A 56270-nucleotide genomic window follows, 5' to 3' on the forward strand; every position below is an offset into this window, starting at 1 on the left:
GGGTTGGCAACCATATACAGCACAATCTGGGGACCGGCTTCGATCTGCCAACAACACCTTTGCCCCAAAACCACCCATGAAACGACTCTGGCTCGTCTTTGCCCAATCCGTCACTGTACTGCTGGCTGCCTTTTTCGTGGTCGCCACACTCAAGCCACAGTGGCTGGACCGCCGGCCCAATCTGCCCACCGTGGTGCCGGTGCTGGAGTCGGCGGCGCCAACCCACTCCACCGGCAGCACCAGCGGCTTCAGCGGTGCAGCCCGTGCCGCCTCACCGGCGGTGGTGAGCATCAACACCAGCAAGGCGGCTGTGAACAACATTCACAGTGACGACCCGTGGTTCCGCTTCTTCTTTGGTGACCAACCGCAGGCTCAGCCGCAAACCGGCCTGGGGTCAGGTGTGATCGTGAGCCCGGCGGGCTACATACTCACCAACAACCACGTCATTGAAGAGGCCGATGAGATTGAGGTGATGCTGAACGATGGCCGCAAAAGCATCGCCAAGGTGATCGGCACCGACCCGGAAACCGACCTCGCCATTCTCAAAATCGAATTGACCGAACTGCCCGTGATCACGCTGGGCAACTCAGATGCCCTGTCCATCGGCGACCAGGTGCTGGCCATCGGCAACCCCTTCGGCGTGGGTCAAACCGTCACGGGGGGCATCGTCAGCGCACTGGGTCGAACCCAGCTGGGCATCAACACCTTTGAAAATTTCATCCAGACCGATGCGGCCATCAACCCTGGAAACTCGGGCGGTGCACTGGTGGACGTGAACGGCCATCTGATGGGTATCAACACCGCCATCTACTCCCGGTCGGGCGGCTCCATGGGCATTGGTTTTGCCATTCCCACGTCCACCGCGCGCAGTGTGATGGAGGCGATCGTGCGTGACGGCCAGGTAACCCGGGGCTGGATTGGCGTGGAGCCGCAAGAACTCAGCCCAGAACTGGCCGAGAGCTTTGGCATTCCTGCGGGCAGCGGCGTGATCATCACCGGCGTGTTGCAAAACGGCCCCGCGGCTCAAGCGGGCATACGCCCTGGCGATGTAATCACACGCGTCGCCGGGCGCGAAGTGGGCACAGTGGCCCAGTTGCTATCGGCTGTGGCTGCACTGCCACCCGGCACGTCGGCCGCTGTGGATGTCGTGCGGCGCGATGGCAAGACACAACTGAACGTCACACCAGCGCGTCGCAATCCGCTGCCCCGTCAAGAACAGCGTTGAGGCGCTGTTGCATCTCGGTCAGCGCGAAAGCGCATGCACTTCATCCAAGAGGGGTGCCTGGCGTGGTTCTCAAACACCGTTTGGCTTGTCGCGCTACGGGCCACCCGAGACAAAGCCCAGCACCTGTTCTGCGCCCACGCTGCTAAGACCTACTTTGCGGTGTCTTCTGCGGTCGACTCTGAAGGCGATGCCGCCTTTTTGATGAACCACTGCGAGCTAAAAATGCCCAGTTCGTACAGAAGACACATGGGAACGGCCAGCGCCAACTGCGAGATGACATCAGGCGGCGTGACAATGGCCGCAATGACAAATGCCACGACGATGAAGTAACCGCGGAAATCGCGCAGCTGCTTCACCGTGACCATGTTCATTTTCACCAGCAACACCACCACGATAGGCACCTGGAAAGCCAGGCCAAAAGCGAGGTAGAGAGACAGGATGGCTTCAACGTAAGACGCAATGTCGGGTGTGGCCGCCACGCTGTCTGGTGTGAACTGCTGGATAAAGCCAAACATCTTGTCGAGCACAAAAAACTGCACAAAGGCAATGCCCACATACGCCAGCAAACTGCCCAGCAAGATCAGCGGGATCGCAAAGCGCTTCTCGTGGCTGTACAAGCCCGGCGCCACAAAAGCCCACACCTGGTACATCCACCAAGGCAAAGACAGCAACAACGCGGCCATTGCCAGCACTTTGATGGGCACAAAAAACGGTGAAAAAACGCCCACAGCGATCAGCTTGGCGTCTGGCGGCATGTGTGCACGGATCGGCACAGCGATCAGATCAATCAACCCGCTCGGGCCCGGCCAAAACGCCAGCAGCGCCATGCAGATAGCCAGACCCACCACGCCATAGAGCAGGCGATCCCGCAGCTCCATGAGGTGCTGGACAAACGGCTGCTCGGAACCGGCGAGTTCGTCGGTGGAATCTTTGGGGTCGGACATCAGCGGGGGGCAGAAGAAGAACGGGGCCGAAAGCGCGCCACTCGGGCGGCTCCGGACTGGGTGCGGGTACGCACGCCGGTGCGTGCCTTGTACCACTGGGGCATGGCCTTTTGCTTGATGCGCCAGTTCTTTTTGGGGTGTTTGTAGCTGGGGTGCAGGTCCGAGCCGATGCTGTGGTGCGCGTCGGAACCGTAGGAAGTTGCGCCATCCAGCCCGGCGGTGGCTTCAGACCAGGATTTTTCAAAGTCGCTGGCACCGCTTTGCACCGACGACTCCACATCGCGGGCAGCGCTCTCCACCGTGTCTTTCATTTTCTTGAGCTCTTCGAGCTCCATCGAACGGCTGACCTCGGCCTTCACATCCGACACGTAACGCTGTGCTTTGCCCAGCAAGGCACCCACCGTGCGGGCCACGCGCGGCAGTTTTTCAGGGCCGATAACGATCAACGCCACCGCCCCAATGAGCGCAATCTTGGAAATGCCCAGATCAATCATGTATCAGCCATCCTGCGGGCAATGCGGAGCCTTGGTTCAAGACTCTGAACCTGGCTGGCCCATGCTCAAAAGCGCATGACCACCAGGTAGAAATCGAAGCGACGAAATCAGCTTTTTTGCTTGGCTTCGACGTCGATGGCGTTTTTATCGGTGCGGGTGTCTTGCGTCACCTGACCTGCAGGCGCCGACTCGGCGTCAGCGGCGTTTTGGCTGCCATCTTTCATGCCGTCTTTGAAGCCTTTGACCGCACCACCCAGATCAGAGCCCATGTTTTTGAGCTTTTTGGTGCCAAAGACCATGACCACGATCAAGAGCACGATCAACCAGTGCCAGATTGAAAAGGAACCCATCGTTTTCTCCAAATATAAAAGTAATGCGTTGAACGCTTCGGGTGGGATTCTAAGCCGGCACAAGAGTTCAGTACTGGCTCAGCCAAAAAACCGGACCGAGGACTCAAACGCCGTCCCAGACATTTAACCCCGCAGCCACGGGCGCGGGCCGCCCATCACATGAATGTGCAAGTGGTGCACCTCCTGCCCACCTTCGGTGCCGGTGTTGCAGACCATGCGAAAGCCTCCGTCCGGGTAGGGGTTGCAGCCCTGCTCCATGGCCAGTTTGGGCGCCAGCATCATCATGCGCCCCATCAGGCGCTCGTGCTCGGCTGTCAGATGCGCCATGGACGGAATGTGCAACTTGGGCACCATGAGAAAGTGCACCGGCGCCCAGGGGTGGATATCGTGAAAGGCAAAGATGTCTTCGTCCTCAAAGACTTTTTTGGACGGGATCTGGCCGGCGATGATTTTGCAAAAAATGCAGTGGGGATCGTGTGCGCTCATGGAAATTTCAGTCGGGCATGGCTTGGCTGGCGTTCATGCGCACCATGCCTTTGACGATGCGGTAGAGAAACCAGATGGAAATCAAGGCCCAGGCGATCATGCCGGGCAACACAAAGAGAAACCACAGCGGAATGGTGACGACGTAAAGCACACCGGCCCAGATCACGGTGCGGATGCGCCACGAAAAATGGCTGGCCTGCCAGGTGCCTTCAGCGTCGGATTTCTTCACGAGATCGATCACCAGCGCCACGATGAGCAAACCCGCACCTACCTGAGCGCCTGGCACCACCGCCGCCACCGCCACGATCAGGTGAAGGATGTAACTGACCCAACCCACGCTTTTGAGCGACTGGGCCTTTTCGCTGTCGATGGCTTTGACGTCGATGATGTCGCTCATGCATGACCCCCCGATGACAAGGATTCGGACTCGCGCGCCAGAACTTTCCTCATCGCCTTTTCTTCCAGACCGCTCAGCCCCTCGCGGCGCACCAGTTCGCTGACCACGTCAGCCGGCGTCTTGCCGTAGTGGACGAGCGCAATCATGCTGTGAAACCACAGATCGGCGATTTCATTGACAAGCTTTTGAGCATCCCCGCCATGGTCGCAGTCCTTGGCCGCCATGACGGCTTCGGTGGCCTCTTCTCCAATTTTTTTCAGGAAGGCGTCAGGACCCTTGTGGAGCAAGCGGGCCACGTAGCTTGTTTCGGGATCGCCGCCGTTGGCCGGTTTGCGGCTCTCGATCACGGCCGCCAGGCGCGCCAGGTCATCGGTGTTGGACATATCGTTATTTGTAAATGGATTCGGGGTCTTTGAGCACCGGGTCTACCGCCTGCCAGGCGCCACTTTCATAGCGCTGAAAGAAGCAGCTGTGACGTCCGGTGTGGCAGGCAATGCCAGGCTCGTGCCCCAGCTGGGTCACCTTGAGCAGGACCACATCGTTGTCGCAATCCAGACGGATGTCATGCACGGTTTGCACATGCCCGGACTCTTCGCCTTTGAACCACAGCCGGCCGCGCGATCGGCTGAAATACACAGCCCGCCCCAGCTCAGCGGTTTTTTCAAGCGCCTCGCGGTTCATCCAGGCAAACATCAGCACGTCGCCGGTCGCGGCTTCCTGCGCAATCACCGGGACCAAGCCTTGGGCGTCCCATTTCACTTCTTCAAGCCAATTCATGCCATGAATCTACCATGTGCCTCGTGCACTTAGGCTGGCGCACCCAGGTTGCGCGTACGATGGCTTTTGCATTCACCGCCCAGCACCCGCTGACGCAGCCTGCACCAGGAGGAGCCCCATGAAATTTCGTACCCTTTTTCTGATCATTTTCATCTTGCTGGTGGCCGGTTTTGTGGCGCTCAACTTTGAAGCCATCTTGACGCCGACCACCCTCAACTTTGCCGTGGCCGAGGTTCAGGCACCGCTGGGCCTGGTGCTGCTGGGCATGCTGGCGCTGGTGCTGGTGGTGTTTTTGCTGGCCTTGGTGTACTACCAGACGACGCACCTGATGGAGGTACGGCGCATCACGCGCGAAGTGGCTGAGCAGCGCACCTTGGCGGACAAAGCCGAGGCATCCCGACTCACTGAATTGCGTCAGTTTTTGCAGGCCGAGCTACAGGCCACGGCTGCCCGCGAACAGGACCTGTCTGAAAAGACGCACCAAAAGATGGACCGCTTGCAAACGGCCTTGACTGAGGTGATCGAACAGACTGGAAACGGTCTGGGTGCCAGCATTGGCGAGATGGAAGACCGCATGGAGCGGCAATTGCAGCAACGCGCAAACGGAGCGTAAAGGCGGCGGTGCCTCGCGTCACAGACGAGGCATGCCTCAACCACCCGTCTAAAGGCGCACAGGGATCCCGCGCTCGGCCATGCGCGCCTTGGCTTGGCCCACGGTGAACTCCCCGTAGTGGAAGATGCTGGCGGCCAGCACGGCGTCGGCGCCGCCCTGTTGCACGCCGTCGGCCAGATGGTCCAGGTTGCCCACGCCACCCGAGGCGATCACGGGCACGTCCACCGCATCGACCACGGCGCGGGTCAGGGCCAGATCGAAGCCGCTTTTGGTGCCATCGCGGTCCATGCTGGTCAGCAAAATTTCACCGGCACCGTGCTCGGCCATTTTTCGGGCCCAGGCCACAGCGTCGAGCCCGGTGTTTTTGCGTCCACCGTGGCTGTAAACGTCCCAGCCTTCACCGCGGGCCAGCAGGTCTTCACCCAAGCGGCGCTTGGCGTCGATGGCCACCACGATGCACTGGGCACCGTATTTGTCTGAGGCGTCGCGGATGACTTGCGGGTTAGCCAGTGCGGCGGAATTGAAGCTGGTTTTGTCGGCCCCGGCGTTGAGCAGGCGGCGCACATCGTCCACCGTGCGCACGCCGCCGCCCACGGTGAGCGGAATGAAAACCTGTGATGCCACGGCTTCGATGATGTGAAGGATCAGGTCGCGACCGTCGCTGGTGGCCGTGATGTCCAGGAAGGTCAGCTCGTCGGCGCCCTGGTCGTTGTAACGGGCCGCAATTTCGACGGGGTCGCCCGCGTCACGCAGCTCGACAAAATTGACGCCCTTGACCACACGGCCACCGGTGACGTCCAAGCAGGGAATGATGCGTTTAGCGAGCATGTTCGACGTGGGTTGGTTTTGCCGCCGGGCCGCCCCAAGGCAAAACGCGCCCCCTTGGGGGGCAGCAACCCGCGCAGCGGTGGAGCGTGGGGGCCTTGTTCATCCGTTGAGGTCGTCGGCCAGCAGTTGCGCGGCTTCGAAGTCGAGGTCACCGCTGTAGATAGAGCGACCGCAAATCACACCCTCAACACCTTCGTCTTCCACCCCACACAGGGCGCGAATATCGTCCAGGTTGGACAGGCCGCCCGAAGCGATGACCGGAATGGACAGGGCCTGTGCCAGCTTGACGGTGGCGTCGATGTTGATGCCGCTGAGCATGCCGTCGCGGCCGATGTCGGTGTAAATGATGGATTCGACGCCGTAGTCTTCGAATTTCTTCCCCAGGTCCACCACCTCGTGGCCGGTAAGCTTGCTCCAGCCGTCGGTGGCGACTTTGCCATCCTTGGCGTCCAGGCCGACAATGATGTGGCCGCCAAAGGCGGTGCAGGCGTCCTGCAAGAAACCAGGGTTTTTCACCGCGGCGGTACCGATGATGACGTAGCGCAGGCCCGCATCCAGGTAACGCTCGATGGTGTCGAGGTCTCGAATGCCGCCGCCGAGCTGCACGTCCACTTCAGAGCCGATCTCTTTCAGAATGGCACGGATGGCTTGCTCGTTTTTCGGCTTGCCAGCAAAGGCTCCGTTCAGGTCCACCAGGTGCACGCGGCGCGCGCCTTTGTCGACCCAGCTGCGCGCGATGGCCGCCGGGTCTTCGCCAAACACCGTGGATTGGTCCATGTCGCCCTGTTTGAGGCGAACGCACTGGCCGTCTTTCAGATCAATGGCAGGAATCAGCAGCATGATGGTGTCGGTATCAGTAGGGAACGAGGGAACGGGAGGACTCAGGGATTCCAGTGGAGGAAGTTGCGGTACAGCGCCAAACCCTGATCGGCGCTTTTTTCGGGATGAAACTGGGTCGCAAAAATATTGTCGCGGGCAATGGCGGCGGCAAAACGGCCGCCGTAGTCGGCCTCACCCACGCAGTGCAGCGGGTTGGCCGGCTTGGCGTAGTAGCTGTGGACAAAATAAAAGTAAGCACCATCGGCAATGCCGTCCCACAGCGGGTGGGCCGGACCGCGGCCGAGGTCGTGAAAGACCTGGTTCCAGCCCATCTGCGGCACCTTGAAGCGGCTGCCGTCGGCCTGCAGCCGGCCGGCAAGTTCAAAGCGCACCACTTCGCCCGGGATCAGCCCCAAGCCATCGGTGGGCCCCTCTTCGCTGCGGTCGAGCAGCATTTGCATGCCCACGCAGACACCAAACAACGGTTTGTTCGCAGCCGCGTGCAACACCGCTTCCAGCAAGCCCGAGGCCGCCAGTTCGCGCATGCAATCGGCCATGTGGCCCTGGCCCGGCAACACCACACGGTCGGCATCCAGCACTTCTTGCGCGTGGGACGTGACCAGTACCTCCACGTCGCTGGCCAGCGCCACATGTTGCACCGCCTGCGACACCGAGCGCAGGTTGCCACTGCCGTAGTCCACCACGGCGACTGTCTTGCGTTTCATCAGATGGACCCGCTCAGAGGGAGCCTTTTGTGGAGGGAATCACATCGCCCATGCGGGCATCGCGTTCCAGTGCCATGCGCAGGGCGCGGGCAAAGGCTTTGAACACGGTTTCGGCCTGGTGGTGGGCGTTTTCGCCGTGCAGGTTGTCAATGTGCAGCGTGACGCCAGCATGGTTGACAAAGCCCTGGAAAAATTCAAAAGCGAGCTGGGTGTCAAACCCGCCCACCATGCCGCTCTTGAATGGGACGCGCATGTGCAAACCGGGACGACCGGAAAAGTCGATCACCACGCGCGAGAGCGCTTCGTCCAGCGGCACATAGGCGTGGCCGTAGCGGCGAATGCCTTTTTTGTCACCCACGGCCTGCGCAAACGCCTGGCCGAGCGTGATGCCCACGTCTTCCACTGTGTGGTGGCCGTCGATGTGCAGGTCCCCTACGGCCTGAATGTCGAGGTCGATCAGCCCGTGGCGGGCGATCTGGTCAAGCATGTGATCAAAAAAGCCGATGCCGGTGGACAGGCTGGCGGCGCCGGTGCCGTCCAGATTGACGCGGACGCTGATTTGCGTTTCTGCGGTGTTGCGCTGAACATGCGCCACACGGTCGGCCACGGGGGTTGCGGAAAGCGTCTGGGTCATAGGGAAATTTGAAGGGCGTCGATCAACTGGGCATTCTCGTGCGGTGTTCCCACCGTCAAGCGCAAACAGTTGTGCAACAAAGGATGCATTTTAGAAACATTCTTGACCAGCACGCCGTCCGCCTTGAGTCCTTCGAAGCTGCGCCCGGCATCGGGCACCCGCACCAGCACCATGTTGGCTTCGCTCGGAAAGGGCTTCACGCCCGGGAGGCTGGTCAACGCATTCACCAGCCAGGTGCGCTGCTCGCGAATCTGACTGGCCTGTTGTGCAAACACATGGGCATGATCTAACGCGAACAACGCGCATTCGGCATTGAGCACGCTCACGTTGTAGGGAGGTCGCAGTTTGTCTACCTCTTGCACCAGCGCCTGCGGGCCCAGCATGTAGCCCAGGCGCACGCCGGCCAAGCCAAATTTGGACAAGGTGCGCATCAGCAACACATTCGCGTTGGCGGCGGGATGGGCGCGTATCTCATCGAGCCAGCTCAGACTGGAAAACGGCTGGTAGGCCTCGTCCATCACCACCAGCCCGCCAAACGTGGTGGCTTCGGCGATCAACCGGCGAATCACGGCGGCATCCCACAGGTTGGCGGTCGGGTTGTTGGGGTAGGCGATGTAGGTGATGGCAGGCTGTTGCTCGCGCAAGGCGGCCAGCATGGCGGGTTCGTCCAGCTCAAAGTCGGCGGTGAGCGGCACGCCATGGAAGGCCAGCCCCTGCAATTGCGCGCCCATGGCGTACATCACAAAGCCGGGCAGCGGCGCGAGTATGGACGCACCGGGTACGTCGCAGGCCATGGCCAGCAGAGAAATGAGCTCGTCGGAACCGTTGCCCAGCATCAGGCTGCAGCCTTCGGGCAAATCCACATAGCGGGCCAGCGCCTGCTTCAGGTCGTCAATGCGGGCGCCGGGGTAGCGGTTGATGGCCACGGCGCCCAGGCGCTGACCCAGCTCGGCTTGCAGCTCGGGCGGCAACGAAAAGGGGTTTTCCATCGCGTCGAGCTTGACCATGCCGGTCGCGTCCTGGATCGCGTAGGCGTGCATGGACTGGATGTCCCGCCGAATAAAGCGCAAGGGGTTCGGTGTGTTCATGGCGCTCATTTAGCGGCTCGCATGGGGGGGACAACGTTGAGCCGCAGTTCAGCGGCGCGGGCATGGGCCTGAAGGCCCTCGCCGTAGGCCAGTTCGGCGGCGATGGTGCCCAGGGTTTGCGCACCCTCGGCGCTCACCTCGATCAGGCTGCTGCGTTTCTGGAAGTCGTAGACGCCCAACGGCGAACTGAAGCGCGCAGTGCCGCTGGTGGGCAGCACATGGTTGGGGCCGGCGCAATAGTCGCCCAGGCTTTCACTGGTGTACGCGCCGAGGAAAATGGCCCCGGCGTGCTTCAGCAGCGGCTCCCAGCGGTGCGGCTCGGCGCTGGACACTTCCAGGTGCTCGGGCGCAATGCGGTTGCTGATGGTGCAGGCCTCCTCCATGTCGCGCGTGAGGATGAGCGCGCCGCGGTCGTTCAGGCTCTTGGCGATGATGGCCGCGCGCGGCATGGTGGGCAGCAGACGGTCAATGGCGACCTGCACCGCATCAATGTAGGCCGCATCGGGGCACAGCAAAATGCTCTGGGCCAGTTCATCGTGTTCGGCCTGGCTGAACAAATCCATCGCCACCCATTCGGCCGGCGTGCTGCCGTCGGCCAGCACCAGAATTTCGCTCGGGCCGGCGATCATGTCGATGCCCACGGTGCCGAACACGCGCTTCTTGGCACTGGCCACATAGGCATTGCCCGGGCCAGTGATCTTGTCCACCTTGGGTACCGTTTGCGTGCCATAGGCCAGCGCGGCCACGGCCTGCGCACCGCCGATGGTGAAGGCGCGCGTGACGCCGGCCACGTAGGCGGCGGCGAGCACCAGCGCGTTTTTTTCACCGCGCGGCGTGGGCACCACCATGATGATTTCGTCCACACCCGCCACATGGGCAGGAATGGCGTTCATCAGGACACTGGAAGGATAGGCAGCCTTGCCGCCCGGCACATAAATGCCCACGCGGTCCAACGGCGTGACCTTTTGGCCCAGCAGCGTGCCGTCTTCGTCGCGGTAGCTCCAACTCTCGCCACTGGCCCGCTTTTGCGCCTCGTGGTAGCTGCGCACCCGGCGTGCGGCGGATTCAAGAGCGGTGCGCTGGGCATCGGGCAGGCTGTCGAATGCCGTCTTCAGCTCGGCTTGCGTCAGCTCCAGCGCGTTCAGGTCAGGCGCATCCAGTCCGTCAAACCGGGCGGTGTATTCCAGCACCGCAGCGTCGCCGCGCTGCTTCACATCAGCCAAAATATCGGCCACCCGCTGTTCAATGGCGCTGTCGGTATCGGCCGACCAATGCAGGCGCGCGGCAAACTGCGCCTCGAAATCGGACGCACAGGTGGACAGGCGAAGCGGAGCGGCGGTAAGGGTCATGACGGAACGGCCTGGCTTTCGGTGGCTCGGGTTTCGATGGCTTGAGAAAAGGCGTTGATGATGGGCCGAATGGCCGCCTGTTTGAGCTTGAGCGCCGCCTGGTTGACCACCAGGCGCGAGCTGATGTCCATGATGTGCTCGACCTCGATCAGGTGGTTGGCCTTGAGCGTGTTGCCGGTGGACACGAGGTCAACGATGGCGTCGGCCAGGCCCGTCAGCGGAGCCAGTTCCATGCTGCCGTACAGCTTGATCAGGTCCACGTGCACACCCTTGCTGGCGAAGAATTCGCGCGCAATCGTGGTGTATTTGGTGGCGACCTTCAGGCGCGAGCCCTGGCGCACAGCACTGGCGTAATCGAAGTCAGCACGCACCGCCACACTCATGCGACAAGCAGCAATTTTCAGGTCCAGCGGCTGGTACAGGCCTTGACCACCGTGCTCGATCAGCGTGTCCTTGCCGGTCACACCGATGTCGGCCCCCCCGTATTCCACGTAGGTGGGCACATCGGTGGCGCGCACCAGCACCACGCGCACGCCCGGCTGGTTGGTCGGCAAAATCAGCTTGCGCGACTTTTCCGGGTCTTCCAGCACCTCGATACCGGCGGCAGCCAGCAGAGGCAAGGTTTCGTCAAAGATGCGACCTTTGGACAGGGCTAAGGTAATCATTTGATGCGTTCGATGTCAGCGCCAATGCCGCGCAGCTTTTCTTCCATCTGGTCGTAGCCCCGGTCCAGATGGTAAATACGGTCCACGATGGTGTCGCCTTGGGCCACAAGGCCGGCGATCACCAAGCTGGCAGAGGCGCGCAAGTCGGTCGCCATCACCGTGGCACCTGACAGTTTTTCGATGCCCTCGACCACCGCCACCTTGCCATCGGTCTGGATTTTTGCGCCCAGGCGCACCATCTCGTTGACGTGCATGAAGCGGTTTTCAAAGATCGTTTCAGTGACCTTGGCCGTGCCGTGCGAAATGCAGTTGAGCGCCATGAACTGGGCCTGCATGTCGGTCGGGAAGCCCGGGTATTCGGTGGTGCGAAAGCTCTGCGCTTTCAGGCGACCCGACGCACGCACGCGAATGAAATCACCGCCGGCATCTTTGCCGGCTTCAATTTCAGCGCCGGCTTCCAGCAGCTTGTCGATCACCGCGTCCAGATGGTCGGCACGGCCGTGGCGCAGAACCACGTCGCCGCCGGTGGCCGCCACCGCACACAAAAAGGTACCAGCTTCAATGCGGTCGGCCACCACCTGGTGGGTGCAGCCGTGCAGCCGCTCTACCCCCTGAATGTGGATGCGGCTGGTGCCGTGACCTTCAATCTTGGCGCCCATGGCGATCAGCATTTCAGCCAGATCGGCAATCTCGGGCTCCTGGGCGGCGTTTTCCAGCAAGGTCTCGCCCTCGGCCAGGGCCGCGGCCATCAGGAAGTTTTCCGTGCCGGTGACGGTGACCATGTCGGTGGCAATGCGGGCACCATGCAGGCGCTTCTTGCCTCCGAGCAGCTGAGCCACCATGTAACCTTGTTCCACCACAATTTCAGCGCCCATGGCCTGCATACCTTTGATGTGCTGGTCCACCGGACGCGAACCAATGGCGCAACCACCCGGCAGCGAGACGCGTGCACGGCCAAAGCGCGCCAGCAGCGGCCCCAGCACCAGCACCGAAGCGCGCATGGTCTTGACCAGTTCGTAAGGCGCTTCGGAGTTGATGGGGTCGGCGGCGTGCAACGTCATGCCACCGCGCTCGCCGTGGGTCTGGGTTTTCACACCCATGTTGTCCAGCAGGTGGCGCATGGTGGCCACGTCGCGCAGGCGCGGCACGTTGGTCAGCGTGACCGGGTCGGCCGTGAGCAAGGTGGCGCACAGCTCGGGCAAGGCGGCGTTTTTGGCGCCAGAAATGATCACTTCTCCGTGCAGCGCGCGGCCACCGGTGATTCGCAGTTTGTCCATGGAGTGGCTCGGTCTGGTTTTAGGATTGTTTGGCCCACTCGGCGGGCGTGTAGGTTTTCATCGACAGCGCGTGAACCTCATCGTTTTGAATGCGCTCACCCAGCGTGGCGTACACCCGCTTGTGGCGCGCAATGGGACGCAGGCCCTCGAATTCGGGCGACACCACCACAGCCGCCCAATGGCGGCCATCGCCGGTGACTTCCAGGTGTTCGCAGGGCATGCCAGCGGCGATGAGTTGTTGCAGTTGGTCAGCGGTCATGTGGGCGTTTAACGAAAAAGAGGTCGGGAGACGGCGGGCTGAGGGCTGCCCTCAGTGCCGGATTTTGTAGCCAATGCGCAGCAGGTGAAGCGCCAGGGCACTCACCACGGTCAGCGCCGCGCCCACAATGCCCAGACTGAGCCAGGGCGACACATCGCTCACACCAAAAAAGCCGTAGCGAAAGCCATCAATCATGTAGAAAAACGGGTTGAGATGGCTGACTTTTTGCCAGAAGTCGGGCAAAGAATGGATGGAGTAGAACACGCCGGACAAAAACGTCATGGGCATGATGATGAAGTTTTGAAACGCGGCCATCTGGTCGAATTTTTCGGCCCACAGGCCCGCGATCAGACCCAGCGCACCCAGCAGCGCAGCACCCATCACGGCAAACACCACAATCCACAGCGGCGCCACCATGGACGGCTGGGCAAACCACCAGGTTGCCAGCATGACGCCCGAACCCACCGCGAGGCCCCGCACCACCGACGAGCCCACATAGGCCACGAACCAGGCGCGGTGTGACAGCGGGGTGAGCAACAAAAACACCAGGTTACCCATGACCTTGCTCTGCACCATGGACGAAGAGCTGTTGGCAAAGGCGTTTTGCAGCACGCTCATCATCACCAGACCCGGCAACAAAAAGGCGGTGTAGCCCACCGTGTCGTACACCTGCACCCGGCCCTCCAGCACGTGGCCGAAGATCATGAGGTACAGGATGGCGGTGATGACCGGCGCGGCGACGGTCTGAAACCCCACCTTCCAGAAACGCAAAATTTCCTTGTAAAACAGCGCTTGCCAACCGCTCATGCTGCCACCTCGCTCTGGGGTGCGGGCGTGGCCGGCCGGGGGTGGGTGCCGGTCAGGTCCAGGAACACGTCCTCCAGGTCGGCCTTGCGAATCTCGATGTCTTCAGGCACCACACCCAACTCGCGCAGCCGGGCCAGCACGCGCTCGACCGCATGTGCATCGTTGGCCGGCAGCTGCACCACCCGCCCGGTGATGCGGGCCTGCGCGGCGAGCTCGGGCGGCAGGGTGGCATCGGTTTTGAATCGCAACACATTGGACGCAGCACGCGACAGCAGCGCCGAAGTGGATTCCAGCGCCACCACTTGGCCCTGCTTGAGCATGGCAATGCGCCCACACAGTGCTTCAGCCTCTTCTAGGTAGTGCGTGGTCAGCAGCACGGTACTGCCCAGGCGTTTGTTCAAGTCCGAAATGAACTGCCACAGCGTCTGGCGCAGCTCCACGTCTACGCCGGCGGTAGGTTCATCCAGCACGATCACGGGCGGCTTGTGCACCAGCGCCTGCGCAATCAGCACACGGCGCTTCATGCCGCCCGAGAGCTGGCGCATGTTGGAGCCTGCCTTGTCGGCCAGACCGAGGCCGTCCAGCAGTTCGTTGATCCAGGCGTCGTTGTGGCGGATACCGAAGTAGCCCGACTGAAACCGGAGCGCTTCGCGGACGTTGAAAAAGGGGTCGAACACCAGCTCTTGCGGCACCACGCCGAGCTGGCGGCGGGCGGCCTGGTAATCCGCCTGCACGTCTTTGCCGTGCACCAGCACCCGTCCGCTGCTGGCGCGGGTGAGGCCCGCCAGGATGCTGATGAGGGTGGTCTTGCCAGCGCCGTTGGGCCCCAGCAAACCAAAGAACTCGCCAGGCATCACGTCAAACGACACGTCTTTGAGGGCGTGCAGGTCGCCGCGCGGCGAGGGAAATATTTTGGAAACGTGTTGGAAAGAGACTGCGGGCATGTTGGAGGCGGCACCCCGAAAGACACCTGCGGAACGCAGGACATCTGGAGCCGGCAAGTGAACCCGTGATTTTAAGCCCCGGGGGCGGCGCTGGCTTCGTTGGACGCACAAGACATCTGAGGGCGGCTGATCTTCGCGACCAGCGACCCCCGTCCGACAGGCGCCCAAGGGTTCAGGCTGGCAGCAACTCGCCAACGCCGTACAGCGTCACCAGCTGCTGCAGCCGGGTGGGCGTGTGGCTGAGCTGAAGGGTCTTTCCACGGGCAGCCAGCTGGCGCCGCAGTTCGAGCAAGACAGCCACCGCCGACGAATCAAAAACACGCAAAGCCTGCGCATCCAGCACCACGGTCTGTGCGGGCTGCTTCGCCAGCGTCTGGCTCAGCTGGTCCAGCACCTGAGCCGCCACGTGCATGGTCAGTTGCTCAGGCAGTGCGGATACGGCCACGGGCGCCGCTGCAGGGGGCAACGGGGCCGACATCAACCAGCCTTGGCGGTGTTGCTCTTGTTGCGCTGCGCCAGCGTGGCGATCAGACCGTCAATGCCTTTGGCACTGATTTCCTGCGCAAACTGGGTGCGGTAGGTTTCCACCAGCCAAACGCCCAACACATTCAGGTCGTAAATTTTCCAGCCGTTGGCGGTTTTCTCCAGCCTGTAATCGAGCTGGATCGGTTCACCCCGGCCGCGCACTTCAGAGCGAACCACCACGTCGGTGTCTTCAGGACGCGCCCGCAGGGGGCGGAAGCTGACCGTCTGGTCTTTGACTTCGCCCAGCGCACCTGCGTAGGTGCGCACCAGCAGGGTTTTGAACTCGTCCTGCAACTGCTTTTGCTGTTCAGGCGTGGCCTGGCGCCAGTAGCGACCCACGGCCGACGATGTCATGCGGGCGAAATTGACGCTGGGCATGATTTTGGTGTCGACCAGCGTGATGATGCGGTTCACATCACCGGCCTGGATCGCAGGGTCGGCTTTCACAGCGGTCATCACTTCGCCCGAAATGCGCTTGACCAGCGCGTCGGGGGCTTCCTCGGCCGCATGCACGGGCAGTGCCAGCAGGGCCGCCACTGAGACCATCCATCCGCCCAGCCAGGTACGTCGATTCAACATGATTTGCCTTTCCGGGCCATGGGCCCTCTTCTATCCGCTGCACGCGAGAGCATGCAGCGCTGCACATTGGAGCAGACCCCAAGGGCCCCGGTTCCACCGCAGAGGTGTTTCATTTGCTGTTTTCTGTATCTTCCGTGCCGTTGCGCACACCAATGCCCAGATCAATCAGGTCTTCAATCTGGCTTTGGCGCCGGCGCAGGTACACGTCACGCGTAAAGCTGTACTTGTCCAGCGCGACCCCTTCAAGCATGGAAGTGGCGCGCAGCAGGTTGGCCCGTGTTTCGACAGCCCTCAGCACCGTCAGCGCATTGCGCGTGGACACACTGTCCAGGCCTTGAATCAGGTCGCCACGGGCTTCGACGCTGAACCCTGCCGCATCGCGGAAAGAAGACGGGCCGAAGATGGGCAAGACGAGGTAAGGACCTGAGGGCACACCCCAGCGGCCAAGTGTCTGACCAAAATCCAGGCGGGTGCGCTCAATGCCCATTTCGGAAGCAATGTCCAGCACGCCACCCAGCCCGAAGGCCGTGTTGACACCAAAACGCAGGAAGTTCTCGCTCGCCTCACGCGGGCGCAGCTGCAGAGAAGCGTTGATGAACGACCAGACGTCACCCAGGTTAGAGAAAAAATTGCTCACACCGGTGCGCACCAGATCGGGCGTCACATCGCGGTACACCGTGGCCACGGGCTTGAGCACCATTGAATCCACCGATTCGTTGAACGCAGAGACGTCCCGGTTGAACGGCTCCAGCGGATCTTGCGGATTGGCGTTGGGGCCACTGGCGCAGCCAGCCATGAGCGCGATCACCACCGCGCTCCCCATGCAACGACCCAGGATCGATTGCGTCGACATGATGAAACCCCCTGGGCTTTGCGCCCTTTGTTGTTGATGCGAGCGAACCCACTTGGCCACAAGCGGCCCTCGGAAACCGCTCGGTGCCAGCCTAGTTGGCGCTGCCCGTCCCACTGTCCGCCGCCTTGTTGAACAGGAACTGCCCAATCAGGTTTTCGAGCACCATGGCCGACTGGGTCTGTGTGATCACATCCCCTGGGGCCAGGTTGCGTTCGTCACCGCCGGGCTCAATGCCAATGTACTGGTCACCCAGCAAGCCCGCGGTGAGGATTTTGGCCGAAGAATCCTTGGGAAACAGGAAACCCTGGTTGACCTCCATGGTCACCAGGCCCTGGAAGGTCTGGGCGTCAAGCGTGACACTGGTGACGCGGCCCACATTGACGCCCGCCGAGCGCACCGGCGCCCGGGCTTTCAGGCCACCAATGTTGTCAAAACGCGCCTGCACCGTGTAGGTTTCGCCCCCGTTGGTGAAGCTGCCCAGGTTGGCCGCCTTGAGCGCCAGAAAGAGCAGACCCGCCGCGCCCAGCACGACAAACAGGCCCACAAGGATTTCGATACTTCTTTTGTTCATACGTAAGCTGCTCAGTGATCAGGGGGTCGAGAACATCAGGGCGGTGAGGATGAAGTCCATCGCCAGCACGCCCAATGAAGCGGTCACAACGGTGCGCGTGGTGGCGTAGGCCACGCCTTCGGGCGTGGCTTCGGTCTCGTAGCCCTGGTACAGCGCCACGGCGGTACAAATGACGCCAAACACGGCGCTCTTCACCACACCGTTGCCCACATCGCGCCACACATCCACACCGTTTTGCTGGATCGACCAGAAGTTGCCCGCATCGATCCCGATGAGGCCCACCGCCACCACCCAGGCGCCCAGAATGCCGATGGCGGAAAACAGCGCCGCCAGCAGCGGCATGGCAATCACGCCTGCGATGAAGCGCGGGGCCAGCACGCGCTTGCGCGGGTCAATGGCCATCAGCTCCATGGCGGCAATTTGTTCGCCAGCTTTCATCAGGCCAATTTCGGCGGTCAGCGAGGTGCCGGCACGGCCGGCAAACAGCAAGGCGGTGACGACCGGACCGAGTTCACGCACCAGCGACAAATTGACCACCAGGCCCAGCGACTCGGCGGCACCAAAATTGGTGAGCGTGTTGTAGAGCTGCAAGGCCAACACAAAGCCCACCGCCAGGCCCGAAGCCAAAATGATGACGAGCGAGCGGTTGCCGATGGCATGGATCTGCGTCACCACCAGTCCAAACCGGGCGAGCCCGGCCGGCACGGCCATGATCAGCTCCCAAAAAAACAAGGCGCCGTGACCCCAGGCCGCCAACACATCCAGGGCGCGGCGGCCCAGCTGCTGCAGCAGGTTCATCGTGAGGCCTCCAGGCCGAAGTCGACCGCCACGGGCGGGGCCGGGTAATGGAATTTCACCGGGCCGTCGGGCTCGCCGCGCACGAACTGCCGCACCTCGGGCTCGTCGCTGGCCATCAGCTCAGCCGGCGTGCCCTGGGCCACAATGCGCCCGCCGGTGGCCATGAGCACCACCCAGTCGCTGATGGCCATGCACTGCGGCACGTCGTGTGAAATCAGCAGCGTGGTCGCGCCGGTCACATCGGTGAGCGTGCGAATCAGCTTGGCCGCCACCCCCATGGACACCAGGTCGAGCCCGGCGAAGGGCTCGTCGTACATGATGAGCTCGGGGTCGAGCGCAATGGCGCGGGCCAGCGCAATGCGCCGCGCCATACCGCCAGAGACTTCGCTGATGCGCAGCCCCGCAGCGCCGCGCAGGCCCACAGCGTTGAGCTTCATGAGCACGATGTCGCGGATCAGCGACTCGGGCAAGTCGGTCATCTCGCGCAGCGGAAAGGCCACGTTGTCGAAGACCGAGAGGTCGGTGAACAGCGCACCAAACTGAAACAGCATGCCCAGGCGGCGGCGCAGGCGAAAGAGCTGGGCTTTGTTGCGGGTGTCGATGACTTCGCCGTCGAACACCACACGCCCGCTGTTGGGGGCATGCACGCCGCCGATCAGGCGCAACAGCGTGGTCTTGCCACAACCCGAGCCACCCAGCACCGCCGTGACCTTGCCGCGCGCGAAATTCAGCGAGATGTCGCTGAGGATCGTGCGTCGGCTGTCGTAGCCGAACGTGACATGGTCAATTTCAATGAAAGGGGTTTCGCTCATGGGGCCGCTCATATAACTCGCGATTGTCGCATGAGGGTAAATCCTAGGTGGGGCAACAGGACAGCCCAACCAAGGCATCGCGAAACAGGCTCAGTCGAGCCGACGATGGTTCGCGTCGGAGCGACATGCCCAGGCCCAGGTGCGGTGGCTCCGGCTCCGCCTGGCCACGCGCATCGCCCCAGGAGGGGGTCGCGCGCAGCGCGGCGGGGGCGTCCCGTTAACGTGGCAGGTCGGAAAATCCCATCAGGAACTCATCCACCGAGCGCGCGGCCTGGCGGCCTTCGCGGATCGCCCAGACCACCAACGACTGGCCGCGGCGCATGTCACCAGCGGCAAAGACCTTGGGTACGTTGGTGGCGTAGCCGCCGGTGAAGTCGGTGGTGGCTTTGGCGTTGCCGCGGGCATCTTTGTCCACGCCGAAAGCGTCGAGCACGGTGGGCACCGGGTTCACAAAGCCCATGGCCAGCAAGACCAGGTCGGCTTTGTAGTCTTTTTCGGTGCCGGGAATTTCCACCAGTTTGCCGTCCTTCATCTCGACATGCACGGTCGTGAGGCCGGTGACCTTGCCCTTTTCGCCTTTGAAAGCCTTGGTGGACACGGCAAACTCGCGGGTGCAGCCCTCTTCGTGGCTCGAGCTGGTGCGCAGCTTGAGCGGCCAGTAGGGCCAAACCAGCGGCTTGTTTTCTTCTTCGGGCGGCTGTGGCATCACCTCGAACTGGGTCACGCTGACGGCGCCATGGCGGTTGCTGGTGCCCACGCAATCGGATCCGGTGTCACCACCACCGATCACGATCACGTGTTTGCCGTCGGCGCGCAACTGGCCTTTGAGCTTGTCGCCTGCGTTGACCTTGTTTTGCTGCGGCAGGAACTCCATGGCGAAATGAACGCCGTCCAGGTCGCGGCCGGGCACCGGCAGGTCGCGGCTCTGCTCGGACCCACCGGTGAGCAGCACCGCGTCAAAGTCTTGTTGCAGCTGCTCGGGGCTGATGGTTTCCTTGGCCCAGTTGGTGACCTTGCTGTCTTTGGGCAACGACCCCACCATCACGCCGGTACGAAACACCACGCCTTCGGCTTGCATCTGCGCCACGCGGCGGTCGATGTGCGTCTTTTCCATCTTGAAGTCGGGAATGCCGTAGCGCAGCAAACCACCGACGCGGTCGTTCTTCTCGAACAGGGTCACGTCGTGACCGACCCGCGCCAGCTGCTGGGCAGCGGCCATGCCGGCCGGGCCGGAGCCCACCACAGCCACCTTTTTGCCGGTCTTGTGCTTGGGCACCTGCGGCACCACCCAGCCTTCAGCCCAGGCGCGGTCGATGATGGCGTGCTCGATGGACTTGATACCCACGGCGTCGTCGTTCACGTTCAACGTGCAAGCCGCCTCGCAGGGCGCGGGGCAGATGCGGCCGGTGAACTCGGGGAAGTTGTTGGTGCTGTGCAGCACCGTGATGGCGTTCTTCCAGTCACCCTGGAACACCAAGTCGTTGAAGTCCGGAATGATGTTGTTGACCGGGCAACCGTTGTTGCAAAACGGTGTGCCGCAGTCCATGCAGCGCGCAGCCTGGACCTTGGCCTGGTCGGCGGTGAGGCCCACCACAAACTCTTTGTAGTGCTTCAGGCGCTCTGGTACGGGCTTGTAGCCCTCTTCCAGGCGCTCAAATTCCATGAAGCCGGTGACTTTTCCCATGATGTGTGTCCTTCGTGTGCGTGCGTTCCAGGCTTACTTGGCGGCAGCAGAAACCTGCTTGGCCGTGTCCTGTGCTTTGGTGGTGGCCGCAGCGGCTGATTTGCGGGCATTGATCTCGCCCAGGGCGCGCTTGTATTCGTTGGGGAACACCTTCACGAACTTGCCGCGCGACTCGGCCCAGGTGTCCAGCAGCTCGCGGGCGCGCTTGCTGCCGGTCCAGCGGTTGTGGTCTTCCAGCAGCTTTTTCAGCTGGGCTTCGTCGGACTGGTCGCGGTGCCAGATGGCGCGGTCCATGGTGGCTTCTTGTTCGGCAGTGCTTAGCACCTTGTCCATGCTGACCATGGCGGTGTTGCAGCGCTTGGCAAACTGGCCGTCTTCGTCATAAACGTACGCCACGCCACCGCTCATACCGGCCGCGAAGTTGCGCCCGGTCTTGCCCAACACCGCCACGGTGCCGCCGGTCATGTATTCACAACCGTGGTCGCCCGTGCCTTCCACCACCGCGGTGGCGCCCGACAGGCGCACCGCAAAACGTTCACCGGCCACGCCGCTGAAGAACGCTTCACCGGTGGTGGCGCCGTACATGACGGTGTTGCCCACGATGATGTTGCGCGACGCTTCACCCCGGAAATCGATGCTGGGGCGCACCACAACGCGACCGCCTGAGAGGCCTTTGCCGGTGTAGTCGTTGGCGTCACCAATCAGGTACAGCGTGATGCCGCGCGTAAGGAACGCACCAAACGACTGGCCACCCGTGCCTTCGAGCTGGATACGGATGGTGTCGTCGGGCAGGCCTTCCGGGTGCACCTGGGTCACCGCGCCCGAGAGCATCGCGCCCACGGAGCGGTTGACGTTGCGCGCCACCTCGATGAACTGCACGCGCTCGCCCTTGTCGATGGCAGGACGCGACTTGGCGATCAGGATGTTGTCGAGCGATTTTTCCAGTCCGTGTTCTTGCGTTTCGGTGTGGAAACGCGGCACATCGGCGGGCACAGCAGGCATGGCCAGCAGGCGGCTGAAGTCCAGGCCACGCGCTTTCCAGTGCTCGATGCCTTGCTTGGTGTCGAGCAGGTCGGCGCGTCCAATCAGGTCGTCAAACTTGCGAATACCCAGCTGCGCCATGATCTGGCGCGCTTCTTCGGCGATGAAGAAGAAGTAGTTGACGACGTGTTCGGGCTTGCCGCTGAATTTCTTGCGCAGCGCCGGGTCTTGCGTGGCCACGCCCACCGGGCAGGTGTTCAGGTGGCACTTGCGCATCATGATGCAGCCTTCGACCACCAGCGGTGCGGTGGCAAAGCCAAACTCGTCGGCACCCAGCAGCGCGCCAATCACCACGTCGCGGCCGGTTTTCATCTGACCATCGGCTTGCACGCGGATGCGGCTGCGCAGGCGGTTGAGCACCAGCGTTTGCTGGGTTTCGGCCAGGCCAATTTCCCATGGGCTGCCCGCGTGCTTGATCGACGACCAGGGCGATGCGCCCGTGCCACCGTCGTGGCCGGCAATGACCACATGGTCGGCCTTGCACTTGGCCACGCCCGCGGCAATGGTGCCCACACCAATTTCAGACACCAGCTTGACGCTGATGTCGCTGTGCGGTGCCACGTTTTTCAGGTCGTGGATCAGCTGCGCCAGGTCTTCGATGGAATAAATGTCGTGGTGCGGCGGCGGCGAAATGAGGCCCACGCCCGGCACGCTGTGGCGCAGCTTGCCGATGTAGTCGCTCACCTTGCCACCGGGGAGTTGTCCGCCCTCGCCTGGCTTGGCGCCCTGCGCCATCTTGATCTGGATCTGGTCGGCGCTGTTCAGGTATTCGGCGGTGACACCGAAACGGCCCGACGCCACCTGCTTGATCTTCGAGCGCATCGAGTCGCCGTCTTGCAGCGTGTAGTCCACCTCAAACACGTCCTTGCCCAGCAGATCGGACATGGTCTGACCCTGCTTGATCGGAATGCCCTTGAGCTCGTTGCGGTAGCGCAGCGCGTCTTCGCCGCCTTCACCGGTGTTGCTCTTGCCGCCAATGCGGTTCATGGCTACAGCCAGCGTGGCGTGCGCCTCGGTGGAAATGGAACCCAGTGACATCGCACCGGTGGCGAAGCGCTTGACGATTTCCTTGGCCGGCTCGACTTCGTCAATGGAAATGGCTTTGCTCGGGTCGATCTTGAACTCGAACAGACCGCGCAGCGTCATGTGGCGCTTGCTCTGGTCGTTGATGATCTGGGCGTATTCCTTGTAGGTGGTCCAGTTGTTGGCGCGCGTGCTGTGCTGCAGTTTGGCAATGGCGTCGGGCGTCCACATGTGCTCTTCGCCACGGGCGCGCCAGGCGTATTCACCGCCAGCATCCAGCATGGTTTCCAGCACCGGGTCGTCGCCAAAAGCGGCCTTGTGCATGCGGATGGCTTCTTCGGCAATTTCAAACACGCCGATGCCACCCACGCGGCTGGCGGTGCCGGTGAAGTACTTGTTCACCGTGTCGCTGTTGAGGCCAATGGCCTCAAACAACTGGGCACCGCAGTAGCTCATGTAGGTGCTCACGCCCATTTTGGACATGATCTTGGACAGGCCCTTGCCGATCGCCTTCACATAGTTGTAAATGGCCTTTTCGGCGCTCAGGTCGCCCGGCAGGTCTTTGTGCATGGCCGCCAGCGCTTCCATGGCCAGGTAGGGGTGCACGGCTTCAGCGCCGTAGCCGGCCAGCACCGCAAAGTGGTGCACTTCGCGGGCGGTGCCGGTTTCCACCACCAGGCCTGCGTTGGTGCGCAGGCCTTCCAACACCAGGTGCTGGTGAATGGCTGACAAGGCCAGCAGCGCGGGGATGGCGATCTGGGTGGCGCTGACCGCACGGTCGCTGATGATCAGGATGTTTTTGCCACCCTTGATGGCGTCCACGGCCGACGCACACAGCGAGGCCAGCTTGGCTTCCACGCCTTCACGCCCCCAGGCGGCGGGGTAGGTAATGTCCAGCGTGGCGCTGCGGAACTTGCCCTGCGTCACCTCGTCGATGTTTCGCAGCTTGGCCATATCGGCGAAGTCGAGCACCGGCTGGCTCACTTCCAGGCGCATCGGTGGGTTCACCTGGTTGATGTCGAGCAGGTTGGGCTTGGGGCCGATGAACGACACCAGCGACATCACGATCGCTTCGCGGATCGGGTCGATGGGCGGGTTCGTCACCTGCGCAAACAACTGCTTGAAGTAGTTGTACAGCGGCTTGTTTTTGTCAGACAGCACGGCCAGCGGGCTGTCGTTGCCCATGGAACCCAGGGCTTCTTCGCCAGCGGCTGCCATCGGCGCCAGCAGAAACTTGATGTCTTCCTGCGTGGTGCCAAAGGCCTGCTGGCGGTCCAGCAGCGGCACATCGCACGGCAGCGGCTCGGCCGTGGTCGGGCCCTCCACGTCGTCCAAGCGAATGCGCAGGTTGTCGATCCACTGCTTGTAAGGCTTGCTGTTGACGAGGTTGGCCTTGAGCTCCTCGTCGTCGATCATGCGGCCCTGCTCCAGATCAATCAGGAACATCTTGCCGGGCTGCAGGCGCCACTTGCGCACGATTTTGTTTTCCGGCACGGGCAGCACGCCCGACTCGGAACCCATGATCACGAAGTCGTCGTCGGTGATGCAGTAGCGCGAAGGGCGCAGGCCGTTGCGGTCCAGCGTGGCGCCAATCTGGCGGCCGTCGGTGAACACGATCGAAGCCGGGCCGTCCCATGGCTCCATCATGGCGGCGTGGTATTCGTAAAAGGCCTTGCGGCGCTCGTCCATCGTGGTGTGCTGTTCCCATGGCTCGGGAATCATCATCATCACCGCTTGCGCCAGCGGGTAGCCGGCCATGGTCAGCAGTTCCAGGCAATTGTCAAACGTGGCCGTGTCGGACTGGCTGGCGAAGCTGATGGGGTAGAGCTTCTTCAGGTCGGCACCCAGCACCGGGGACGACATCACGCCCTCGCGTGCTTTCATCCAGTTGTAGTTGCCCTTGACGGTGTTGATCTCACCGTTGTGCGCCACATAGCGGTAAGGGTGGGCCAGAGGCCATTCGGGGAAGGTATTGGTGGAGAAACGCTGGTGCACCAGACCCAGGGCCGACACGCAACGCTCGTCTTCCAGATCCTTGAAATAGGTGCCCACCTGGTCGGCCAGCAGCAGGCCCTTGTAGACCACCGTGCGGCTGCTCATGCTGACCACGTAATACTCTTTGCTGTGCGTGAGCTTGAGCGCCTGGATGTTGGCGCTGGCCGTCTTGCGGATCACGTACAGCTTGCGCTCCAGCGCGTCCTGCACGATCACGTCGTTGCCACGGCCAATAAACACCTGGCGAATCACCGGCTCTTTTTCGCGCACCGTGGGCGACATGGGCATGTCCAGATTCACCGGCACATCGCGCCAGCCCAGCAGCACCTGGCCTTCGGCGGCCACGGCGCGTTCCATCTCCTGTTCGCAAGCCAGGCGGCTGGCGTGCTCTTTGGGCATGAAGATCATGCCCACGCCGTATTCGCCGGCAGGTGGCAGCGTGACACCTTGCGCCGCCATTTCTTCGCGGTACAGCGCATCGGGCAGCTGAATCAGCAAACCAGCGCCGTCGCCCATGAGCTTGTCGGCACCCACGGCACCCCGGTGGTCCAGGTTTTCCAGAATCTTCAGACCCTGCTGAACGATGGCATGGCTTTTGTGGCCCTTAATGTGCGCCACAAAGCCCACGCCGCAGGCGTCGTGCTCGTTGGCCGGGTCGTACAGACCTTGTTGCTGGAGTTGCTGCTGTTCGGCTGCCGTGGTCATGGCGCTTCCTTTACGGTTCGAGGGCATGAAAACAAAATTCGCGGGATGTAGAGCTTAGTGCAATGCAACAAAAATGCCAAGGCAAATAATTGGGGTCAGATTCCAATTTAAAGATAAAATATCCAACCAATTTTAAATTAGGGACGGATCAAATATGGCCAAAAACTACCTGATTTATAAAGATTTTTTTAAATTTCACCCGAAGAGCCCGAACGAGAAATAGGTCGGCCAGGACGGCTTTCGCTCACCCGACGGTCGGTTTTTTTTTGCAGTTCAGCAACAAAACCCGCATCCCCCAGCGCCCAGCCATGCAGCGCGGCGCCGGTCATGCGCGCTTCTTGTGACGCGCTCAGGCCGGCGCGCACCATTTCGGCGTATGCCGCCTCGCGTGCAAAGGGCGTGTTGCCCAAGCCCCAGTACAGCGCATGGGGTGTGAGGCGACGGTCTTGAGCCAACCCAATGTAGTGTCGGTGGCTTGACCAGGCGAAGTCCTGGGGCTGCGCCACCATGCCAGCGCGCACCGGGTTCAAGTCGATGTAGGCCATGCAGGCGAGCAGATACGGCTCTGACTGGATCAGCGTGGATTTGTAGCGCCCTTCCCACAGCGTGCCGCTGCGGTGGTGCAAATCGTTGAAGTACCGCACGTAACGCCGCCCCACCGCCTGCATCATCTGCGGTACACCGTCCTCGGTTTCAGGTGTCAGCAACAGGTGAAAGTGGTTGTCCATGATCACATAGGCGTGCAGCGCCACCTGGTGCTTCACCGCGTTTTCAGCCAGCAGATCCAGCAGGGTTTCGCGGTCCTGGTCGCTGGCCACAACGGGCTGGCGGTTGTTGCCCCGCTGGATCACGTGGTGCGGGTAGCCGGGAACGGTCAGTCGGGGAAGTCGGGCCATGAACTCGCTGTGGTCGGTGGGTTTGGGGTCTGACCCCCATTATCCATGGCCGCCACCACTTGCGGTGACGTTAGATGAACCGGCTGGTCTGCCCGACGATGAGCTTGGCCAGTTCGTCCAGCGCTGCGGTGTTCAGCTGAGCCACGGTGTAACGGGTGGTGGCAATTTCGAGCCCTCCCACCGCGGCCAGGCGAATATCAAAACTGCCGTTGTCGTGGTCGGGCGTCACACGCACGCTGGCGCGGGCGGCCATGTCGTGCTCAAACACGATCGACTGCAGGCGGTTGGTTTCTGGGTGGCGCAGCTCTTGGCGGTCGTGGCGCACCTGCCCGGCCCGCAATCGGCGCTCTACCCGCTCCAGATCGGGCGGAAAGTTGACGCTCACGCGGCCTCTCGGCAGGCCGGGCGCCAGCACCGCCGCTGTTTCAGCAGGCTCAAGGCGCCAGCCCAACGCCAGATAGTCAAACACCTCTTTGCCTCGCAGCGTTTTTTTGCGCGCGTCAAACCGGAAATCGGTCTGCTTCATGGCTGGCCAAGGTGCTTTGCCGTCCAGGCTCAGGCTGACCGCTGCGGGCTCGATCACATTGAGCTGGCGCGGCAGTTCCATGAAGTAGTGCCACACCGTCTTGCACGCAGCCTCGGTGGCGTCGGTGTTGGAGTCCAGATGCTGAAGCTCATCGCCCTGCCGCGTTTGCAGCGTCTGCGCTTGTTGCTTGAGCTGGTTCAAAAAGCTCATGTGAAATTCCCTGTCGGCACATTGGGCCGCCCTCTTCGGAGCAATCCCGTGGATGAATAGGGATCAAAGTTTAGCGGCTCACCGCCGCGCTCAAACTGATGCCGGGTGCACAGTCCGTTTATGCCATGCGACCTGCAGCTTTCTGGCTGTCCACACCCCAAGCAAAGAACAGGCGCCTGTGGCCACCCATGTCCAGTGCCAGCCGCCCACCCGCATGGCCAGCCACGCTACCAGGGGCGGGCCGAGAAACTGACCCAGTGACGAAAATTGCTGCATCCAGCCCACGGTGGTGGACACGGTGTCTTCACCGGGCGCCAGGACCACGGCAAGGCCAAACAAGGTGCCCGGGATCAGCCCACCCACCCCTGAAAAAACCAGCACAGCCAGGTATTGCCACACCGGGTGGCCCTGCGCGGCAAACGCCACCCAGGCGCCCAGCGCCATGGCGCCATAGGCCACCGTCAAGATCAGGCCGGGCTGCATGCCCCGCGCCAGCAGCCGCCCGGCACCAATGTTGCCCACCATATTGATGCCGGCCGCCAACGCGCTCAGCATGCCCACCACCGCACCGCTGTAACCCGCCTGGCTGTAAATGGTGGGCAAGAAGCCCACCACCGCCAGCCACTGACCAGAATACAAAAAGAAAGCCACCGCAACCAGCCACGGACCCGGCGCACGCAAGGTGCGCGAGAGTCGCGGCCACAAGCGCGCCGGTGGCGGCTTCGCCTGGCCAGCCACCGATGCCGGCACCCAGCGCAGCAACGCGCCGGCCGCACACAACGACACCGCGGCCAGCGTCAGCCAGGCCCAGCGCCAGCCCACCAGCTGGATCAAAGGCGCGCCGAGGAGCAATGCCAGAGCCGTGCCCAGCGGCATGTAAGCACCCCACCAACCCAGCGCGCGGGCCAGGGTGGGTGCGTGGGCCACCCGCTGGCGCAACAAGCCGGGCGCGGGCAATACCGCCATCAAAAAGCCCATGCCCTCCACCACCCGCGTGAGCAGCAGCAGGTTCACATTGGGCGCCGCAGCGCCCAGTGCGCTGCCCAGCGCCAACAGCACCAGGCCCGCCAACATCACCCGGCGCGTGCCCAGCCGGTCGGCCATCAGGCCCACCACCAAGCCCAGCGTCATGCCGGCCAGCTGCACCAGCGACAGCAAAAACCCCGCTTGCAAAAGCGTGAGACCCAGCGCGTCGCGCAGTACCGGAATGGCCACTGGCAGTTTGCCCACATGCAAGGCACAGGTGACACCCACCGCCACCACCAGCGCCGCCAGCCGGCTCGCTTGGGCAGCCGCGTCCACGCCCAACCGGGCAGCGTGGCCGGTGGTCACGGAAAGATCACCGCGCCAAATAGCCGCTCGTGCTCGCGAATGGCAAAGCGGTCGGTCATGCCTGCAATGTAGTCCGCCACGGCCCGGGCATGGTGCTGGCTGCGACCATGCGCTTCGGGCAATTCGTTGGGCGCATTCAGGTACAAATCAAACAAGTCAGCCACAACACGGCGTGCGCGGTCGGTGGTTTCAACCACCTGTGGATGGCGGTACAGGTTGCGCAGCAAAAATGTCTTCAGCACTTGGGAACGCTCCCGCATACCCGGCGAAAAAGCCACCAGCCCTGGGCTGCTGCGCACATCGTCCAGGCTCTGTACGCCCGAGGCGCTGATCAGCGCGCGGGTGGTGTCGATCACGTCATACACCTGATCGCTCAGCATCAAACGTATAGTTTCAAACAACAACCGCCGCCCGGCCAAAGCGGGATGTAAGGCCAGCGCTTGCAGGCGGTAATACTCAAACAAAGGCACTTCGCCCAGCTGCTCCATCGTCAGGAGGCCGGAGCGCACACCGTCGTCAATATCGTGGGCGTTGTAGGCAATTTCGTCGGCCAGGTTGCACAGCTGGGCCTCCAACGAAGGCGAACCGCCCTGCAGAAAGCGCTGCGCCACGCCACCCGGCTCCTGCGCCTCAAGCCGCTGCGCATTGGCGCGTGAACAATGCTTCAAGATGCCCTCGCGGGTTTCAAAGCTCAGGTTCAACCCGTCAAACGCCGGGTAGCGCTCCTCCAGCTCGTCCACCACGCGCAAGCTTTGCAGGTTGTGCTCAAACCCCCAGGCTTCGGGTTCTCCACGGCCTTCGGCACTTGAAAGCCGCTTCAAGCAGGTGTGCAGCGCATCCTGGCCAGCATGGCCAAACGGCGTGTGCCCCAGATCGTGCGCCAGGGCTACCGCCTCCACCAGGTCTTCGTTCAACCGCAGCGAACGCGCAATGCTGCGCCCCAGCTGCGCCACTTCCAGTGAGTGGGTGAGGCGCGTGCGAAACAGGTCTCCCTCGTGGTTCAGAAACACTTGGGTCTTGTAAACCAATCGCCGAAACGCGGTGGAGTGGATCACCCGGTCACGGTCGCGCTGAAACGCGGTGCGGGTCGGCGCCTCTGGTTCTGGGAAACGGCGCCCCCGGCTTTGCGTGGGGTCGCAGGCGTAAGGCGCCAACCCAGCGGGCCGTCCAGCTTGCGGCGTCATGTGCGGGCGCAACTGGCTTCAATCACGCGCCCCACCACCTCATCTGGCGCACCGCGCACCAGCGCCTTGCCCGGGCCGTCAATCAGCACAAATTTGATTTCACCGGCCTCCGACTTCTTGTCCACGCGCATCAGCGCCAGATAGCGGCCCACGTTGTCTTGCGCGTCCAGCACCGGCGCCACGGTGGGCAATCCGGCCCGGCTTATCAATGCCGTCAAGCGATCCACAAAAGCCTTGTCCACCAGATCCAATGCGTGCGAAAGCCGCGCCGCCATCACCATGCCGCAGCCCACCGCTTCGCCATGCAGCCATTGGCCGTAGCCCATGCCCGCCTCAATGGCATGGCCAAAGGTATGCCCAAAATTCAAAATGGCGCGCAGTCCCGACTCGCGCTCGTCTTGCCCCACCACCAGCGCCTTGATCTCGCAGCTGCGTTTCACCGCGTGGGCCAGTGCCTGCGGCTCGCGAGCCATCAGCGCGCCTATGTTGGCCTCAATCCAGTCCAGAAACGCCATGTCCGCGATGGGCCCGTATTTGATGACCTCGGCCAAACCCGCGCTGAGCTCGCGCTCCGGCAGCGTCTTGAGCGTGTCCAGGTCACAAATGACGCGCTGCGGCTGGTAAAACGCGCCAATCATGTTTTTTCCCAGCGGGTGGTTGATGGCGGTCTTACCGCCCACCGAAGAATCCACCTGTGCCAGCAAGGTGGTGGGCACCTGCACAAACGGCACCCCGCGCATGTAGCTCGCTGCGGCAAAGCCGGTCATGTCGCCCACCACACCGCCACCCAGCGCAAACAGCACCGTTTTGCGGTCGCAGCCATGGCCCAGCAAGGCATCAAAGATCAGGTTGAGCGATTCCCACGTCTTGTACGACTCCCCGTCGGGCAACACCACCGTGTGGATGACGGGGTAACGCGGTGTCAGCGCAGCAGCGAGGCGCTGCGCATACAAAGGCGCCACGGTTTCGTTTGTCACGATCACCGCACAAGCCGCTGCCGGCAGGCCCACATAGCTCGAAGCCTGATCAAACAGCTGGTCGCCAATCAAAATGCCGTAACTGCGATCGCCAAGGGCAATCTCGACCTGCTGGGTCGACATGGATGGCGTTTGAATAGGGTGCGGAGTCTTCGTGTTCATAGCCCTGAAGTTTAGGCCCTGAACAACCACCGCCAACGGCCGGTGGCGCTACAGCGACGCAAGATGAGCCAAGACTCCGCTCCCTTCAGTCTGCACGCCCGCTGACGCTCATCGCAGAACGACTATCCCAGGCGTGGAGCGCCTGCCGTTTCAGCAGGGGCCGTCGAGGGGACCAACCCGGCCAACTCCAGTTGCATCACGATCATGTTCACCAAGGAAGCAACCGAAGGGCGACCCGTTTCAATGATGAAATGCGCCGTTTCACGGTACAACGGGTCGCGCGCCGCGTACAAATCACGCAAGCGCTGCAACGGGTCAGACACCTGCAACAGCGGCCGGTTGCGGTCATGGCGCAAGCGACGAAACACCTCTTCAGGCGCGGACCGCAGGTAGATCACCTGCCCGCGGTCGTGCAAATGGGCACGGTTCACAGCACGAAGCACCGAACCACCGCCCGTTGACAGCACACAGGCTTCTCCCTGCGTCAACTCGTCGAGTACGGCCTCTTCGACGTCACGGAAACGATCCTCTCCCTCCCGCTCGAAGAACTCACGGATCGAGCAGCCAATACGTTGCTCGATCACGTGGTCTGAATCAAGGAAGGGAAGCAAAAGACGCCGGGCGAGGTGGCGCCCAACGGTGGATTTACCTGAGCCTGGGAGGCCCACCAGGAAAACTGCCACTATCCAGCATCATCAATTGGTAACGGTAAACACCCGCTCGGTGACTGTACCGAGCGGTGAAGTTACCCTCACCTGCAGCTTGTCTCCAGCAATGCAGCTTGCCAAACTCACCACGAACGGGGAAGGGAAAATGGTGTTATCAATCCTATAACTTGCGGTACCCGTCAGACTGCATGTCGCCCCAATGAATCCCGGCACACTGACACCATCATCTATTGTACTGAAATCAATTTTTGTACCTGTTGGCATGCTATTGCCATTTTCATCAGCCACAAGCACCGTGACTTCTGGCAACGCGTTGGTCAATGGATTGGAATTGGCTATAGGCAGTCCCGCCACCATTGAACTTGCAGCAATCGCCGCCCGACTCGTTGCAAAAACGACAACAGCCTGTTGGCGAACGTCAGCGGCACCCCAAACGGCATCGCACGACCCCGGTCGCCCCAAAAAGTTGGATTGCCCCGGAATAACTTGACTGCAAGACGCCGCACCCTCACGAGGAACCGCAAAATACCCATCAACAAACGGACCGGAAAGTCCCCCTGCAAGCGCTGCGTCCTGTCTAAAGGCATTACCAAGATCCGTAAACGGCTCACCAACCGAATAGACGTTGTCGAAGTTCAAATCACGAAAATCTTCTTCACCGGAGGCATATGCCAAAATTGAAACTAATCCGTCTGCAGGGCGCAGACCCTGCGACCGAATACTCACCGAGCACCGAGAATCCCCCGGAACAACGCCCGTGACACACACAGGAGGAATCATGACTCCCCCCTCGGTTACAAAGTTAATTGCAGTACCATCAGGAATCGGGTTGCCTTGGCGATCGGCCAAAGAAATCGTAATCGAGGTCGTCACGCCATCGATGTTCGCACCCTCGATGGAAAGTTTTTCAACAGCAACGCTCACCCGAGACTGAACCGCTCTTCCAGACGCAATGGCGAGCACTGCCGAGGTCGTCGAGATACCTTCATCGGATACCAACGTTGCCCTCACGATCACATTGGTTGGCACAGTGCCAGAAAATACGGGGACTGAAACCTCCCCACTTGAGTTTGTGGGTTGCGTAATGGCACTGACGTTCCCAACGGTGCCAAATGTCGCTTTTGGAATCCCATCCGCCATATCCCTTAGTTCCAGTCGAACATCTTGACCTTGAAGGGCTGCATTCGACGCATTAACCAGCTTAAATTTCACAATCGACTGGGTGACACCACCAGAATTCGCCAAATAAATGTTGGCCGGTGAAGCATTTGCAAAAAGCAAATTAGTTGCAGGAGCAAGCTCAACACGGATATTACCGGTTACGGGAGTCACGCCGGTGGTGCTCGCCACGATTGAGACGGTTGAATCGCTGCAGCCCTGATCATTGGTGATACCTGAATTGACCGCAGAGTAGCTGGCATTCACGACGCCTTGACTGTTTGTTGAGGCTGTAGCTGGAGTCACTACACCACAGTTGCTACTAAAACTTACCTGCACTGGCGTTGAAGTCGCAGCAGCGCCATCTATATTGACTTGAACTGATATCTGCCTCGTGCCATAGGCCGCAAGTGCTTGTGTACCAACATTCAAATTTGTCAAGGTAACATTTGCTGCCGATAGCTGGTAGCCAACATACTGGGAAACAACTGTATCAATGGATGGAGGTGCCGATCCATTGGGGTATGCAACTAACGATCCAGCCTTATAACTGTAGGTGATTGTCAAAGAGTCTGCCCCAGTGGCAAAGAGTGAAGCTCGTGCAACTTTGATTGTGGCAATGCCGGAAGCATTCGTTAAACCACTGGCACCTTCCGGAAAAATGATCTTGGTGCTGTCCCCGGATGCGGCAATAACTTGGTTAGGTATACCCCTTCCACTTGGGTCCGTTAGGGTCAATCTAACCAAGGTGAACCCCGACGCACTTATAGAGTTGGTCACGACTCCTGTTGCGTCAGTCAAGGTACCCAGCAAGATTGGGTCTGCACTCAAAGGAACGTCAACTGGGGTAGCACCACCATCAGTTGAACCGCCACCCACTGTAGAACCCGGGCTACCGCCCCCTCCACCGCAAGCGGCCAACCCAGCCACCAACAGCACACTCCCAACTATCTTAAACAGCTTCATTTTTATGGTCACTTTCAACAAACGTTATGTATCCGATGGACAGCCTCAACGCATCACGCCACGGTCAGAAATTACACGAGGCGTAATGAACACCAGCAGCTCAGACTTATTGGAAGTCTTGCTCTTATTCTTGAACAAATTGCCCAACACTGGCAGGTCACCCAATAAGGGCACTTTGGTCGTGTCGTCAATTTCAATCAATTCAAAAATACCACCAATCACAACCGTGCCACCGTTCTCAACCAGCACCTGCGTTTGGATGTGTTTGGTGTTGATGGCGATACCCGCTGCCGTGGTCTCACCTCGGCTGTCTTTGTTGACATCCACATCCAGAATGATGCTGCCTTCAGGCGTGATTTGCGGCGTCACTTCCAGTTTCAGGTTGGCCTTGCGGAACGAGATGGCGGTAGCGCCGCTGGACGTTGCGGTTTGGTAGGGGAACTCGGTTCCCTGCTCGATGAGTGCTTTCACCTGGTCAGCAGTGACCACGCGGGGGCTGGAAACAATTTTTCCTCGGCCGTCGGCTTCCAGTGCTGAAATTTCAAGGTTCAGGAACCGGTTGGCCGCAGAACTGAACAGGGAAATGGCGAACGCAGCCGGTGCAAAGCCGCCGGCTCCGGTTGATGGGAGGTTCACAAAGGACGTGTTGATGGTGTCCAACGTGTTTTCGCTTTCCAGCGTGGTGCTGGACACAGCGTTGTAGCTACCGCCGATGGCAATGCGGTTGGTTCCACCCACGGAATAGCCGGCGTCGCCACCCCGAATGCCGCGCAGGTCGCTGCCACCGAGCCGCACGCCGAGCGAGCGGCCAAAACGGTCATCGGCTTCAACGATGCGAGCTTCGATCAAAACCTGGCGAATGGGGATGTCAAGACGGGCAATGAGGTCTTGCACCTGCTCCAACTTGGACGGAATGTCGGTCACAAACAGCTGGTTGGTGCGAGGCTCTGCAATCACACTGCCGCGTGGCGACAAAATGCGGGCGCTGTTGCCCGTGCCGCCCGAACCACCGCCGGTGATTTGCGTTGCAATGTCAGCGGCCTTGGCGTAGTTCATCTGGAAGCCTTGCGTGCGCACGGTTTCCAGGCTTTCAATGGACGCTTTGGACTCCAGCTCTTGTTTTTCACGGGCCGCAATCTCGTCTTTGGGCGCGATCCAGAGCACGTTGCCCGACTTGCGCATGCCCAGGCCTTTGGCCTGCAAGATGATGTCCAGGGCTTGGTCCCAAGGCACGTCTTTAAGGCGCAAGGTGACCGCGCCAGAGACGGAGTCGGACGTCACCACGTTGAAGTTGGTGAAGTCAGCGATCACTTGCAACAGCGAGCGCACTTCAATGTTCTGGAAGTTCAGTGACAGCTTTTCACCGTTGTAGCCAGGGCCTTGCGTCAGTTTGGACGGGTCAACCTTTTGCTCGCGCACTTCCAGCACAAACTGGTTGTCACTCTGGTAAGCCGAGTGTTCCCAGTTGCCTTTTGGCGTTACGACCATGCGAACACGGTCCCCGGTTTGCGAGGTGCTGACGGTTTGCACAGGCGTGCCAAAGTCGGTCACGTCCAGCCGGCGGCGCAAGCCTTCGGGCAGTGACGTTTTCAGGAAGTCAACCACCAGGTTTTGACCTTGTTGGCGAATGTCTACCCCCACCTGGCTGTTGGCCAACTCGACGACGATGCGCCCGGAGTTGCCGACACCGCGGCGAAAGTCGATGTCTTTGAGGGCTGCGGTGTCGCGGTTGCGGCTTTCGGCAAAGGCAGCTTGGGTAGCGGGCGCGGCAACAATGGCGTCGGACCGATCGAGCACCACAATGAGAGACTTGCCTTCCACCTTGGCTTGGTAAGCTGCCGGTTGCTTGAGGTTGATCACCACGCGGGTGCGGTCCCCGGCTTGCACCACATTGGCCGAACGCAGATTGCCCTGGTTCATTTCAATGGTGTTGCGGCCAATGTTGTTGACCACACCTGGAAAGTCCAACGCAATCCGGGCGGGCGCCTGGATGGTGAACCCGGTGGGTACGGCCGCCAGAGGTTCGCTGGTTTCAATGCGAATGACTTCTACGCCGCCTTGGACGCCCCCGGTCAGCGACTGAATCGCATTTTGAGCCTGGGCCCAAACAGTGGTCAGCGCCATGGAGGCGAAGACGGCGCCTCTGAGCACCGAGCGCTCCCATGCTCCGATTTTTTGGGCCATGTTGGGCTTGATCATTTAGACGCTTCCTCTTGTAGCTGCAGCGCCGCAGGGCGCTCGGTCCATTCACCGGCGGAGTCCTGCACGATTTCTCGCAGCGTGACTTCGGTTTCCGTAATTTTGTTCACACGCCCATAGTTCTGGCCTAGATAGCTTCCAGCCCGAACTTGGTAAAGCAGGTTGTCCACCTTGACCAGCGCCACCAGCTGGCCTTGGCGGTTCAGACTGCCCACCATGGTCATGGTGTCCAGCGGGTAGGCTTCCAACGGTTGCTTGCGGCGGTTGAGCTCGGGTTCGATCAGTGCTGAGTTGACGATCGTGGTGCCGGGGCTGCCACGCAGCACACTCGCCAACTTTTCGCTGCTGAATGGCTCCAGCATGCGCTCGCCGCCGTAGGTTTGCGGGATGAATTTCGTGGGCTCAGGTATGGGTTTGACCTGGGTTTTGATCCCGTTGCGCTCGGATTGCATCCAGGCCTGCAACTCGTCCTGACCGGAGGCTGTGCAGCCCCCCAAGGCCACCAGGCAGCCCACGCTCAAAGCGAGCAAAAGAATCTTTGCCTGTATCACTTCTTGACCCCTTTGGACTTTTGCTGAATGGCCACTTCTTCGGGGTCCAGGTAGCGGAAGGTCTTGGCCGTGCAGTCCATGGTGAGTACACCGTCTCGGTCCCTGATGGGCGTCAGCGTGAGGTTGTTCAGGGTCACGATGCGGGACAGGTTGGCGATGTCGGCGGCGAAGAGACCGATGTCGTGGTAAGTGCCGGTGACTCGAACGGCAATGGGCAGCTCGGCGTAATACTCTTTCACGAGCACCTGACCCGGGCGGAACAACTCAAATTGAAGACTTCGACCCAAGCCCGCCTGGTTGATGTCGGACAGCAAGGCATCCATCTCGGCCTTGCTGGGCAACTGGCGCTCAAGCTGGTTCACATATTGCTGAACCTGCTCTAGCTGCTTTTTAAGTGCATCGAGGTTGACGGCCTGTACCAGCTTGCTGCGGTAGTCGGTCCGCAATTGTTCTTCACGGGTTTTCTCGGCCAACAACTCTTCATCAGACGCCTTGAGCCAGGCGAACCACAGGCCCGCAATGACAGCCACGCACACAGCCACATACAAAAGATTGCGTGGTACAGCAGGCCACTGGGACGGATCGTTAGGGTCGAGCCCCGAAAATTGGGCTTTGAGTTTTTCCTGGATTTCTTTGAAATCCACGTTGATCTGGGGCATTTTGGCCATGGTGGGTCGGTGCCTCAATCAGACTTTGCCAGGCACGACAGGCGCCGCAGTGGCCGTTCCCGGTGCCGTGGATGCAGCCGTTGACGGCCGGACCAGCGCGACACGAATGATGAAATTGGACACGCGCCGCTGGTCTTTGTTTGGGCCTACCACATTGGCGGCCACAATTTCCACCAGCTCCGGGCGGCTCAGCCATGGACTGTTGTTGCCCAGATTGCGCAACAACTCAGAAACACGCTCTTGGGATTGCGCAACACCGGTGAGCAGCACGCTCTGGTTTTCCTGCTTCATGCTGCTCAGGTAAATGCCGTCAGGCAACTGCGCCACCAGCTCGTCCAACAGGTGCACCGGCAGGTTGCGGTCACCTTGAAGATCCTCAACAGCTGTCTGGCGCGCACGCAGCGATGCGATTTCTTTTTGCAGACTGGCGATGTCCTTGATCTCGACATCGAGCTTGGCAATCTCGCGCTGCAAGAAGCTGTTGCGCTCTTGCTGGTTGGCTATCTGGCCCTGGTACCATGTGAACACAGCACCGCAAATGATGCCTCCCAGCAGCGCCGACAGACCCAACTGGGTAAAGAACTGCTCTTTTTGCCGCTTTCGGGCCGCCTCGCGGTGAGGCAACAGGTTGATCAAGATCATTGGTAAAACCTCCGCAAGGCCAAGCCCGTGGAGGTCAGGTACGAAGGCGCCTCACGCGAAATTTTGCGGGCGTGCACGGTAGAGGCCATTTCCATGGCGTCAAAGGGATTGATCACCATGCAGGCGAAAGACGTTTGGTGCGTGACAGCGTCGGTCAAACCCGGCAGGGCGGCACTGCCCCCCGCCAACAGAATGTGGTCCACCTTGTTGTACGGCGTGCTCGTGAAGAAGAACTGAAGCGCTCGCCCAATTTCTTGCGACATGCTCTCAATGAAGGGACCCAAAACGGCCGACTGGTAGTCTTCTGGCAAATCGCCCGAACGCTTTTTGGCTTCTGCTTCGTCCGAAGAAAAGCCATATTGGCGAACGATCAGCTGGGTAAGTTGCGCGCCACCAAAGGCCTGGTCGCGCTCATAGAGCACGTCGTCATTGCGCATGACCTGCATGCTGGTGGTGAGTGCGCCCACTTCAAACAAAGCAACCAGGGAGTCAACGCCTTGATTGGGCAGCGTTTCAATGACACGACCCGCCGCCATGCGCGAAGCGTAAGACTCCACATCCATCACGACCGGCTTGAGGCCCGCAGCTTCTGCAAGGCCCTGGCGGTCGGACACTTTTTCTTTGCGGGATGCCGCAATCAGCACCTCGACATCGCCTACCGAGCTGGCGCTGGGGCCAATCAGGCAGAAGTCCAGACTCACTTCGTCAAGGGAAAACGGAATGTATTGGTTTGCTTCAGATTCAACCTGGGCTTCCAGCTCTTTGTCTGACAGACCGCCTGGAAGGATGATTTTTTTGGTGATGACCACTGATGCGGGCAAAGCCATCGCCACATTTTTGGTTTTGCTGCCGCTTTTTCGCACCACGCGGCGCACAGCTTCGGCAACTTCATCGAATTTTTCGATGTTGCCGTCGGTGATCCACCCTCGCTCAAGGGGCTCAATGGCGCAACGCTCAAGGACCAGATCGCCAGCGCGATTGCGGCCAAGCTCGACCAGCTTCACACTGGAAGAACTGACGTCAATGCCCAACATCGGTGCCGGTTCCCGGCTAAATAACGACCCCAATGAGATCAAGGCGCCCCCCAAAAATGACGGCGCAACGGTGCACCAAACTTAAGATTTCACTTGAATGCTAGCAGTAAGCCCCTTGTGCAGCAAAGATTTTTTGCCTTTGACACAAAAGGAAGCGTTGCCAAAAGCATACGTATTTTTGACCTGTTTGATCGCCTGCCACGCGACAGAAGGCCACCCGATACACAACAACTCACAATATGGGCGCTTGCACTGGCATCCACACAACAACGGATTTTTATAATTCGCTACCGACCGACAGATCATCCGCATGCCCAAAGACGAACGCGCCACCCCTCACCAATCCTCAACGCCAGTATCTGCGGGACACACGTTGGTCATCTGGATCGGTCGCCTTGCGGTGGGTCTGGCCGGACTGGCGGTGGCTGGCGGCATTGGCCTTTTGATGGTGATCGGTATCGCCTTGGCTGTGGCCTACCCCAACTTGCCCGACGTGGCCGACCTGGCCGACTACCGCCCCAAGCTGCCGCTGAGGGTCCTCACGGCCGACGGTCAGTTGATTGGCGAGTTCAGTGAAGAGCGCCGCAACCTGTTGACGATCCGGGAAATACCGGACGTGATGAAGAACGCGGTGCTGGCGATTGAAGATGCCCGTTTTTTCGAGCACAGCGGAGTGGATTACCGCGGCATGATGCGGGCGGCGCTGGCCAATCTGGGGCAAGCCAAGAGCCAGGGCGCGTCCACCATCACGATGCAGGTGGCGCGCAATGTGTACCTGTCGGCTGAAAAAAGCTACACCCGCAAGATTTATGAGGTGCTGCTGACGTTCAAGCTGGAACACATGCTGACCAAGGAACAGATCCTTGAGATTTACATGAACCAGATTTTTTTGGGACAGCGCGCTTACGGTTTTTCCACGGCCTCCCAGACCTATTTTGGCAAGCCGCTGAAAGATGTGACGATTGCCGAAGCCGCCATGCTGGCGGGCTTGCCCAAGGCACCTTCTGCCTACAACCCCATCAGCAACCCCAAGCGTGCGCGCAGCCGCCAGCTGCACATCATTGACCGCATGCTTGAAAACGGCTTCATCACCCAAGCCGAGGCCGACGCAGCAAAGATTGAGCCCCTCAAGCTGCGCCAGACCGGTGTTCAACCCACCATCCATGCAGAATTTGTGGCCGAAATGGTGCGCCAGGCCATGGTGGCGCAATACGGGGAAGAGGCCTATACGCGCGGCCTGAACGTAACAACCAGCCTGCAGTCCCGTGAGCAGCAAGCCGCTTACCGTGCGGTGCGCGAAGGTGTACTCGACTACGAACGCCGTCAAATTTACCGGGGCCCCGAACTCTTCATCGATTTGCCGGTGGATAAAGTCGCACGGGACGACGCCATCGACGACGCGCTGAACGACCGACCGGACAATGGCGACCTGATGTCCGCCGTGGTGCTGGAGGCCAGTGCGCGCCGGGTGGTGGCCGTTCGGCAAGATGGCGAGCCGTTTGAAATCACCGGCGAGGGCCTGCGGCCGGCCCATTCCGGCTTGTCAGACAAGGCGGGGCCCAACATCAAGATTCGACCGGGTGCCGTGATTCGGGTGGTGAAAAGCGGGGAAAAAAGCTGGCGAATCACCCAGTTGCCGGAAGTGGAGTCGGCCTTTGTGGCCATGGACCCGCGCACGGGCGCCATTCAGGCCTTGGTGGGTGGTTTCGACTTTCAAAAGAACAAGTTCAACCATGTGACGCAAGCCTGGCGCCAGCCGGGCTCCAGCTTCAAGCCTTTCATTTATTCAGCGGCTTTGGAAAAGGGCGTGTCGCCCATGACCGTCATCAACGATGCACCGTTGTTTTACAGCGCTGGCGAAACGGGCGGCAAACCCTGGGAACCCAAAAACTACGACGGCCGTTTTGAAGGCCCCATGTCGGTGCGCCGTGCATTGGCCAAGTCCAAAAACATGGTGTCGATCCGGGTGCTGCAACTGGTGGGCACCCAAAGTGCGCAGGAGTGGGTCTCGCGCTTTGGGTTTGACGCCGAAAAACACCCCCCGTACCTCACCATGGCGCTGGGCGCGGGTTCCGTCACGCCGATGCAAATGGCCACGGGCTACGGGGTATTTGCCAACGGCGGGTACCTTGTCTCGCCCACGCTGATCACCCGCGTCGTGGAGCACAAAGGCAAGGTGCTGTTTGAGGCGCCCCAGGTCGAGCTCTTGGAAACCCAGCGCGCCATCGATACCCGCAACGCCTTTGTCATGAGCAGCTTGCTGCAGGAGATCACACGCACCGGCACCGCTGCCCGCGCCCAAGCCACACTGAAACGCCCAGACCTATACGGCAAAACCGGCACCACGAACGATTCGGTGGACGCCTGGTTTGTGGGCTACCAGCCGACCGTCGTGGCAGCCGCCTGGGTGGGCTACGACACGCCGCGCAACCTGGGCAGCCGCGAAACGGGCGGTGGGTTGAGCCTGCCGATCTGGATCAACTACATGGCCGAAGCGCTGAAAGATGTGCCTGTGGCCGAATACACACCGCCGTCTGGCTTGATCAACGTAGGGGGTGAATGGTATTTTGAAGAATATGGGCCAGGCAACGGCGTCAGAGGGTTGGGGTTGAACGATCCTTGGCCGGGCGCAGTGTCGAACGATGCAGCTCAGTCCGAGCAACCCGGCGCTGCTGCACCCGCCCTAGAACCAGAAGACCGCCGCAGCATTCTCGACCTGTTCAGGAACTGAAAACCAGCGGCAACCCAGACTGTTCGCTGGCGTAGCGCGAGAGATTGGCAAAGAACTCGCCCTGTCCCTTGGTGTCCATCCAGGCAGCACCATCGCCATCGTATTGGTAGTGGAATCCACCCGCACGGGCAGCCATCCACACTTCGTGCAGCGGTTTCTGCAGGTTGATGATGATCTGGCTGCGGTTGGCAAACGTCAGCGTGATCATGCCCCCCACGCGCTGGTTGTCGATATCGGCGTCGGTGGTGTCGTTGATGCGGTCGCAGGTGAGCTCGATGGCCCGCAGGAGCGCCTCGGCGCGGTCCAGAAATTCGATGTCGGTCATTACAATGGGCTCATGTTGGATTTGCACCGAATTTTAGGCGGCACAGCTTGTGCGGGGCGCAAGTGCGCGCTTGCCGCCCTGCTGGGCGCCGGGTTGCTGTTGGCGGGCTGCGGCCAAAAAGGACCGCTTTTTTTGCCCGCTGCGACAAGCGCAACCCCACCTGCAGCGGTTGAGTCCAACAGCACTGACACGGACTCGAGCAACGCCACAACCGGACGCTAACCGTTCCTTCGGCCCAACCCACTCGGTTCGTGCCTCGTTGCCGCCCCGGTTGGCCGACCCACTCCTTCTGCCAAATTTCTTTCATGCCCATCACTTCTGGCGCTGTGCCCACGACACTCCCCCCGTTTTTCAGCTACCAGAACGGACAACTCATGGTTGAAGGATTGGCGCTGCATGCGCTGGCCCAACAACACGGCACACCGCTCTTCGTTTACAGCAAGGCCGCCATCTTGGAGGCCTTGAGCGCCTACCAGCGGGGCCTGGCCGGACGCGCGCACCAGATTTGTTACGCCATGAAAGCCAACTCGACGCTGGCGATTTTGCAGACGCTGGTGCGTGCAGGATGCGGGCTGGACATCGTCTCGGGCGGCGAGCTGGAACGGGCGCTGGCGGCAGGCGTAGAGCCGGGCAAGATCATTTTTTCAGGAGTTGGCAAGACGCGTGCTGAGATGCGCCGGGCGCTGGACGTGGGCATTGGTTGCTTCAACGTGGAAAGCCGCGCTGAGCTGGATGTGCTGGACGAAGTGGCGCAAAGCATGAGCCTGCGCGCTCCCGTGAGCGTTCGCGTCAACCCCAACGTGGACGCCAAAACCCACCCCTACATTTCCACCGGTCTCAAGGGCAACAAATTTGGCATTGCTCACGAAGACGTGGTGGCCACCTACCGCCATGCGGCGGCGTGTGCAGGCCTGCGGGTGGTGGGCATTGACTGCCACATTGGCTCGCAAATCACCCAGGCAGACCCGTACCTTGACGCGATGGACCGCATCCTGGACTTGGTGGAAGCCATTGAGACCGCAGGTGTTCCCATCGCCCACATCGACTTTGGCGGCGGTTTGGGCATTGACTACAACGGCGACACGCCACCCCAGGCCGACGAGCTGTGGCAGCGCCTGCTGCTCAAACTCGATGCACGGGGCTATGGCGACCGCAAGATCTTCATTGAGCCCGGCCGCTCGCTGGTGGGCAATGCGGGTGTCTGTGTGACCGAGGTGCTGTACCTGAAGCCAGGCGAACACAAGAACTTTTTGATTGTGGATGCGGCCATGAACGACCTGCCCCGGCCCGCGATGTACCAGGCGTTTCACCAGATCGTGCCGCTGGCACCTCGCGACGAACCCACAGCCTTGTGGGACGTGGTGGGCCCGGTGTGCGAAAGCGGTGACTGGCTGGGGCGCGACCGGGCGCTGGCCGTTCAGCCGGGTGATTTATTGGCGGTGATGTCGGCGGGTGCCTACTGCATGAGCATGGCCAGCAACTACAACACCCGGGGCCGCGCAGCAGAGCTGCTGGTCGATGGGGATACCGCCACCCTCATCCGCGCACGGGAAAGCGCCACCGATCAACTGCGTTTTGAAAGCTTGCTGCCCTGAAAGACGGACAGGCCGCGGGGCACTGACGCTGGGCACGCAAACTGTGGCTCAGCTCGCGGCCCTGCAAGTGAAGTAACGCCACAAGCGCCAGCCCAGCAGCGCACCCAGGATGGCGGCGTAAACAGCGACCTCGTTGAAGTCATTTTTGCCGCTGCGCATCCAGAAGAAATGCAACACCGCCAATGCGGCGACCGCATACACACTGCGGTGCAGCAGCTGCCAGCGCCTGGCACCCAGAGCACGTATTGCGCGGTTGAATGACGTGGCGGCCATCAGCAGCAAGAGCAGCCACGCGGTCGTGCCCACCAAAATGAACGGGCGCTTGATGACGTCAAGCACCATGGCGGCCAGGTCAAAGCCCATGTCAAACCAGGCGTAGGCCAGCAGGTGCATGCAGACGTAGAAGAACACGAAAAGTCCCAGCATGCGCCGAAAGCGTGCCAATGCCGGCCAGCCCGCCAACACACGCAGCGGCGTGATGGACAGCACCAGCACCAGAAACCGCAAGCTCCAGTCGCCCAGCGAGCGAATCAGCGCCTCTGCCGGATTGGCGCCGAGCTGGTCTGCCACCGCCGCCCAAAACAACCACGCCATGGGCAAGCACGCCAGCACAAACACCGCTGGTTTGGCCAACGGATGCGTCAAGCAGCGGTGCACCGCAGAGGCGCTTGCTCCGCGCTGACCCGCCTTGTGGCTCACCACCGTTGTGGCGTCAGCAGCCACGGCGTACCACCCTCATGAACACGCTCAACGGCATCAAAAGAACTTGCGCAAGTCCATGCCGGCATAGAGCTGACCCACCTGGGGCTCGTAGCCATTGAACATGAGCGTCTTGCGGCGTTTGGCAAACAGGCCTCCGTCTTCGCCAATGCGGCGCTCGGTGGACTGGCTCCAGCGGGGGTGGGACACGTCGGGGTTGACGTTGGAATAAAAGCCATATTCCTGGGGCGCCGCCACATTCCAGGCGGTGCGCGGCTCCTTGTCGGTGAAGCGAATCTTGACCAAGGACTTGACGCTCTTGAAACCGTATTTCCAGGGCACCACCAAGCGAAGCGGCGCACCGTTCTGGTTGGGCAACACCTCGCCATACATACCAAAAGCCAGCAGGGTCAGCGGGTGCATGGCTTCGTCGAGCCGCAGGCCCTCGGTATAGGGCCAATCCAGCCCACCAGAGGCGAGTCCCCGCATGGTTTTGGGGTCAGCCTGGGTCACGAACTCCACGTATTTGGCGCCGCCCTGTGGCTGCACCTGTTTGATGAGCGCGGCCAACGAATAGCCCACCCACGGAATCACCATGGACCACCCTTCGACACAACGCAGCCGGTAGATGCGCTCCTCCATCGGGGCCAGCTTCAGAAGCTCGTCCAGCCCGTAGGTCTTGGGCTTGTTGACGAGCCCCTCCACCGAGACGGTCCAGGGGCTGGTCTTGAGCGACTTGGCGTACGCCGCAGGGTCCGACTTGTCGGTCCCGAACTCATAAAAGTTGTTGTACGTGGACGCGTTTTCGTACGTGGTGAGCGTTTCAACGGTGCTGGCACCCGCGACTGCGGAACGCACGCCACTCAGTGCCGCGAGCCGTCCGGGCCGGGTCACCGCAGCCTGGGCCAGCGCCTCGCGCGAAGCCCAGCTGGCCATGGCAGCCCCCCCTGCGCCCAGCGCCAGACGCTGCAGCAGAGCACGACGTCCAACGTAATCAGACGGCGAAGTGATCTCACTGGGAACGGGGTGCTGAAACCCGTCGTGGTTGAGGCGAATGATCATGAATGGCTCCAAGGTTCCGAATGAATCTTCGGAGCCCTGTCATTCTTACAAAGTTCCAGCTATCTGGCCGGTAGGTGGCTGGACAACCCTACCCAGGAAGGGCGGTCCAGCTTTGGCGTCACAGCTCGCCGTAGCTGTGCAGGCCCGAGAGGAACATGTTCACACCCAGGAAAGCGAACGTGGTGATGGCCAAGCCCACCAGCGCCCACCAAGCGGCCACCGTGCCGCGCAGGCCCTTCATCAGCCGCATGTGCAACCAAGCCGCGTAATTCAACCAGACGATCAGCGCCCAGGTTTCTTTCGGGTCCCAGCTCCAGTAACCACCCCAAGCCTCGGCAGCCCACAGAGCGCCCAACACGGTGGCGATGGTGAAGAAGGCAAAGCCCACGGCGATGGCTTTGTACATCACGTCGTCCAGCACCTCAAAACTGGGCAGGCGTTCGGCAATGCGGCGGCGGGCTGTCAGGATGCCGCCCACGATCAACGCCGACACACCGAAGTAAACGAACCAATAGCTGCCACCCTTTTCAAGCGCCGACTGGCGAAACACCAGGGGTTCCAGGCACAGCACGATACCCAGCAACCACAAGGGTGCCAGCTTGTACCAGCGGGTTTCGGTGGCACTCTGCTTGATGAGATAGGCAAACGCCAACATGGCGGCGATGGCGAACGTGCCGTAGCCGACAAAGTTGGCCGGCACATGCACCTTCATCCACCAGCTCTGCAGGGCTGGAACCAAAGGCTGAATGGCATGGGCCTCACGCACCAAGGTGTACCAAAGCAGGAAGCCCACAGCAGCGCTGACCACCAACATGGAGAAAGCACCCATGGAACGGGTCTTGTACTGGTCTTCGTAATAGAGATAGAATAAAGTCGTCATCCAGCAAAACAGGACGAACACTTCGTAGAGGTTGCTCACCGGAATGTGGCCAATGTCCGGGCCAATCTGATGACTTTCATACCAGCGCACCATGGTGCCGACCAGCGCCAGCGTCACGGCCACCCAGGCCATGCGCGAACCCAGGGACTCGAATGCATCGCCTGCCCGGGTCAGCATGCCCACCCAGTAAAAAACCGTGCTCATGAAGAACAGCACGCTCATCCAGAGGATGGCGGACTGGCTGGAGATGAAATACTTGAGCATGAAGACCTGGTCGGCCCGCGCCAGGTCGGCTGTGCCTTCAGGGGTCTGGTACAGCCAAATCGCGAGCAGCGCCAGCGCACCCACAACCACCGACAGCAAGCGCAACGGACGCCAGAACCAGCCCAGCCAGATCATGGAAGGGACGGCACCGACCAGAATGGCCTTTTCATAGCCGTTCATCGCATGGTCGTATTGCAAAAACGCCCAGGCGGCGCCTGCAACCAGGACGGCGGCAAACAGCCAGTCCCACAGGTCGCGACGGGCAAAGTAACCCGGCGTGGCGCCAGACCCGTTGTTCTTCAGCTCAATGGTGCGATTCGCAGTGGCAGTGTTCATGGGTTCACCTTCAGCAATTGGCTCTTCAAAACATCAAACTCTTGGTCGGATTCCATCGTCTTGCGGTTAGACGAAAGCGCCATCTGGGCTTGTGACGAGCGTTCGCCAGACGGCGACAGCCACACCCACACCCGCCGCTCGCGCACATACAGCATCGCAAAAACGCCCAGGATGAGCAAGAGACACCCCAGGTACACGATGTTTTGGCCCGGCGCACGCGCCACCTGGAACACGCTGGCCTGCACATGTTCGAAGTCCTTGAGCTGGAATGTCATGGGTGCGGGGTAGAAAAATGCGTCGCTCAGGCTGATCACCGACGTGGTCATGAAGCGCTGGGTGGTTTCGTTGCGCTCCAGCGGTGCCAAGCCGGCGCGTTCGCGGCTGATCTGCATCAGCTCAAACAAGGTGCCGTTGAGGATGCGCACCAGCACATCGCTGGCGCGCTCGCGCTCGGGCTCGGGCACGTTGGTTTCCAGAAACGCCGACACGGCCTGCAAACCACCCTTCACCGGTCCTCGGTCCTCGGCGCCAGCAGCGGGTGCCAACACCACCTCTTCGGCGCCGGCAAACAGTCCAATGGCACGGCTCGCAGACGCCTGGAGGGCTTCAGCCAGCTCGGGGCGGCCCTCTTCCACTGCGGAAACGGCGTAACGGCGCACCGCCTCCTGGCGCATCTGCGGATCGGCGAGCGCTGAGCGCAGCCGCACAAAGTCGTCCATGCTGTCTTGCGCATCGGCCGGCACGCGCAGGTAGCGGAATGCCTCTGAGGTGGCTTCACGCATGCCCAGCAGGTACATGCGCGCACCGTCCAGCTCCATGGGCAGCATGTAGTTGTGGTATTCGATGGCCTGGCCAGCGGCGTCGCGCAGCTTGTAGGTGATGCTCGGACCTACGTTGCGCAACACTTTTTCAGTCACTGTCTTGTGGCCCGAACCCAGCCGGGCCTCAATGGAACTGCGCAAATCGACCTTGCGCACGTCAACGCCCGGAGCGCCCGCCACCTCTGAAAAGTTTTCCACGTTGATGACACGCAGGCTGGTGTATTCCAGCGTCATCTTGTCGTCGCCATTGGTCAGCGCGCTGGTGCTGCCGATCACGCCCGACACCTCAAAGGCCTTGGCAGGCCCATTGATGGGCATGGCCTGCAGGGTGACCTTGGATCCCCCGTCGTCAAAACTCGACTGGTAAATGTTGATGCCGCGGTGGCTGGCGGGGTGGTTCACCTCAACGCGCGCCTCCTTCTTCTCGCCGGTTTCGTGGTCGTGGATCACGATGTCGCTCGCAAAGAGCTTGGGCATCCCGGTGTCGTAATACTCAACGATGAATTTCTTGAGCTCAACGGAGAAAGGCAGGTCTTGCAAGATCACGCCCGTCGGTTGCGCCAAGATGGCTGTGCTGGCCGTGGTGCCCTCGGTCACCAGCAAATTGCCTCTGAACGTGGGGTTGCTGGCAGACAACCGGTGCTGAACCGGGACGTCAGCGATCAGACCGCCACCCGTGAACGGTGTCTTGTCGGTGAACCACATTTGGGTGCGAACGATGAGGTCACCGTCCAGCAGGCCACCAATACACACCAGCACAATGGCGCTGTGGGCGGCCAGATAACCAATTTTGTTGGCCACGCCTTTTTTGGCGGCCACCATCCAGCCCGTGCCCGCGGCGGTATCGCGCGACTGCAACTTCACTTTCCAGCCCGCCCCCAGCAACGACTGACCGATGCGGTTGGCTGCGGCTTCAGGGGCTTCGTCCAAAGCGGCTTCGGCCCGGCTCGGAAATGCCTTGAGGCTTTGCTCGCGGATGTTTTCTTTGTAGGCCTTGAAGTCCGAAAAAATCTTGGGCGTGTTGCGGATGATGCACAGGCTGGTGCTCAAGACCAGAAAAGCCAAAATCAGCAAAAACCACCAGGCGCTGTAGACCGAGAACAGATTGGCGCTGGCAAACACGTCGGCCCAGAAGGGCCCGAACTGGTTCACATAGTTGTTGGCCGGCTCGTGTTGCTTGACCACAGTGCCGATCACCGAGGCGATGCAGATCACCGTCAGCAGCGAGATGGCGAAACGCATGGACGACAGCAACTCCACCATCTCGCTGGTCAAGCGCGAGCTGGTTTTGATCTGCATGCCTTGAGTGGAGACGGTCATGAAAAAAAGCTGAAGGTGAAGGGCAACAAAAAGGGCGGGTCTGGTTGCTCCAGAACTCGCCCTGTTGTGATGTGAATTTCGGTCAGCGGTTCAATACAAAAGAGGTTCTTTCGCATTGTGACGTCAAATATTAACGCTCGCTTATATCCCCGCCCACTGCGGGGGCTTGACCTGCACCGAAGCTCAACGCAGTCCGGCGATGTAGTCCGATACCGCCTTGATCTCAAGATCGTTCATTTTGGCTGCAACGCCGGTCATTTGGGCGTTGTTTTTGCGCGCACCGCTGCGGAAGGCGTTCAGCTGACTGGCCGTGTATTCGGCGTGCTGACCCGACAAACGGGGGTACTGTGCAGGAATGCCTGCACCGTTGGGGCTGTGGCAGCCTGCACAAGCGGCGATCTGGCGGTCGGCAATGCCGCCGCGGTAAATGCGCTCACCCATGCGGACCAGGTCTTTTTCTTTCGCAAAGCCCGTCTTGGCTTTTTGGTCTGCCAGCCAGAAGGCGATGTTGCGCATGTCATCATCGGACAGTGCCGCGGCAAAACCTTTCATGATGGCGTTGTCGCGCTTGCCGGACTTGAATTCCTGCAGCTGCTTGACCAGGTACTCTGGGTGCTGCTGAGCCAAGGTGGGGTTGATCGGCGTGGTCGAATTGCCGTCGGCGGCGTGGCAGGCCACACACATCTGGCCGTACAAGGCCGCACCTTTGACCAGATCGGGCTTGGCCGACTGGGCATGGGCGCTGAACGACAGGGCTGCGGCGGCAGCGGCGCAAAGGAGTGAAACAGGCAATTTCATGTCTGGGCTGACGTCGGTGGCGACGGGTTCGGTTGAGGAAATTCGCGGTAGTTTTGTTCTAAGCCTATCAATTTTACAATGCCCCACCGGGAAAACCCCAAATGACCCAACACCACACTCCAGCCCCCCCCTCCGAATCGCCGTCCCAGGACGCCCCGGCCACCGCGGCCGAACAACCCAACACTGAAAAAAACCCTGTGCCCGCCACAGTGGAAGCCAAGATCGCCCACGGCTGGCTGCACACCGCCCGCTTCCTCACCACGGCACCCCAGCTGGAACACCTGCCAGCGCTTGACCTGCCTGAAATTGCGTTTGTCGGACGCTCCAACGCTGGCAAGTCCACCTGCATCAACACGCTGACGCAGCAAAAACGCCTCGCTTTTGCGTCCAAAACGCCGGGGCGCACCCAGAGCATCAACCTGTTTTCGCTGGGCAAGCAGGGCGTGCACGACGCGGTGCTGGCCGATTTGCCGGGCTACGGCTACGCCGCTGTGCCGCGTGAAGCCAAATTGCGCTGGCAGCGCGTCATGGGCAACTACCTCATGACCCGCGAAAACCTCACGGGGGTGGTGCTGCTGATCGACCCGCGCCTGGGCATGACCGAGCTGGATGAAATTTTGCTCGACGTGATCCGGCCGCGCGTTCAGGCTGGCCTGAAGTTTTTGGTGCTGCTGACCAAGTCCGACAAACTCAGCCGATCCGAAGCGGCCAAGGCTTTGTCGATTGCCAAGCTGCAAAGCGGTGGCGGTGAAGCGATGCTGTTTTCAGCGCTAAAAAAACAGGGGCTGGACGAAGTGGCTCAGCTGCTCTGGCAATGGTCCCATGCACCCGCCAAAAAACTAAAGGGCGAACCGGTGGAACCCAGCATGGACCCGGACCAGGAACCCGAACCCGAGTCACTCGACTGAGCGGCCGGGCCGTTCAGTCCTTGTTGTAGACCGAAGGCGCCCCCGGCGGGCGGGTCTTGAAGCGCTTGTGCACCCAGTAATACTGCTCGGGCATGGTCTGGATCATGGCCTCCAGGCGCTGGTTCATGAGGGCGGTGTCGGCCTGCGCGTCAGGCCCCGGGTAGTCGGGCCAGGCGGGCAGCACCTCCACGTCATAGCCCTGCGGGGTGATGCGGCTGATAACGGGTACCACCTTGGCCTGCCCCAGCCGCGCCAGGCGGGGCAGCGTGGGCACCGTGGCGGTTGGCACACCAAAAAACGGCACAAAGACCGACTCCGCAGGCCCCATGTCCATGTCGGGCAACAGGTAGAGCACCTCGGACGCCCGCACCGCCTGCACCACCGGGCGCAGACCCTGGTGCTTGCTGACCAGTTTCACAGCGCCGTAGCGCAACCGGCCCGCTCGAATCCAGCCGTCAACCGCTTCGTTGGCTTGTTCGGCATACACGCTGATAAACGCCCTGGGCGCAAAAAGTGCGAGCGCCGTGCCACCGGCGTCCAGTCCCACAAAGTGCGGCGCAAAGATGACGGTGGGGGCATTCCCTTCCAACTCATCGGTGGCACCAACCAAGCGCAGCCGCGCCCGCACGGTGGCTTCGCTGGCCTCCCAAAGCCAGCTGCGGTCGAGCCAGGCCTGCACAAAGTAAACGAAATGTTGGCGCACCGCACGGTTGCGCTGGGCTTCACTGTCTTGCGGAAAACACAGCGCCCAGTTGGTGCGCGCAATGCGGCGGCGGCGCCCCGCCACACCATGCAACAGCTGGCCAGCCAGCCAGCCCAGCGCGCGAATCCAGGGCAAAGGCAGGCGCGCCAGCAAGCGCATGAAGCCAAGGCCCAGGCGGTTGAGCCAGCTCACGCGGGGTTGTGGGTTGGCTGGCGAATGGGAAGAAGTCGGCATAGGGGGTTGCTTGCGGCGCACAGTCAGCTACCGGTGGCCGGTACGGCGCTGTCGGCACCCGCGGGTTTTTTGTATCGGGCATAAGACCACAGGTATTGCTGCGGGCATTCGCGCACCAGGGCCTCCATGGCGTGGTTGATCTGCTGTGCGGCCTGCGTCGCGTCGGTGGCCATGGGCGACGTGTGGGTGGGGTCAAACGGGCGCACATGCACCAGAAAACCGCGCCCCCAGCTCAGCCGCTCGCCCCAGATCAACACGGGCTGCGCCTTGGCGCTGTGCACCAGCCGGGCTGAGAGCGTCATGGTGTAAGCGTCCCGACCGAAAAAGGGCGCCCACACGCCCTGCCCTTCGGGCGGTACCTGGTCGGGCAGCAGCCCCACGGCCTGCCCCGACTTGAGTGCCTTGATGAGTTGCTTGACACCCGCCAGCGTGGTGGGTGCGGTGTGCAAGCCCGGGCGGTTGCGGGCGCTGGCCACCAGCTCGCGCAGCCAAGGCTGGCGGGCCGGGCGGTACAGCACCGTGATGGGCATGTGTTCACCGAACCGCTCGGCCAGCGCCTGCGCCGTGATTTCAAAGCAACCCAGGTGCGGCGTGAGATACAACACCCCCACGCCATGGGCCTGCGCGGCCTCAATGTGCGCAGCGCCCTCCCAGCCCACGCGCACCGGGCGGCCCAGCCACAAGCGAGGCAGCTCGGCCACCATCTTGCCGGACTCGCCCACAGAAGCCAGGGCCACGCCCATCGAGAAGCCGCCCTGGCGAACGTTGTCCAGCAAACGGCGGCGGTAGCGCCCTGAGAACAGAAAGCTCAACCAGCCCAGCAGCCAGCCCCCGGCGTGCAACAGCGGCAGCGGCAGCTTGCTCAAAAACACAAAAATCAAACGAATGAAGGCGTCCACAGTACAAACAAAACATGGCCCCACAGGTGCGAGGCATTGGCGTAACCAGGAAGACTGCGGCAGAAGCTTGATCTAAAATGCCCCCCATCGCCGAGTTACTGAACTAATTGCGGGGCGATTCATAAATTCCGCTAAAGCGTTCGCCGAACTCTGACAGACCGGCAACGCCGATCCACCAACTTTGGAGTTTATATGGCGAACGATTTTCTCTTCACTTCCGAATCCGTCTCTGAAGGCCACCCCGACAAGGTGGCTGACCAGATCTCTGACGCGATCCTTGACGCGATCTTTGCGCAAGACCCCCGCAGCCGTGTGGCCGCCGAAACGCTGACCAACACCGGCCTGGTGGTGCTCGCTGGTGAAATCACCACCAACGCCCACGTCGACTACATCCAGGTGGCGCGCGACACCATCAAGCGCATTGGTTACGACAACACCGAGTACGGCATTGACTACAAAGGCTGTGCGGTGCTGGTGGCTTACGACAAGCAAAGCAACGACATCGCCCAGGGCGTGGACCACGCCTCGGACGACCACCTGAACATTGGCGCGGGCGACCAGGGCCTGATGTTTGGCTACGCCTGCGACGAAACGCCCGAACTGATGCCCGCGCCCATTTACTACGCCCACCGCCTGGTGGAGCGCCAGGCGCAGTTGCGCAAAGACGGCCGCCTGCCTTTCTTGCGGCCCGACGCCAAGAGCCAGGTGACCATGCGCTATGTAGACGGCAAGCCCCACAGCATCGACACCGTGGTGCTGTCCACCCAGCACAGCCCCGACCAGTCGGAGACCCCGACGAAGATGAAAGACAGCTTCATCGAGGCCATCATTGAAGAAATCATCAAGCCGGTGCTGCCCAAAGAGTGGCTGCAAAACACCCGCTACCTCATCAACCCGACCGGCCGATTCGTCATCGGCGGCCCGCAGGGCGACTGTGGCCTGACCGGCCGCAAGATCATCGTGGACACCTACGGTGGCGCCTGCCCGCACGGCGGCGGCGCTTTCAGCGGCAAAGACCCCTCCAAGGTGGACCGCTCCGCCGCTTACGCCGCCCGCTACGTGGCCAAAAACATCGTGGCCGCCGGCCTGGCCAAGCAGTGCCAGATCCAGGTGGCGTACGCCATTGGCGTGGCCAAACCCATGAACGTGACGGTGTACACCGAGGGAACCGGCGTGATCCCGGACGAGCAAATTGCAGCCCTGGTGAACGAGCACTTTGACCTGCGGCCCAAAGGCATCATCCAGATGCTGGACCTGCTGCGCCCGATCTACCAAAAGACCGCAGCCTATGGACACTTCGGCCGCGAAGAGCCCGAGTTCACCTGGGAACGCACCGACAAAGCCGCAGTCTTGCGCGCCGCGGCCGGCCTGTAAGGCGGCTGGCCGAGACAACCGGCACGCTCGGCGTGCGGGTTGCGCAGCGCAGCCAACCCGGACAGACGCTGCGGAAAAATGGTGCGATGCCCGAAAGTGAGTGTCCACTCAACAAAAAGCCCCTCGCTTTCGCGCAGGGGTTTTTTTGTTGTGCGCCCCGCAGGTTTGAGCGGGCCAAAGGGTAACAACCCTGAATTTTTGCCAAAGACTTCCGATAAGCCTTGTACGGACATTTACCGCTGTGCACTGCAACGATCTGGAGCCTTGAAACATGGACACCTCTTTCCAACCGGAACAGACCGGCGACGCGCATCCCGATCTGGAGCGCCTGGTTACCGTACGGACCCGGGACCTCCAGCAAGCGCTCGAGCAAGCGCATTCGCTCTACGAGCACGCCCCTTGCGGCTACCTGTCGCTGGACGCCAACCACCGGTTCGTGAAGCTCAACCAGACCTTGCTGGACTGGCTGGGCTACAGCCGCGAGGAGGCGCTTGGCCAACTCGACATTTTTGACCTCATCGACCCGTCTTGGCGCCCGGTGATGCAAGACCGTCTGGAAATTTTGCTGCAAAGTGGCCGCACCGAGGCCATGGAGATTGAGGTGCGCCGCAAAGACGGCAGCCGCTTCCACGCGCTGTTTTCTTCCACCGCGGTGCGCGATGCCGAAGGCAACTTCTTGCACAGCAACACGACGCTGGTGGACATCAACGAGCGCAAAGCGGCCGAGCAACGCGTGGTAGCCCATGAAGGTTTCCTGCAAACCATCACCGACCGCATTCCTGCGCGATTGGCTTACTACGACAAAGACCTGATCTGCCGCTTTGCCAACTCCGCCCACGCCTCGCGCTACGGCAAGCTGTCCAGCGACATGGTGGGTTCGCACCTGAGCCAGGTGGTGCGCCCCGACCTGTTGCCGGAAATTTTGCCGCGCGTGGCGGCGGCACTGAGCGGGCAGGTGGAAACGTTTGAAGCCGAGCGCGTGGCGAACGATGGCACCCGCAACTACTACGAAATTCACTACATCCCGGACTTTCAGCAGGGCGTGGTGGAAGGCATCTTCATTGAGTTGCATGACATCAGCGAGCGCCGCCGCACGGAAGAGTTTGTGCTCGACGCCAACCGCGACCTGGAAGAGCGTGTGCGCGAGCGCAGTGCCGAGCTGTTCCAGAGCGAACAGCGCTACCGCCTGATGGTGGACGCCATCCAGGACTACTGCATTTATTTCATTGACGAAGAAGGCCTGATCACCGACTGGACCGAAAGCGCACAGCGCCTGCACGGACACCGCCGCTCGCAAATGATCGGTCATTCGTACCAGACCCTGCTGTCCACCGACAACGCCGGCGAAGATGAAGTGGACCCCGACCAGGTGTTGCGCCTGGCCAAAGCCCACGGCCAATGGGAAACCCGCGGCTGGCGCCAGCGCGACGATGGCTCGCGCTTCTGGGCCCACACGGTGTTGACGGCCTTGCGCAACGAAACGGGCGAGCTGCAAGGCCTGTCCAGCATCACCCGCGACATGACCGCCGCCAAGAGCCTGGAGGACGTGATGAACGACCTCAACCGCGAGCTGGAAAAACGCGTGGCCGAGCGCACACAGCAGCTGGTCGCCGCCAACAAAGACCTGGACGTGTTCTCGCACATGGTCTCGCACGACCTGCGCGCGCCGCTGCGCCACATCGCCAGTTTCGTGAGCTTGCTGCAAGAGCAGCTGGGTGAGTCCAGCGACAAACTCGTGACGCAGTACCTGAACTCGACAGCCAAGGCCAGCAAGCGCATGAGCCACATGATTGAAGGTTTGCTGGAATACGCGCGCCTGGGCCGAGTCGCCATCGAGTCGCAACCGGTGCCCTTGGCGCCCCTGCTCGAAGGCGTGATTGCCCACCTGCGCCAGGAAAACCCGGATCGCAACATCGAATGGGTGATCGAGGAAGACCTGCCGATCGTGCGCGGCGACGCCATGTTGCTGGCGCAAGCCTGGAGCAACCTGCTGAACAACTCGGTGAAGTACACGCGCCCACGCGAAAAAGCGCGCATCGAAGTGGGCTGGAAGGTCAACCCCGTGGGCGGCCGCACTTTCTATGTGCACGACAACGGCGTGGGCTTTGACCTGGAAAAGGCACACAACCTGTTCGTCATGTTCCAGCGCCAGCACCATTCCATGGACTTTGAAGGCACCGGCACCGGGCTGGCGCTGTCGCAGCGCATCATCGAACGCCACGCCGGCCGCATCTGGGCCGAAAGCGCGCCCGGCCTAGGCTGCACTTTCTATTTCACCCTGCCCTTTGAAGGCCTCGAACCCGAGCTCGACTTTCCACGCTCGGCCTTGGCTGAACTGACGATCTGAGTGGCAGCGGGCAGGGCCAGTGCTCCGTCCATAAACGCTCAGGGTGCGGCGGTCAAAGCCCTGGTCAGGAGCCAGGCCGGGCTGTTCATCGCGGGAGAGGCCCGTCAATCGGCGCTGGGGGACGAAGGTGGTGACACCAGCGCTTTCCATGTTTCGCGGAAAACGGCCTGCTCCACAGCGGAGCGTTCATCGCTCGGGCAGGCCACCCTCACCACCAGGACCAGGTGTTCCGGATCAGAAAAATCCCAGGACACCTTGTTCTTGCCTGAGGGGAAATGAATGAACTGCTCTTCAGACACCTTTCTGAAATGGGCAATGGCCTCGTCGCGCCATGGGCTGGTGACGCGCTCGGCTGCGGCCATGGACGCGGCTTCAATCCGGTCAAGATCGTGGACGAACGCCTCGGGAACGGGGATCCGGACGTGATGCAGGGAGAAAGCGCCCGTTGGCGACATGTTCCTGAGCGGCGTGGTGAGCAGCAAGCCGTTGGGAAACTCGGCCACGTTCCCGATCACCTGGCCGGCCGCGTCAAAT

General features: G+C 61.3%; 55 protein-coding genes (1 of these 55 only partly in view). 8 read left to right on the forward strand and 47 right to left on the reverse strand.

Annotated features, from left to right (window positions below; all coding sequences use genetic code 11):
• The first annotated feature begins 76 nt into the window (after window positions 1-76).
• Window positions 77-1225, forward strand: a complete 1149-nt coding sequence (locus tag AC4QBL_RS13035; RefSeq protein ID WP_472907035.1) for a trypsin-like peptidase domain-containing protein — start codon at window positions 77-79, stop codon at window positions 1223-1225.
• 149 nt (window positions 1226-1374) lie between these two features.
• Here AC4QBL_RS13035 and tatC read toward each other — a convergent pair whose 3' ends face one another.
• From tatC to hisI, 7 genes are all read right to left on the reverse strand, one after another.
• The gene (gene tatC / locus AC4QBL_RS13040; RefSeq protein WP_472907034.1) at window positions 1375-2169 is read right to left on the reverse strand and encodes a twin-arginine translocase subunit TatC; all 795 of its coding nucleotides are present in this window, start codon (window positions 2167-2169) and stop codon (window positions 1375-1377) included.
• The gene (gene tatB / locus AC4QBL_RS13045; protein ID WP_472900304.1) at window positions 2169-2663 is read right to left on the reverse strand and encodes a Sec-independent protein translocase protein TatB; all 495 of its coding nucleotides are present in this window, start codon (window positions 2661-2663) and stop codon (window positions 2169-2171) included. The genes tatC and tatB overlap by 1 nt, the downstream gene beginning before the upstream one ends.
• 107 nt (window positions 2664-2770) lie before the next feature.
• On the reverse strand, window positions 2771-3013 hold the full coding sequence (gene tatA, locus AC4QBL_RS13050; RefSeq protein WP_472900303.1) for a Sec-independent protein translocase subunit TatA: 243 nt from the start codon (window positions 3011-3013) through the stop codon (window positions 2771-2773).
• 123 nt (window positions 3014-3136) lie between these two features.
• Complete coding sequence (locus AC4QBL_RS13055) at window positions 3137-3499, reverse strand: histidine triad nucleotide-binding protein (RefSeq protein WP_472900302.1); 363 nt, start codon at window positions 3497-3499, stop codon at window positions 3137-3139.
• A 7-nt stretch (window positions 3500-3506) separates the two neighbouring features.
• Window positions 3507-3896: a DUF4870 family protein gene (locus AC4QBL_RS13060; protein WP_472900301.1), complete on the reverse strand. Its 390-nt coding sequence runs from the start codon at window positions 3894-3896 to the stop codon at window positions 3507-3509.
• Window positions 3893-4279, reverse strand: a complete 387-nt coding sequence (locus AC4QBL_RS13065; protein WP_472900300.1) for a phosphoribosyl-ATP diphosphatase — start codon at window positions 4277-4279, stop codon at window positions 3893-3895. The genes AC4QBL_RS13060 and AC4QBL_RS13065 overlap by 4 nt, the downstream gene beginning before the upstream one ends.
• Window positions 4280-4283: 4 nt before the next feature.
• Window positions 4284-4682, reverse strand: coding sequence for a phosphoribosyl-AMP cyclohydrolase (hisI, locus tag AC4QBL_RS13070; RefSeq protein ID WP_472900375.1), 399 nt, complete (start codon window positions 4680-4682; stop codon window positions 4284-4286).
• 109 nt (window positions 4683-4791) lie between these two features.
• Here hisI and AC4QBL_RS13075 point away from each other — a divergent pair, with 109 nt between their 5' ends.
• Window positions 4792-5286, forward strand: a complete 495-nt coding sequence (locus tag AC4QBL_RS13075; protein ID WP_472900299.1) for a lipopolysaccharide assembly protein LapA domain-containing protein — start codon at window positions 4792-4794, stop codon at window positions 5284-5286.
• A gap of 48 nt (window positions 5287-5334) precedes the next feature.
• Here AC4QBL_RS13075 and hisF read toward each other — a convergent pair whose 3' ends face one another.
• The 31 genes from hisF to AC4QBL_RS13230 all read right to left on the reverse strand — a co-directional run bounded on the left by hisF (window position 5335) and on the right by AC4QBL_RS13230 (window position 38482).
• Window positions 5335-6114: an imidazole glycerol phosphate synthase subunit HisF gene (gene hisF / locus AC4QBL_RS13080; protein ID WP_472900298.1), complete on the reverse strand. Its 780-nt coding sequence runs from the start codon at window positions 6112-6114 to the stop codon at window positions 5335-5337.
• 99 nt (window positions 6115-6213) lie between these two features.
• Window positions 6214-6954, reverse strand: coding sequence for a 1-(5-phosphoribosyl)-5-[(5-phosphoribosylamino)methylideneamino]imidazole-4-carboxamide isomerase (gene hisA / locus AC4QBL_RS13085; protein ID WP_472900297.1), 741 nt, complete (start codon window positions 6952-6954; stop codon window positions 6214-6216).
• A 41-nt stretch (window positions 6955-6995) separates the two neighbouring features.
• On the reverse strand, window positions 6996-7658 hold the full coding sequence (gene hisH, locus AC4QBL_RS13090) for an imidazole glycerol phosphate synthase subunit HisH (RefSeq protein WP_472907033.1): 663 nt from the start codon (window positions 7656-7658) through the stop codon (window positions 6996-6998).
• Window positions 7659-7671: 13 nt separating this feature from the next.
• The gene (hisB, locus tag AC4QBL_RS13095; protein WP_472900295.1) at window positions 7672-8292 is read right to left on the reverse strand and encodes an imidazoleglycerol-phosphate dehydratase HisB; all 621 of its coding nucleotides are present in this window, start codon (window positions 8290-8292) and stop codon (window positions 7672-7674) included.
• Window positions 8289-9389, reverse strand: coding sequence for a histidinol-phosphate transaminase (gene hisC / locus AC4QBL_RS13100; protein WP_472907032.1), 1101 nt, complete (start codon window positions 9387-9389; stop codon window positions 8289-8291). Before hisC ends, hisB begins: the two co-directional genes overlap by 4 nt.
• Window positions 9386-10729: a histidinol dehydrogenase gene (gene hisD / locus AC4QBL_RS13105; RefSeq protein WP_472907031.1), complete on the reverse strand. Its 1344-nt coding sequence runs from the start codon at window positions 10727-10729 to the stop codon at window positions 9386-9388. The genes hisC and hisD overlap by 4 nt, the downstream gene beginning before the upstream one ends.
• Complete coding sequence (gene hisG, locus AC4QBL_RS13110) at window positions 10726-11394, reverse strand: ATP phosphoribosyltransferase (RefSeq protein WP_472907030.1); 669 nt, start codon at window positions 11392-11394, stop codon at window positions 10726-10728. The genes hisD and hisG overlap by 4 nt, the downstream gene beginning before the upstream one ends.
• Window positions 11391-12671, reverse strand: coding sequence for a UDP-N-acetylglucosamine 1-carboxyvinyltransferase (murA, locus tag AC4QBL_RS13115; RefSeq protein WP_472907029.1), 1281 nt, complete (start codon window positions 12669-12671; stop codon window positions 11391-11393). Before murA ends, hisG begins: the two co-directional genes overlap by 4 nt.
• A gap of 19 nt (window positions 12672-12690) precedes the next feature.
• Window positions 12691-12930, reverse strand: a complete 240-nt coding sequence (locus AC4QBL_RS13120; protein WP_472900290.1) for a BolA family protein — start codon at window positions 12928-12930, stop codon at window positions 12691-12693.
• A 51-nt stretch (window positions 12931-12981) separates the two neighbouring features.
• The gene (locus AC4QBL_RS13125; RefSeq protein WP_472900289.1) at window positions 12982-13737 is read right to left on the reverse strand and encodes an ABC transporter permease; all 756 of its coding nucleotides are present in this window, start codon (window positions 13735-13737) and stop codon (window positions 12982-12984) included.
• Window positions 13734-14681 carry an ABC transporter ATP-binding protein gene (locus AC4QBL_RS13130; RefSeq protein ID WP_472900288.1) on the reverse strand — a complete coding sequence of 316 codons (948 nt, stop codon included), beginning with the start codon at window positions 14679-14681 and terminating at the stop codon, window positions 13734-13736. The genes AC4QBL_RS13125 and AC4QBL_RS13130 overlap by 4 nt, the downstream gene beginning before the upstream one ends.
• Window positions 14682-14853: 172 nt before the next feature.
• Window positions 14854-15126, reverse strand: coding sequence for an STAS domain-containing protein (locus AC4QBL_RS13135; RefSeq protein WP_472907028.1), 273 nt, complete (start codon window positions 15124-15126; stop codon window positions 14854-14856).
• A 32-nt stretch (window positions 15127-15158) separates the two neighbouring features.
• Window positions 15159-15785: an MlaC/ttg2D family ABC transporter substrate-binding protein gene (locus AC4QBL_RS13140; protein WP_472907027.1), complete on the reverse strand. Its 627-nt coding sequence runs from the start codon at window positions 15783-15785 to the stop codon at window positions 15159-15161.
• Between the two features lie 109 nt (window positions 15786-15894).
• On the reverse strand, window positions 15895-16638 hold the full coding sequence (locus tag AC4QBL_RS13145; RefSeq protein WP_472907026.1) for an MlaA family lipoprotein: 744 nt from the start codon (window positions 16636-16638) through the stop codon (window positions 15895-15897).
• 91 nt (window positions 16639-16729) lie between these two features.
• Complete coding sequence (mlaD, locus tag AC4QBL_RS13150; protein WP_472900284.1) at window positions 16730-17209, reverse strand: outer membrane lipid asymmetry maintenance protein MlaD; 480 nt, start codon at window positions 17207-17209, stop codon at window positions 16730-16732.
• Window positions 17210-17227: 18 nt separating this feature from the next.
• On the reverse strand, window positions 17228-18007 hold the full coding sequence (gene mlaE / locus AC4QBL_RS13155; protein ID WP_472900283.1) for a lipid asymmetry maintenance ABC transporter permease subunit MlaE: 780 nt from the start codon (window positions 18005-18007) through the stop codon (window positions 17228-17230).
• A complete protein-coding gene (locus AC4QBL_RS13160; protein WP_472900282.1) occupies window positions 18004-18819 on the reverse strand; it encodes an ABC transporter ATP-binding protein in 816 nt (271 codons plus the stop codon). Before AC4QBL_RS13160 ends, mlaE begins: the two co-directional genes overlap by 4 nt.
• A gap of 217 nt (window positions 18820-19036) precedes the next feature.
• Window positions 19037-20503, reverse strand: a complete 1467-nt coding sequence (locus tag AC4QBL_RS13165) for a glutamate synthase subunit beta (RefSeq protein ID WP_472907025.1) — start codon at window positions 20501-20503, stop codon at window positions 19037-19039.
• Window positions 20504-20536: 33 nt separating this feature from the next.
• Window positions 20537-25267: a glutamate synthase-related protein gene (locus AC4QBL_RS13170; RefSeq protein ID WP_472907024.1), complete on the reverse strand. Its 4731-nt coding sequence runs from the start codon at window positions 25265-25267 to the stop codon at window positions 20537-20539.
• A 188-nt stretch (window positions 25268-25455) separates the two neighbouring features.
• Window positions 25456-26163, reverse strand: coding sequence for an REP-associated tyrosine transposase (locus tag AC4QBL_RS13175; RefSeq protein ID WP_472900279.1), 708 nt, complete (start codon window positions 26161-26163; stop codon window positions 25456-25458).
• Between the two features lie 70 nt (window positions 26164-26233).
• Window positions 26234-26899, reverse strand: coding sequence for a hypothetical protein (locus AC4QBL_RS13180; RefSeq protein ID WP_472900278.1), 666 nt, complete (start codon window positions 26897-26899; stop codon window positions 26234-26236).
• A 90-nt stretch (window positions 26900-26989) separates the two neighbouring features.
• On the reverse strand, window positions 26990-28231 hold the full coding sequence (locus tag AC4QBL_RS13185) for an MFS transporter (protein WP_472907023.1): 1242 nt from the start codon (window positions 28229-28231) through the stop codon (window positions 26990-26992).
• The gene (locus tag AC4QBL_RS13190; RefSeq protein ID WP_472907022.1) at window positions 28228-29415 is read right to left on the reverse strand and encodes a deoxyguanosinetriphosphate triphosphohydrolase; all 1188 of its coding nucleotides are present in this window, start codon (window positions 29413-29415) and stop codon (window positions 28228-28230) included. Before AC4QBL_RS13190 ends, AC4QBL_RS13185 begins: the two co-directional genes overlap by 4 nt.
• Window positions 29412-30515, reverse strand: a complete 1104-nt coding sequence (aroB, locus tag AC4QBL_RS13195) for a 3-dehydroquinate synthase (protein WP_472907021.1) — start codon at window positions 30513-30515, stop codon at window positions 29412-29414. The genes AC4QBL_RS13190 and aroB overlap by 4 nt, the downstream gene beginning before the upstream one ends.
• Window positions 30516-30676: 161 nt before the next feature.
• The gene (locus AC4QBL_RS13200; protein WP_472907020.1) at window positions 30677-31237 is read right to left on the reverse strand and encodes a shikimate kinase; all 561 of its coding nucleotides are present in this window, start codon (window positions 31235-31237) and stop codon (window positions 30677-30679) included.
• Between the two features lie 12 nt (window positions 31238-31249).
• A complete protein-coding gene (locus AC4QBL_RS13205; protein ID WP_472907019.1) occupies window positions 31250-33193 on the reverse strand; it encodes a hypothetical protein in 1944 nt (647 codons plus the stop codon).
• A 198-nt stretch (window positions 33194-33391) separates the two neighbouring features.
• Window positions 33392-35545, reverse strand: coding sequence for a type IV pilus secretin PilQ (locus AC4QBL_RS13210; protein ID WP_472907018.1), 2154 nt, complete (start codon window positions 35543-35545; stop codon window positions 33392-33394).
• Window positions 35542-35997, reverse strand: a complete 456-nt coding sequence (locus tag AC4QBL_RS13215; protein ID WP_492131663.1) for a pilus assembly protein PilP — start codon at window positions 35995-35997, stop codon at window positions 35542-35544. The genes AC4QBL_RS13210 and AC4QBL_RS13215 overlap by 4 nt, the downstream gene beginning before the upstream one ends.
• A gap of 95 nt (window positions 35998-36092) precedes the next feature.
• Window positions 36093-36764, reverse strand: coding sequence for a type IV pilus inner membrane component PilO (locus tag AC4QBL_RS13220; RefSeq protein WP_472907016.1), 672 nt, complete (start codon window positions 36762-36764; stop codon window positions 36093-36095).
• Window positions 36765-36782: 18 nt separating this feature from the next.
• Window positions 36783-37406 carry a PilN domain-containing protein gene (locus AC4QBL_RS13225; protein ID WP_472907015.1) on the reverse strand — a complete coding sequence of 208 codons (624 nt, stop codon included), beginning with the start codon at window positions 37404-37406 and terminating at the stop codon, window positions 36783-36785.
• The gene (locus AC4QBL_RS13230; protein WP_472907014.1) at window positions 37403-38482 is read right to left on the reverse strand and encodes a pilus assembly protein PilM; all 1080 of its coding nucleotides are present in this window, start codon (window positions 38480-38482) and stop codon (window positions 37403-37405) included. Before AC4QBL_RS13230 ends, AC4QBL_RS13225 begins: the two co-directional genes overlap by 4 nt.
• A 268-nt stretch (window positions 38483-38750) precedes the next feature.
• Between AC4QBL_RS13230 and AC4QBL_RS13235 the strand changes: the two genes are divergently transcribed.
• Window positions 38751-41171 (forward strand): penicillin-binding protein 1A, encoded by a 2421-nt coding sequence (locus AC4QBL_RS13235; protein ID WP_472907013.1) that lies wholly within the window; start codon window positions 38751-38753, stop codon window positions 41169-41171.
• Here AC4QBL_RS13235 and cyaY read toward each other — a convergent pair.
• Window positions 41161-41496 (reverse strand): iron donor protein CyaY, encoded by a 336-nt coding sequence (cyaY, locus tag AC4QBL_RS13240; RefSeq protein WP_472900267.1) that lies wholly within the window; start codon window positions 41494-41496, stop codon window positions 41161-41163. The genes AC4QBL_RS13235 and cyaY overlap by 11 nt on opposite strands.
• Window positions 41497-41508: 12 nt before the next feature.
• Here cyaY and lptM point away from each other — a divergent pair, with 12 nt between their 5' ends.
• On the forward strand, window positions 41509-41718 hold the full coding sequence (gene lptM, locus AC4QBL_RS13245) for an LPS translocon maturation chaperone LptM (RefSeq protein ID WP_472900266.1): 210 nt from the start codon (window positions 41509-41511) through the stop codon (window positions 41716-41718).
• Window positions 41719-41801: 83 nt separating this feature from the next.
• Window positions 41802-43091 (forward strand): diaminopimelate decarboxylase, encoded by a 1290-nt coding sequence (lysA, locus tag AC4QBL_RS13250; RefSeq protein WP_472900265.1) that lies wholly within the window; start codon window positions 41802-41804, stop codon window positions 43089-43091.
• Window positions 43092-43139: 48 nt separating this feature from the next.
• Here lysA and msrQ read toward each other — a convergent pair whose 3' ends face one another.
• The 5 genes from msrQ to AC4QBL_RS13275 form a co-directional block, all read right to left on the reverse strand.
• A complete protein-coding gene (msrQ, locus tag AC4QBL_RS13255) occupies window positions 43140-43685 on the reverse strand; it encodes a protein-methionine-sulfoxide reductase heme-binding subunit MsrQ (protein ID WP_472907012.1) in 546 nt (181 codons plus the stop codon).
• A gap of 162 nt (window positions 43686-43847) precedes the next feature.
• Complete coding sequence (gene msrP, locus AC4QBL_RS13260; RefSeq protein WP_472900264.1) at window positions 43848-44852, reverse strand: protein-methionine-sulfoxide reductase catalytic subunit MsrP; 1005 nt, start codon at window positions 44850-44852, stop codon at window positions 43848-43850.
• 118 nt (window positions 44853-44970) lie between these two features.
• A complete protein-coding gene (gene ccsB / locus AC4QBL_RS13265) occupies window positions 44971-46332 on the reverse strand; it encodes a c-type cytochrome biogenesis protein CcsB (protein WP_472907011.1) in 1362 nt (453 codons plus the stop codon).
• Window positions 46329-48473: a cytochrome c biogenesis protein ResB gene (locus AC4QBL_RS13270; RefSeq protein WP_472900262.1), complete on the reverse strand. Its 2145-nt coding sequence runs from the start codon at window positions 48471-48473 to the stop codon at window positions 46329-46331. The genes ccsB and AC4QBL_RS13270 overlap by 4 nt, the downstream gene beginning before the upstream one ends.
• Before the next feature lie 183 nt (window positions 48474-48656).
• Window positions 48657-49271, reverse strand: a complete 615-nt coding sequence (locus AC4QBL_RS13275) for a c-type cytochrome (RefSeq protein WP_472900261.1) — start codon at window positions 49269-49271, stop codon at window positions 48657-48659.
• Window positions 49272-49372: 101 nt separating this feature from the next.
• Between AC4QBL_RS13275 and yihA the strand changes: the two genes are divergently transcribed.
• A complete protein-coding gene (yihA, locus tag AC4QBL_RS13280) occupies window positions 49373-50179 on the forward strand; it encodes a ribosome biogenesis GTP-binding protein YihA/YsxC (RefSeq protein WP_472900260.1) in 807 nt (268 codons plus the stop codon).
• Between the two features lie 13 nt (window positions 50180-50192).
• On the opposite strand, the gene AC4QBL_RS13285 is transcribed toward yihA, so the two are convergent.
• On the reverse strand, window positions 50193-51116 hold the full coding sequence (locus tag AC4QBL_RS13285; protein WP_472900259.1) for a lysophospholipid acyltransferase family protein: 924 nt from the start codon (window positions 51114-51116) through the stop codon (window positions 50193-50195).
• 23 nt (window positions 51117-51139) lie between these two features.
• Window positions 51140-52015, reverse strand: a complete 876-nt coding sequence (locus tag AC4QBL_RS13290; RefSeq protein WP_472900258.1) for a lysophospholipid acyltransferase family protein — start codon at window positions 52013-52015, stop codon at window positions 51140-51142.
• A gap of 192 nt (window positions 52016-52207) precedes the next feature.
• Between AC4QBL_RS13290 and metK the strand changes: the two genes are divergently transcribed.
• A complete protein-coding gene (gene metK / locus AC4QBL_RS13295) occupies window positions 52208-53389 on the forward strand; it encodes a methionine adenosyltransferase (RefSeq protein ID WP_472900257.1) in 1182 nt (393 codons plus the stop codon).
• A gap of 271 nt (window positions 53390-53660) precedes the next feature.
• Window positions 53661-55736, forward strand: coding sequence for a PAS domain-containing sensor histidine kinase (locus AC4QBL_RS13300; protein WP_472900256.1), 2076 nt, complete (start codon window positions 53661-53663; stop codon window positions 55734-55736).
• A gap of 104 nt (window positions 55737-55840) precedes the next feature.
• Here the strand turns inward: AC4QBL_RS13300 and AC4QBL_RS13305 are convergent, their stop codons facing one another.
• Window positions 55841-56270, reverse strand: the 3' portion of a protein-coding gene (locus AC4QBL_RS13305; protein WP_472907010.1) for a mechanosensitive ion channel family protein. The gene runs 401 nt beyond the window's last position; only the last 430 of its 831 coding nucleotides appear in the window; its start codon lies beyond the right edge, outside the window; it ends in the stop codon at window positions 55841-55843.

It is taken from the genome of Hydrogenophaga sp. L99 (genome assembly GCF_058731905.1).

Bases quoted from the DNA above. Each gene is read 5' to 3' on its own strand.
- AC4QBL_RS13035 (WP_472907035.1), top strand. From the start codon at position 77: ATGAAACGACTCTGGCTCGTCTTTGCCCAATCCGTCACTGTACTGCTG.
- tatC (WP_472907034.1), bottom strand. From the start codon at position 2,169: ATGTCCGACCCCAAAGATTCCACCGACGAACTCGCCGGTTCCGAGCAG.
- tatB (WP_472900304.1), bottom strand. From the start codon at position 2,663: ATGATTGATCTGGGCATTTCCAAGATTGCGCTCATTGGGGCGGTGGCG.
- tatA (WP_472900303.1), bottom strand. From the start codon at position 3,013: ATGGGTTCCTTTTCAATCTGGCACTGGTTGATCGTGCTCTTGATCGTG.
- AC4QBL_RS13055 (WP_472900302.1), bottom strand. From the start codon at position 3,499: ATGAGCGCACACGATCCCCACTGCATTTTTTGCAAAATCATCGCCGGC.
- AC4QBL_RS13060 (WP_472900301.1), bottom strand. From the start codon at position 3,896: ATGAGCGACATCATCGACGTCAAAGCCATCGACAGCGAAAAGGCCCAG.
- AC4QBL_RS13065 (WP_472900300.1), bottom strand. From the start codon at position 4,279: ATGTCCAACACCGATGACCTGGCGCGCCTGGCGGCCGTGATCGAGAGC.
- AC4QBL_RS13075 (WP_472900299.1), top strand. From the start codon at position 4,792: ATGAAATTTCGTACCCTTTTTCTGATCATTTTCATCTTGCTGGTGGCC.
- hisF (WP_472900298.1), bottom strand. From the start codon at position 6,114: ATGCTCGCTAAACGCATCATTCCCTGCTTGGACGTCACCGGTGGCCGT.
- hisA (WP_472900297.1), bottom strand. From the start codon at position 6,954: ATGCTGCTGATTCCTGCCATTGATCTGAAAGACGGCCAGTGCGTTCGC.
- hisH (WP_472907033.1), bottom strand. From the start codon at position 7,658: ATGAAACGCAAGACAGTCGCCGTGGTGGACTACGGCAGTGGCAACCTG.
- hisB (WP_472900295.1), bottom strand. From the start codon at position 8,292: ATGACCCAGACGCTTTCCGCAACCCCCGTGGCCGACCGTGTGGCGCAT.
- hisC (WP_472907032.1), bottom strand. From the start codon at position 9,389: ATGAGCGCCATGAACACACCGAACCCCTTGCGCTTTATTCGGCGGGAC.
- hisD (WP_472907031.1), bottom strand. From the start codon at position 10,729: ATGACCCTTACCGCCGCTCCGCTTCGCCTGTCCACCTGTGCGTCCGAT.
- hisG (WP_472907030.1), bottom strand. From the start codon at position 11,394: ATGATTACCTTAGCCCTGTCCAAAGGTCGCATCTTTGACGAAACCTTG.
- murA (WP_472907029.1), bottom strand. From the start codon at position 12,671: ATGGACAAACTGCGAATCACCGGTGGCCGCGCGCTGCACGGAGAAGTG.
- AC4QBL_RS13120 (WP_472900290.1), bottom strand. From the start codon at position 12,930: ATGACCGCTGACCAACTGCAACAACTCATCGCCGCTGGCATGCCCTGC.
- AC4QBL_RS13125 (WP_472900289.1), bottom strand. From the start codon at position 13,737: ATGAGCGGTTGGCAAGCGCTGTTTTACAAGGAAATTTTGCGTTTCTGG.
- AC4QBL_RS13130 (WP_472900288.1), bottom strand. From the start codon at position 14,681: ATGCCCGCAGTCTCTTTCCAACACGTTTCCAAAATATTTCCCTCGCCG.
- AC4QBL_RS13140 (WP_472907027.1), bottom strand. From the start codon at position 15,785: ATGTTGAATCGACGTACCTGGCTGGGCGGATGGATGGTCTCAGTGGCG.
- AC4QBL_RS13145 (WP_472907026.1), bottom strand. From the start codon at position 16,638: ATGTCGACGCAATCGATCCTGGGTCGTTGCATGGGGAGCGCGGTGGTG.
- mlaD (WP_472900284.1), bottom strand. From the start codon at position 17,209: ATGAACAAAAGAAGTATCGAAATCCTTGTGGGCCTGTTTGTCGTGCTG.
- mlaE (WP_472900283.1), bottom strand. From the start codon at position 18,007: ATGAACCTGCTGCAGCAGCTGGGCCGCCGCGCCCTGGATGTGTTGGCG.
- AC4QBL_RS13160 (WP_472900282.1), bottom strand. From the start codon at position 18,819: ATGAGCGAAACCCCTTTCATTGAAATTGACCATGTCACGTTCGGCTAC.
- AC4QBL_RS13165 (WP_472907025.1), bottom strand. From the start codon at position 20,503: ATGGGAAAAGTCACCGGCTTCATGGAATTTGAGCGCCTGGAAGAGGGC.
- AC4QBL_RS13170 (WP_472907024.1), bottom strand. From the start codon at position 25,267: ATGACCACGGCAGCCGAACAGCAGCAACTCCAGCAACAAGGTCTGTAC.
- AC4QBL_RS13175 (WP_472900279.1), bottom strand. From the start codon at position 26,163: ATGGCCCGACTTCCCCGACTGACCGTTCCCGGCTACCCGCACCACGTG.
- AC4QBL_RS13180 (WP_472900278.1), bottom strand. From the start codon at position 26,899: ATGAGCTTTTTGAACCAGCTCAAGCAACAAGCGCAGACGCTGCAAACG.
- AC4QBL_RS13190 (WP_472907022.1), bottom strand. From the start codon at position 29,415: ATGACGCCGCAAGCTGGACGGCCCGCTGGGTTGGCGCCTTACGCCTGC.
- aroB (WP_472907021.1), bottom strand. From the start codon at position 30,515: ATGTCGACCCAGCAGGTCGAGATTGCCCTTGGCGATCGCAGTTACGGC.
- AC4QBL_RS13210 (WP_472907018.1), bottom strand. From the start codon at position 35,545: ATGATCAAGCCCAACATGGCCCAAAAAATCGGAGCATGGGAGCGCTCG.
- AC4QBL_RS13215 (WP_492131663.1), bottom strand. From the start codon at position 35,997: ATGCAATCCGAGCGCAACGGGATCAAAACCCAGGTCAAACCCATACCT.
- AC4QBL_RS13220 (WP_472907016.1), bottom strand. From the start codon at position 36,764: ATGGCCAAAATGCCCCAGATCAACGTGGATTTCAAAGAAATCCAGGAA.
- AC4QBL_RS13225 (WP_472907015.1), bottom strand. From the start codon at position 37,406: ATGATCTTGATCAACCTGTTGCCTCACCGCGAGGCGGCCCGAAAGCGG.
- AC4QBL_RS13235 (WP_472907013.1), top strand. From the start codon at position 38,751: ATGCCCAAAGACGAACGCGCCACCCCTCACCAATCCTCAACGCCAGTA.
- cyaY (WP_472900267.1), bottom strand. From the start codon at position 41,496: ATGACCGACATCGAATTTCTGGACCGCGCCGAGGCGCTCCTGCGGGCC.
- lptM (WP_472900266.1), top strand. From the start codon at position 41,509: ATGTTGGATTTGCACCGAATTTTAGGCGGCACAGCTTGTGCGGGGCGC.
- lysA (WP_472900265.1), top strand. From the start codon at position 41,802: ATGCCCATCACTTCTGGCGCTGTGCCCACGACACTCCCCCCGTTTTTC.
- msrQ (WP_472907012.1), bottom strand. From the start codon at position 43,685: ATGGCGTGGTTGTTTTGGGCGGCGGTGGCAGACCAGCTCGGCGCCAAT.
- msrP (WP_472900264.1), bottom strand. From the start codon at position 44,852: ATGATCATTCGCCTCAACCACGACGGGTTTCAGCACCCCGTTCCCAGT.
- ccsB (WP_472907011.1), bottom strand. From the start codon at position 46,332: ATGAACACTGCCACTGCGAATCGCACCATTGAGCTGAAGAACAACGGG.
- AC4QBL_RS13270 (WP_472900262.1), bottom strand. From the start codon at position 48,473: ATGACCGTCTCCACTCAAGGCATGCAGATCAAAACCAGCTCGCGCTTG.
- AC4QBL_RS13275 (WP_472900261.1), bottom strand. From the start codon at position 49,271: ATGAAATTGCCTGTTTCACTCCTTTGCGCCGCTGCCGCCGCAGCCCTG.
- yihA (WP_472900260.1), top strand. From the start codon at position 49,373: ATGACCCAACACCACACTCCAGCCCCCCCCTCCGAATCGCCGTCCCAG.
- AC4QBL_RS13285 (WP_472900259.1), bottom strand. From the start codon at position 51,116: ATGCCGACTTCTTCCCATTCGCCAGCCAACCCACAACCCCGCGTGAGC.
- metK (WP_472900257.1), top strand. From the start codon at position 52,208: ATGGCGAACGATTTTCTCTTCACTTCCGAATCCGTCTCTGAAGGCCAC.
- AC4QBL_RS13300 (WP_472900256.1), top strand. From the start codon at position 53,661: ATGGACACCTCTTTCCAACCGGAACAGACCGGCGACGCGCATCCCGAT.